We start from the raw sequence: 57,671 nt of genomic DNA, 5'->3' as shown, positions 1-57,671 counted from the left end.
CTTCATCAACCAGCTCCGCGAGAAGATCGGCGTCATGTTCGGCTCGCCGGAGACCACGACCGGTGGCCGCGCGCTGAAGTTCTACGCCTCGGTGCGCATCGACATCCGCCGCATCGAGACCCTGAAGGACGGCACGGACGCGGTCGGCAACCGCACCCGCTGCAAGGTCGTCAAGAACAAGGTCGCCCCGCCGTTCAAGCAGGCCGAGTTCGACATCCTCTATGGCCAGGGCATCAGCCGCGAGGGCGGTCTGATCGACATGGGCGTGGAGCACGGCTTCGTCCGCAAGGCCGGTGCCTGGTACACGTACGAGGGCGACCAGCTCGGGCAGGGCAAGGAGAACGCCCGCAACTTCCTCAAGGACAACCCCGACCTCGCCAACGAGATCGAGAAGAAGATCAAGGAGAAGCTGGGCGTCGGAGTGCGTCCCGAGAAGCCCGCCGTCGAGCCGGGCACGGACGCCGCCGCGGTCACCGCACCGGGCGCCGGCGAGAAGGCCACGGACGCCAAGGCGGTCCCCGCCCCGGCCAAGGCCACCAAGCCCAAGGCCGCCGCAGCCAAGAGCTGACCCGTGACGCGACGAACCGACTGGGCCGAGTACGACCACTCCGCGTCCGGTGCCCCACGGGGGAGGGGCATCGGCCGCGATCCGGCCACGGCCGCGCCCGGTGACGACGCGGACGGACTCGAGGACAGCCACCCGGCACCACGCCGGTCCGGGTGGGACGGCACAGGCTCGGAGGGGCCCCACGGGGGCGGTTCCTCCCGGCGCGGCCGTCGGCGGCGCGGCTTCGGGGAGCCCGCCGGCACGGACGAGGACACCCCGCGCTCGTCGAGGGCCGGGCAAGGGGTGTCCTCCACGGAGGCGGACCCGGCCGAGAAGGCGCGGAACATCTGTCTGCGCCTGCTCACCGGAACCCCGCGCACCCGCAAGCAGCTCGCGGACGCTCTGCGCAAGCGGGAGATCCCGGACGAGGTCGCCGAGGAGGTGCTGTCGCGGTTCGAGGAGGTCGGACTGATCAATGACAGCGCCTTCGCGGACGCCTGGGTGGAGTCGCGGCACCACGGCCGGGGGCTGGCCCGTCGCGCCCTCGCCCGTGAGCTGCGCACCAAGGGCGTCGACTCGGCGCTGATCGACGAGGCGGTGGGACAGCTCGACTCCGAGCAGGAGGAGTCGACCGCCCGCGAGCTGGTGGACCGCAAGCTGCGTGCCACCCGTGGGCTCGACCGGGACAAACGGCTCCGCCGCCTCGCCGGGATGCTCGCCCGCAAGGGGTATCCCGAGGGCATGGCCCTCCGCGTCGTCCGTCAGGCGCTGGAGGAAGAGGGCGAGGACACGGAGTTTCTGGCGGAGGGCGATTTCTGACGGGCGGACAGGAAGGTCCGCTCAGGGCACCGGGCCCCGAGCGGACGTACCGCTCAGGCCGCCGGCTCCACCGGCAGCCCCGCCGCGCGCCACGCCTGGAAGCCGCCCGCCAGGTCGGTCGCGCGGCGCAGGCCGAGCTGGTGCAGGGAGGCAGCCGCGAGGCTGGACGCGTAACCCTCGTTGCAGATGATCACGACCCGCAGATCGTGTCCCGTGGCCTCCGGCACCCGGTGGCTGCCCTGCGGATCGAGGCGCCACTCCAGCTCGTTGCGCTCGATCACCAGGGCACCGGGGATCAGTCCGTCCCGGTCGCGCAGTGCCGCGTACCGGATGTCGACCAGCAGGGCCTCGCCGTCACGGGCCGCCTCGTGCGCCGCTCGGGGCTCGATGCGCCGGTAGCCGGAGCGGACCCGCTCCAGCAACTCGTCGATCCCGACCGGACGCAGCGCGTCGCCGTCGCCGCTCACTGCCAGTCCTCGGGGCGCTCGACCTGCTCCAGCCGGAGCGTCTGACCGGTGCGGCTGTAGCGCCGGATGCGCGGCAGCGGCGGGTAGTAGGCGTGGACCGAGACCGCGTGCCGGTCGGGGGAGTCGTTGAACACCTCGTGCACATGGTCCCGGCCGAACGTGCGGCCATGGCCGGCGCCGAGGCGGCGTTCGCGGTCCACGTCCCCGGTGAGTTCCAGGGTCCGCCAGCCGTCCGTGGGCAGCCGGGCGGCCAGCGAGTTCTCGTGCAGCTCGCCGGACGCGGTGAGGAAGGCGCCGACCGAGTCCGCGTGGTCGTGCCAGCCGGTTCCGGTGCCGGGTGGCCAGCCGATCAACCACGCCTCGCTGCCGCCCGGTCCCTCCAGCCGCAGCCAGGTGCGGCCCTCGGGGTCGAGGGGGAGGGAGGCGATCAGTTCCGCGTCGGCGGCGGTGCGCCGGACGAAGTCGAGCAGCTCGGCCTGGCTGGGTGCCGAGGCGGGCGCGGGGGAGGTGAGGGGGGAGACAGACACGTGCACCGTCCTGAAGAGGGTTCGCCGAACGGGCGCGCGACGGCGCCCGGAGAAGGGATGCGAATTCAGCAGGACGGGCGACACACGCAGCCCGCGTAGCGGAGCAGGTCCATATGGACCCTCCGCCACAGGCATACATGGGTGTCGGTCACGATTCGGAGTACAGCATGCCGCCGCACTCCGGTCAATCGGTCGTCATCATGTGGACAGCGAGGGGCCGCGCCCGAGGTCAGCGCGCCCCCGAACCGGCCTCCGCCTCCTCCTTCAGGGCGTCCTCCAGCGGCACCGCGCCCCCGAGCGCGGCCTCCGCCGCCGCGTACAGATCGGCGGGCCGTACCCCGCTGAGCGCGGTGACCAGATGGCCGTCCGGCCGGATCAGGAGCACGCTGTGGGCCGGGGCTCCCGGATAGCTCTCGGCCACCAGCAGCTCCGCCCGGTGCGGCAGCGCGGTCACCGCGGCCGCCAGCCGGGGCATGACCCCCGCGGACATCCAGTGCTTGCGGTCCCACACCCCCGTACCCGGCGCGATCAGGACGACGAGCAGCGCCCCCCGGCCCAGCCGGTCGCGCAGCCGTACGAAGGAACCGTCCTCCGCCGTCACCCGTACATCCGTGACAGGCGCGCCCGGCTCGGTGTCGACCGGGATCTCGCCCTCCAGATAGCGGGGCGCGAGCGGCGAGGCGGCGTACGCCCCCGGCTCGCCGAGCGCACCGCGCCCCAGGTGACCGTCCGTCACCAGGGTGTCCTGGTTGCGGGACGCACCGGGCACGTAACCCCGCAGTCCGCCGCTGCCGCGCAGCACCGGGAGCAGTTGGTCGGCGGCGCGCAGCCGGGCGGCGACCACCGCGCGCCGCTCGGCCTGGTAGCTGTCGAGCAGCGCCTCGTGCGCGCCGTGGTGCCAGGCGACGGCCAGCTTCCAGGCGAGGTTGTCGGCGTCCCGCAGCCCCTCGTCGAGGCCCTGGGTGCCGAGCGCGCCCAGCAGGTGGGCGGCGTCCCCGGCGAGGAAGACCCGGCCGGAGCGCCAGCGGCGGGCCAGCCGGTGGTGGACGGCGTGCACACCGGTGTCGAGGAGGTCGTAGGCCGGGACCGCGCCCCCGGACCAGCCCGCGAGGGTCTTGCGGATGTTGCTCACCAGGAACTCGGGCGTGATCAGGTCCCGGCCGGCCGGCAGCAGCCAGTCCAGGCGCCAGGTGCTGTCCGGCAGCGGCCGGGCGCTGACCTCCGTGGAGGGATGACCGGAGGACCGCCACGGAGGCATCCGGTGCAGCAACGCGCTGCCCTCCCATGGGAGTTCGACGCGCAGGGTGGCGACGGCGTGCCGCTCCACCGCCGTTCGGCCGGGGAAGCGGATGTCCATCAGCTTGCGGACCGTGGAGCGGGGGCCGTCGCAGCCGACCAGATGACTGCCCCGCCACCAGGTGCCTCGCGGGCCGCGGGTGTGCGCGGTGACGCCGGAGCGCTCCTGTTCGAGGGAGTCGAGACGGCTGTCCTGGGCGACCTCGACCAGCGGTTCCGCGTCGGCGGCCGCGCGCAGAGCGGCGGTGAGGACGTGCTGTTCGATGTGGAGCGGCGCGGGGTCCCCGGCCGCGAAGGCGATCTCGCCCACCACCTGCCTGCGCCGCTGCGAGCGCCAGCCGCTCCAGCGCAGCCCCAGGTCACCCGCCCGGACCGCGGTCAGCCGCTCCAGGAGTGCCGCGGTGTCCTCGCGCAGGACGACGGTGCGCGCCGGTCGGGGCTCGTCCTTGCCGCCGGTCTCGTCGAGGACGACGGACGGCACCTCCTGGCGGGCCAGGGCCAGGGCGAGCGTGAGCCCGACGGGCCCCGCTCCGACGATGATCACCGGGTCCACGGTGTGGCGCCCCCTGCCCATGACGATGCCTCGACGAACACGCGGGAACAGGAAGGTGAAGCGGGGTGCACGATCACAGAACGTATGCAACCCATTGGCAGAGTATGCGTCAAGTGACCGGGGCCCGTGGCGATCACCCGACCAGGATCGGGCACGGAACCCAGGACCGCAATGGGGGGCCGGGACGGCGTGTACGCGCCGTCCCGGCCCCCGGAGGTCTGCCTGAGCAGGTGTCAGACGGGCACCGCACCGCCGGCGTCGCCCGCGTTGAGGTCCTCGACCGTGCCGGCCCCGAGCACCGCGCCGGTACCGCGCGTGCTGCGGCGCAGCCGCCCCTCCAGCCAGGAGGCGAAGGAGGTGAGCAGGAAGTTCAGCACGATGTAGAGGACCGCCACCACGGCGAAGCTCTGGATGACGTTGGCGTAGTTGGCCGCCAGGGTGCTGCGGGCGTTGAGCAGGTCGGTGAACTGGAGCATGACCCCGCCGAGCGCCGTGTCCTTCACGATCACCACGAGCTGGCTGACGATGGCCGGGAGCATCGCGGTGACGGCCTGCGGCAGCAGGATGCCCGCCATCGTCTGGCCCTTGCGCAGACCGATGGCGTACGCGGCCTCCGTCTGCCCCTTCGGCAGCGAGAGGATGCCCGCCCGGACCACCTCGGCCAGCACCGAGGCGTTGTACAGCACCAGGCCGGTGATCACGGCGTACAGCGGCCGGGAGTCACTGGGGATGTCGGTGGAGCGGACGTAGAACTCGCCGGCGAACAGCATCAGCAGCAGCACCGGGATGGCGCGGAAGAACTCCACGACCACGCCCGCCGGTATGCGCACCCAGCGGTGGTCGGACATCCGGGCTATGCCGAATATCGCGCCCAGGGGCAGCGCGATCACCATGGACAGCGCGGCGGCCTTCAGGGTGTTGCCGAGGCCGGGGAGCAGGTAGGTGGTCCAGGCCTCGCTGGTGGTGAAGGGCTTCCACAGCGCCCACGCCAACTGGCCCTTGTCGTCCAGCTTCAACGCGGCCCACCACAGCACCAGGCCGAGCAGGACGAAGAAGACGACCGACAGGACGACGTTGCGCGCCCGGGCGCGGGGGCCGGGCGTGTCGTAGAGGACGGAACTCATCGCTTCACCGCCAGTCGCTTGCCGAGCCAGCCCAGGAGGAGACCGGTCGGCAGGGTCAGTACCACGAAGCCGAGGGCGAAGACGGTGCCGATGGCGAGGGTCTGGGCCTCGTTCTCGATCATCGTCTTCATCAGGGTGGCGGCTTCGGCCACGCCGATGGCGGCCGCCACCGTGGTGTTCTTGGTCAGGGCGATCAGGACGTTGGCCAGCGGGCCGATGACCGCGCGGAACGCCTGCGGGAGCACGATCAGCCGCAGCGTCTGGGAGAAGCTCAGCCCGATGGCGCGGGCCGCCTCGGCCTGCCCGAGCGGCACCGTGTTGATGCCGGAGCGGATCGCCTCGCACACGAACGCCGCCGTGTAGGCGATCAGTCCGAGGACCGCGAGCCGGAAGCCCTGGATCTTGAAGTCCTCGGCGCCCATGGTGACGCCGAAGATGTCGGCGAGGCCGAGTGAGGTGAACAGGATGATGATCGTCAGCGGGATGTTCCGCACGATGTTGACGTAGGCGGTGCCGAACCCGCGCATCAGCGGGACAGGGCTGACCCGCATGCCTGCCAGCAGGATGCCCCAGACGAGGGAGCCGACGCCGGAGAAGACGGTGAGCTGCACCGTCGTCCAGAACGCCCCCAGGACGTCGTAGCCTTCAAGAAAGTCGAACACGTTCTCCCGCGCTTCCGGGTGTGTGGCCTACGGGGTGGTCGGGGCGCGCCGCCGTCCGGGAAGCGGTGGACGGCGGCGCGGGCCGGGGACCGTGGACCGTGCGGAGCCCGCCAGGTCCTCGCGTCGTGGTGCCGGGACTACTTGACGATGTCGCCGATCTTCGGGGCGGGCTCGTTCTTGTAGTGGGCCGGCCCGAAGTTCTTCGCGACGGCCTTGTCCCACGACTTGTCGGAGACCATCTTCTCCAGCGCCTTGTTGATCTTGTCGACGGTCGCGGAGTCGCCCTTCTTGACGCCGATGCCGTAGTTCTCGTTGCTGAGCTTCAGGCCCGCGAGCTGGAACTGGCCCTTGTACTTGTCCTGCGCGGCGAAGCCCGCGAGGATCGAGTCGTCCGTGGTCAGTGCGTCCACGGCGCCGCTCTGCAGGCCGGCGACGCACTCCGAGTAGCCGGACAGGGGACGCAGGTTGGCCTTCGGGGCGATCGTCTTCTGGACGTTCTGCGCCGAGGTCGAACCGGTCACGGAACACAGCTTCTTGCTGTTGAGGTCCGTGCCCTTGGTGATGTCGGAGCCCTTCTTCACCAGCAGGTCCTGGTGGGCCAGCAGGTACGGGCCGGCGAAGTCCACCTTCTGCTTGCGCTCGTCCGTGATGGAGTAGGTGGCCGCGATGAACTTCACGTCGCCGCGCTGGAGGGCGTTCTCGCGGTCGGCGCTCTTGGTCTCGACCCACTCGATCTGGTTCGGCTGGTAACCGAGCTGCTTGGCGACGTAGGTGGCCACGTCCACGTCGAAGCCGGAGAAGGAGCCGTCGGGCTGCTTCAGACCGAGACCCGGCTGGTCGAACTTGATACCGATCTTGATCTTCTTGCCGCCCGAGGCGTCGTCCTTCTTGTCGCCGCCGCACGCGGTGACGGACACGGCGAGCGCCAGCACGACGGCGGAGGCGGCGGTGACCTTGCGGAGCTTCATGGTGGACATCCTTTGCGTGATGCGTGACGGAGCGAACGTGAGAGGGAGCGCGAGGACGCGGGCCGCCGCGCGGACGGCACCGGGCCGCCCGGAGATCCGGGCGGCCGGGACGGCACGGTCGGTGCGGGGACCCGGCCCGGGGCTCAGTGGTGCAGGATCTTGGACAGGAAGTCCTTGGCCCGGTCGCTGCGCGGATTGCTGAAGAACTGCTCGGGGGCGGCCTGTTCGATGATCCGGCCGTCCGCCATGAAGACCACGCGGTTGGCGGCCGAGCGGGCGAAGCCCATCTCGTGGGTGACGACGACCATCGTCATGCCCTCACGGGCCAACTGCTGCATGACCTCGAGGACTTCGTTGATCATCTCGGGGTCGAGGGCCGACGTGGGCTCGTCGAAGAGCATCACCTTCGGGCCCATCGCCAGCGCCCGCGCGATGGCCACACGCTGCTGCTGGCCGCCGGACAGCTGCGCCGGGTACTTGTCGGCCTGGCTGCCGACGCCGACCCGGTCGAGCAGGGCGCGTGCCTGCTCCTCGGCCTTCTTCTTGTCCGTCTTGCGGACCTTGAGCTGGCCCAGCATCACGTTCTCGAGCACGGTCTTGTGCGCGAAGAGGTTGAAGGACTGGAACACCATCCCGACGTCCGCCCGCAGCCGGGCCAGCGCCTTGCCCTCCTGGGGCAGCGGCTTGCCGTCGATGGTGATGCTGCCGGAGTCGATCGTCTCCAGACGGTTGATGGTGCGGCACAGAGTCGACTTGCCGGACCCGGACGGCCCGATGACCACGACGACCTCACCACGGCCGATCGTCAGGTCGATCTCCTGGAGCACATGCAACGCGCCGAAGTGCTTGTTGACGCTCTTCAGGACGACCAGGTCGTCGGACGCGGCCACGTCTTCCTTGGCCACCGCTACTTCGGTCATCGCTCTCGGGCTCCGTCCTCCTCGGTTTCGGTGGACAGTAGTGACGACCACGCCTCGGCGTCACCACATCTGAGGTGAATCTGAGCATCACGATCCGATAGCAATCGGACACGTGTCGTAGCACTTGCGTTCTGTGCGCGTATCGGCCGGATAACGGAAGTCCTGGGCAACCGGAACGCTCTTGACTGCGTCGTCCTTCATCGGCGTCACTGCATGGTGCACACGCGCGCACCATCGGTACGCGTCCGAGAAGAACCCGGACGGTACGCACGACGAACTGAAGGGGGCCGGGATGAGACTGCTGCTCGTCGAGGACGACAACCACGTCGCCGCGGCCCTCTCCGCGGTCCTCGCCCGGCACGGCTTCGACGTCACCCACGCCCGCAGCGGCGAGGAGGCACTCCAGGCGCTCGTCCCCGAGGGCCCCGGCTTCGGCGTGATCCTTCTCGACCTCGGCCTGCCCGACCAGGACGGCTACGAGGTCTGCGGCAAGATCCGCAAGCGCACCGGCACCCCGGTCATCATGGTCACCGCCCGCTCCGACATCCGCTCCCGCATCCACGGGCTCAACCTGGGCGCCGACGACTACGTGGTGAAGCCGTACGACACCGGTGAACTCCTCGCCCGCATCCACGCGGTGAGCCGCCGCACCGTCCCCGAGGACGCCGTGACCGGTGACGACAGCGCCGCCCTGCTGCTCGGCACGGTCCGCATCGAACTGCCCACCCGGCAGGTCAGCGTGGCCGGCGCCACCGTCGCGCTGACCCGCAAGGAGTTCGACCTGCTCGCGCTGCTCGCCCAGCGGCCCGGCGTGGTGTTCCGGCGCGAGCAGATCATCAGCGAGGTGTGGCGCACCAGTTGGGAAGGGACCGGGCGCACGCTGGAGGTGCACGTGGCGTCGCTGCGCGCCAAGCTGCGCATGCCCGCGCTGATCGAGACCGTGCGCGGGGTCGGTTACCGGCTCGTCGCCCCGGCCGGATAGCGGGGCCGGGTGCGCACTCGGCTCCTGCCGCTGCTCATCGTGCTGATGGCGGCCGTCCTCCTCGCGCTCGGCGTACCGCTCGCCGTCAGCGTGGCCGCGGCCGAGCAGCAGCGCGTCATCGTGGACCGGATAGACGACACCGCGCGCTTCGCCGCGCTCGCCCAGTTCGTCACCGACACCCCGAGCGGCAGCCGCTCCACCGCCCCCGACGAGCGCCTCCAGACCCTCCACCGCGAGCTGGAGAGCTACCACGGCGTCTACGACATCCGTGCCGGTGTCTTCTACAGCGACCGGTCCGCCATGGTCAACGCACCCGGCGACTGGTTCGTACCGCAGGAGGGGGCGGTCCGGGCGGCCTTCGATGAGGCGCTGCTCAGCCGCCGCAGCCACGACCCCGGACAGGTGTGGCCCTGGCAGCGGACCCGGCTCGTGGTCGCCTCGCCGGTCATCCGGGACGGGGACGTGGTGGCGGTCGTCGTCACCGACTCGCCCACCGAGCAGATGCGGTGGCGGGTGCTGCGCGGCTGGGCGCTGATCGCGGCCGGGGAGATCGCGGCGATGCTGCTCGCGGTGGGCGCGGCGCTGCGGCTGACCGGCTGGGTGCTCCGGCCGGTGCGGGTCCTGGACGCCACCACCCACGACATCGCCACCGGACGCCTGAAGTCCCGCGTCGCGGTCGGCGGCGGGCCGCCCGAACTGCGACGGCTGGCACGGTCGTTCAACGAGATGGCGGACAACGTCGAGGACGTGCTGGAGCAGCAGCGCGCCTTTGTCGCGGATGCCTCCCATCAACTGCGCAACCCCCTTTCGGCTCTGTTGCTGCGGATCGAACTGCTCTCTCTCGAACTCCCCGAGGGCAACGAGGAGATCGCCTCCGTGCGCACCGAGGGCAAGCGGCTGGCCCAGGTGCTGGACGACCTGCTCGACCTGGCGCTGGCCGAGCACGCCGAGACCGAGGCCCGGCTGACCGACATCGGCGCGCTGGCCGGGGAACGGGTCGCCGCCTGGACACCGACCGCCGAGGCCAAGGGCGTCCGGCTGGTCGGCGACTGCCCGCCCACGACTGCCTGGGCCGACGCGATCTCCCTGTCCAGCGCGCTGGACGCGGTGATCGACAACGCCGTCAAGTTCACCCCCGAGCACGGCACGGTCGAGGTCGGTGTCCTCGCGAGCGGTGACACCACCACCGTCCAGGTCACCGACACCGGGCCGGGCCTGACCGACGAGGAACTCGAGCGCGTGGGGGACCGGTTCTGGCGCAGCGGACGGCATCAGAACATCAAGGGCTCAGGACTGGGCCTGTCCATCACCCGCGCCCTGCTCGCCGCGACGGGCTGCTCGATCGCCTACGGCCACCACGAGCCCGGGGGTCTGCGGGTCACCGTCACCCTGCCCCGGTACGCCGCCGTGCCCGGTCCCCGTCAGGGCTTGACGGAGCGGTAGTAGCGCCTGGCGCCGGTGTGCAGGGGGAGCGGGTCGGTGTAGATGGCGGTGCGCAGGTCCACGCGCTGTGCGGAGTGCACGTGCTTGCCTATGTCGTCCCGGCTCTTGATCACGATGCGGGTGATCCACTCCGTGAGCCTCGGGTCCAGGTCCGAGCGCGTCAACAGCAGGTTGGACACCGCGATGGTGGCCACCGTGGAGCCGCCCTGGACGAGCGGATACGCCGATTCGGGCATGTTGGTGGCGCGGTAGTAGCGGGCCGGCTCGCCCTCGGCGTGCAATTGGGAGACGAGCTTCCCCTCTATCGGTATGAACCGGAACCCCGACTTGTCCGCCAGCTCGGTCAGCCCGCCGGTGGGCAGGCCGCCGGACCAGAAGAACGCGTCGATGTCGTGGTCCGCCAGCATGTCCGGACCGGTGTCGATCCCCGCGGACACCGGGACGATGTCCTTCTCGGGGTCGATCCCGGCGGCTTTCAGCACCCCGTTCGCGATCAGCCGCACACCGGAGTTGGGCAGGCCGGTGGCCACCCGCTTGTCCCGGAGGTCGGCGACGCTGTCGATCTTGGCGCCGGGCGCCACGATGAGCTGCACATAGTCGTCGTAGAGCCGGGCCACCCCCCGCAGCCGGTGCTCGGCGGGGTGCGCCTGCTCGTACGTCTGCACCGCGTCGGCCGCCGCGATGGTGAAGTCGGCCTTGCCGGACGCCACCCGCTGCACGTTCTCCTGCGAGCCGGCGCTGCTGGTGAGCTTCACCGTCAGACCCGGCATGTCCCTCGCCAACTCGTTGCGCAGACGGCGGCCGTACTCCTCGTACACCCCGCGGGTGGTGCCGGTGCTGAACACGATCGTCCCGCTCGGCGGCTTCTCGCCGAGCGGTGCCAGCCACCAGAGCAGCAGGCCGAGCACCACGACTCCCACGCCCGACGCCCACAGCAGGCGGCGCCGGCCGGGCAGCCGGGCGGAGATCTCGGCGAACGGGAACACCTTGGACATGCGGGCGATCCTGCCAGGCCGGAAGCGGCCGGACCAGGGCTGTGGACAACCGCACGACCGTCTCTCCGGCCGCCTGTGGACAACCGGCGGGGGTGTCGGAGGCGGCGGTTACAGTCGCCGCATGAGCACTTCTCCCGCCCGTCTCGTCAGCGAGTTCCACCGCGCCTTCGGTCTCGACGCCCGCGCCGTACCCACCGAGATCAGTCCCGAACTCGCCGCACACCGGGGGGAACTGCTCGCCGAGGAGGCCGCGGAGGTGGCCGAGGTCTCGGTCACCGGCCCGCTCGACCACCTCGCGCAGGAACTGGCCGACGTGGTCTACGTCGCCTACGGCACCGCGCTGGTCCACGGCATCGACCTCGACGAGGTCATCGCCGAGATCCATCGCGCCAACATGAGCAAGGTGGGCCCCTCGGGCGAGATCAGCCGCCGCGAGGACGGCAAGGTCCTCAAGGGCGACCACTACCGGGCACCCGACGTGTCGGCGGTGCTGCGCCGCCAGGGATGGACCCCGGCCGAGCGCTGACGGCCCGGCTGTGTCCCCGGTCACGGGCCGCCGGGAGCGGGGACGGAGGGCCTCCGGGGACCGCCTACCCTTGACCCATGACCACCAGCAGCGACCGGAGCCCGGCAGTGGACGTTCGAGAAGCCAAGACGTACGAGGTGCGCACCTACGGGTGCCAGATGAACGTCCACGACTCCGAGCGATTGTCCGGGCTGCTCGAGGACGCCGGTTACGTACGGGCGCCCGAGGGTTCGGACGGGGATGCCGACGTGGTCGTGTTCAACACGTGCGCGGTCCGCGAGAACGCGGACAACCGGCTCTACGGCAACCTCGGCCGGCTCGCGCCCCGCAAGGTGTCGCGCCCCGGGATGCAGATCGCGGTCGGCGGCTGTCTCGCGCAGAAGGACCGCGACACCATCGTGAAGCGGGCGCCCTGGGTCGACGTCGTCTTCGGTACGCACAACATCGGCAAGCTGCCCGTCCTGCTGGAGCGCGCCCGCGTCCAGGAGGAGGCGCAGGTCGAGATCGCCGAGTCGCTGGAGGCGTTCCCCTCCACCCTGCCCACCCGGCGCGAGAGCGCGTACGCGGCCTGGGTGTCCATCTCCGTCGGCTGCAACAACACCTGCACCTTCTGCATCGTCCCGGCGCTGCGCGGCAAGGAGAAGGACCGCAGGACCGGCGACATCCTCGCCGAGATCGAGGCGCTGGTCGCCGAGGGCGTCAGCGAGATCACGCTGCTCGGGCAGAACGTCAACGCCTACGGCTCCGACATCGGTGACCGCGAGGCGTTCAGCAAGCTGCTGCGGGCCTGCGGAAAGATCGAGGGCCTGGAGCGCGTCCGCTTCACCTCCCCGCACCCCCGCGACTTCACCGACGACGTGATCGCCGCCATGGCGGAGACGCCGAACGTGATGCCGCAGCTCCACATGCCGCTCCAGTCCGGCTCGGACACCGTCCTGAAGGCGATGCGCCGCTCGTACCGGCAGGAGCGCTACCTCGGCATCATCGAGAAGGTCCGCGCCGCCATCCCGCACGCGGCCATCACCACCGACATCATCGTGGGCTTCCCCGGCGAGACCGAGGAGGACTTCGAGCAGACCATGCAGGTGGCCCGCGAGGCCCGCTTCGCCCAGGCGTTCACCTTCCAGTACTCCAAGCGTCCCGGCACCCCCGCCGCGACCATGGAGGGCCAGATCCCCAAGGAGGTCGTGCAGGCGCGCTACGAGCGCCTCGTCGCCCTCCAGGAGGAGATCTCCTGGGAGGAGAACAAGAAGCAGGTCGGCCGCACGCTGGAGCTGATGGTCGCCGAGGGCGAGGGCCGCAAGGACGGCGCCACCCACCGCCTCTCCGGCCGCGCCCCCGACAACCGCCTGGTCCACTTCACCAAGCCGGACGAGGAGGTGCGCCCCGGCGACGTCGTCACCGTCGAGGTGACCTACGCGGCCCCGCACCACCTGCTCGCCGAAGGCCCCGTCCTCGCCGTGCGCCGCACGCGCGCGGGCGACGCCTGGCAGAAGCGCAACGCGGCCGAGACCGCCGAGAAGGCCGGCGTCATGCTCGGCCTGCCGAAGATCGGTGTCCCCGCGCCGCTGCCGGCCGCCACGAGCGGCTGCGGCTGCGACTGACCCGTACCGCGCCTCACCCCCGGTCCACGGCGTGCGCGGGCCGGGGGTGAGGCGGGTTACGCTGCCGATCATGCTTGTCGCAGCCGCCGTCTGCCCCTGTCCACCGCTGCTGGTCCCCGAGGTCGCCGCGGGCGCCGCGCCCGAACTGGACGCCGCCCGAGCCGCCTGCGCGGACGCGCTCGGTGTGCTCGCCGCCGCCCGCCCCGACCGCCTGGTGGTCCTCGGCCCCGCCGAGGAGGGCGGGCACTACCCGCAGGGCACCCGGGGTTCCTTCCGGGACTTCGGCGTCGATCTGGCTGTGCGGCTCGGCCCCGAGGGCGCGCCCGGTCCGGAGCTGCCCGCCTCCCTGGCCGTCGCCGCCTGGCTGCTCGCCTGGACCGGCTGGACGGACGTACCGGTCGAGGGAGTGGCCGTGGCCGCCGATCTCCCCCCTGGACAGTGCGCCGGACTCGGCGCGGAGATCGCCGGCGGGAACGACCGGACCGCCCTGTTCGTGATGGGCGACGGCAGCGCCTCCCGCACGCTCAAGGCCCCCGGCTACCTCGACGACCGCGCGGCCCCCCTCGACGCCGAGGCCGCCCGCGCCCTGGGCGCTGCCGACCTCGCGGCCCTCGCCGCACTCGACACCGGCCTGGCCCGCGAACTCCATGCGTCCGGCCGAGCCCCCTGGCAGGTCCTCGCCGCGGCGGCCGAGGGCGCGGGCCTGGACGGCACCCTGCTGTACGACGAGGCGCCGTACGGCGTCGGCTACCTCGTCGCCGCCTGGAGCTAGCCCTTCGGCGTCGTCCGGGGCGGGGTCTGCGGGCCCTCCGTGGGCTTGCGGCCCTCCTGGCCGAGACGGTCCACCGCTTCCTTCGCCTTGTCCGTACCGGCGTGGATCTTGTCGGTGTACTTGCCCTTGGTCCGCTCGTCGACCAACTGCGCGGCCTTGTCGAGACCGTCCTGCACCGCGTCGCCGTGCTGCCGGGCCAGGTCCGTCACCTTGTCCTTGGCCGGGCCGAGCGCGGCCTTCACATCGTCGAACAGACCCATGATCCACCTTCCGGAACAACCCACATACGCGTGATGCGACGTTTGTGTGCGACGCTACCCCTTCCCAGGGGGCGTGACACCACGCGATCACCCGGACCACACCCGTAACCCCTGCCCGTGCGGCCGCGCGTCATCGACCGTCGGCCACCGGCGCGGCCGCGAGGTTTGCGAGACTGGTGCGGTGAGCAGTGCATCCCCCGCCCCCCGTGTCATCGCCGTCGTCGGCCCCACCGCGGCCGGAAAGTCCGACCTCGGTGTCTTCCTGGCCCAGCAGCTCGGCGGCGAGGTCATCAACGCCGACTCGATGCAGCTCTACCGGGGCATGGACATCGGCACCGCCAAACTCACCCCCGAAGAACGCGGCGGGGTCCCGCACCATCTGCTCGACATCTGGGACGTGACGGTCGCCGCCTCCGTCGCCGAGTACCAGAAGCTGGCCCGCGCCCGCATCGACGCCCTCCTCGCGGAGGGCCGCTGGCCGATCCTGGTCGGCGGCTCCGGACTGTACGTGCGCGGCGCCGTCGACAACCTGGAGTTCCCCGGCACCGACCCCGAGGTCCGGGCCCGCCTGGAGGACGAGCTGGCCCTGCGCGGCCCCGGCGCCCTGCACGCCCGCCTGGCCGCCGCCGACCCCGAGGCCGCGCGCGCCATCCTGCCCAGCAACGGCCGCCGCATCGTCCGCGCCCTGGAGGTCATCGAGATCACCGGGCGCCCCTTCACCGCCAACCTCCCCGGCCACGACTCGGTCTACGACACCCTCCAGATCGGCGTCGACGTCGCCCGCCCCGAACTGGACGAGCGCATCGCCCGCCGCGTCGACCTCATGTGGGAGGCCGGGCTCGTGGACGAGGTACGCGCGCTGGAGGCCCAGGGGCTGCGCGAGGGCCGCACCGCGTCCCGCGCCCTCGGGTACCAGCAGGTGCTCAACGCGCTCGCCGGCCAGTGCACCGAGGAGGAGGCGCGCGTGGAGACCGTGCGCACCACCAAGCGCTTCGCGCGCCGCCAGGACACCTGGTTCCGGCGCGACCCCAGGGTCCACTGGCTCAGCGGGGCCGCGGCGGACCGAGGGGAACTTCCGGGGCGGGCGTTGACGTTGGTCGAACGACCGGTCACAGCCTGATCACGTCCTGGCATCGGGATGCGCCACCGGTCAGCCCGGCCTCCGGCGCCGTGCCATCATCGAGCTTCGATCGACCAGTGAAGTCCTAGTTGGGAGGGCGCGTGGCGATGGAGGCCGGCCCTCGTGACACCGCAGCAGGCACCGAGCACCTCACCACCGACGGTGACGAGCCCGGCGTCGAGGACCGTCTGACCGACGACGGCCCGGACGACATCCCGATCGTGGTCGTCGCCGACGGACCCACGCCCGAGGAGATGTTCGCGGGCGGCCCCGAGGTCGAGGTCGAACTGCGCCCCCAGCGGCGGCTGCGCATCTGGCAGCTGGCGCCCATCGTGGGCCTGGCCGCGCTCGGCTCGCTGATGTTCGCCTTCCCGCTCGCCTTCGACTTCGGCGACAGCGGCGCGGTCATCGCCATGCTGGGACTGCTCATCTGCTCCTGTGCCGCCGGCTGGGGCATGATGGCCGCCCGCCGCGTCGGCTACACCTGGCCCGGCCTGCCCCCGCGCGGCTCCGGCCGCCGCGCCGACTGGCGCGTCGCCCTCTCCTACGCGCTGCTCGTGGGCGTCGTCGCGGTCCTCGCCGTATGGCGGGTCGCCCGCCTGCGCTAGCGCCCCCGGCCGTCCTCGGACGGTGTCCGGGACACCCCGTACGATCGAGGGATGAGCACGCGGATCGCATTCCTCAAGGGGCACGGCACCGAGAACGACTTCGTGATCGTGCCCGACCCGGAGAACGCCCTCGACCTGACGCCCGCCGCCGTGGCCGCGCTCTGCGACCGCCGGGCCGGCATCGGCGGCGACGGGGTGCTGCACGTGGTGCGCTCCGCCGCGCACCCCGAGGCCCGCGACATGGCCGGCGAGGCCGAGTGGTTCATGGACTACCGCAACGGGGACGGCTCGGTCGCCGAGATGTGCGGCAACGGGGTGCGGGTGTTCGCGCGCTACCTCCAGCACGCCGGACACGTGGGCGAAGGCGACCTCACCATCGCCACGCGCGCGGGCGTTAAGCGCGTCCACATCGCCAAGGACGACGCCGGCGCCGGAGACGTCACCGTCGGCATGGGCCGGGCCCGGCTGCCCGAGGCCGAGGTCACGGTCGGCGTCGGTGCGCGGAGCTGGCCCGCGCGGAACGTGAACATGGGCAACCCGCACGCCGTCGCCTTCGTGGACGACCTCGCGCACGCCGGCGACCTGTACACCGCGCCGCAGGTCGGGCCGGCCGGCGCCTACCCGGACGGCGTCAACGTGGAGTTCGTCGTCGACCGGGCCCCCGGCCACGTCGCCATGCGTGTGCACGAGCGCGGCTCCGGGGAGACCCGTTCGTGCGGCACGGGCGCGTGCGCCGTCGCCGTGGCCGCCGCCCGGCGCGACGGCGCCGACCCTGCCGTCACCGGAACCCCGGCGACGTACACCGTGGACGTGCCCGGCGGGCGGCTGGTCATCACCGAACGACCGGATGGTGAGATCGAGATGACGGGCCCCGCCGTGATCGTCGCCGAGGGCGGGTTCGAGGCCGAGTGGCTGGAAAACGCACCCCGCTGACCTGGGCGGACCGTGCCCCGATGGCTCCGTACGCCGAGGACCAGCCGTTCTTCGACAGCGAGGCCGTTCGAAACCGCGGCCGACGGGAGGGCACGTGGCGCAAAATCTAAACCTCCGTTCCGTCGCTCGAATGGGTGATCCGTTTCACGCTGGCCGAGAGGCGGTCGGTAGCACGTGATGGGGTCGATAGCATCAAGCACCGGCACGGACGGGGGAACGTCGCCAACCCTGAGCCGCGTATGCCCTTCGGGCTCCGTCCGCCGGTCCACGAGCCGGAGGTGCCCATGAGTGCGGAGGCCACGAACCCCGCGAGCCCAGGCCCGGTAGCGCCCTCGGCGCCCGCGGTGGCCCGCAGGAAGTCCCGGCCGCGGATCGACCTGCGCAGGCTGGGCCGGGCCGCACTGCTCGGCCCGGCCGTCCGGAGCAAGCTGCCCGACGCCATCGGACACGTCGCCGAGGCCCACCGCGCCCACCACCCCGACGCCGACCTCGACCCGCTGCGCCGCGCCTACCTCCTGGCGGAGACCTCCCACCGCGGCCAGATGCGCAAGAGCGGCGAGCCGTACATCACCCACCCGCTCGCCGTCACCCTGATCCTCGCCGAACTCGGCGCCGAGACGACCACCCTGACCGCCTCCCTCCTCCACGACACCGTCGAGGACACCGACGTGACGCTCGACCAGGTCGGTGAGGAGTTCGGGGAGGAGGTCCGCTACCTCGTCGACGGCGTGACCAAGCTGGAGAAGGTCGACTACGGTGCCGCCGCCGAGCCGGAGACCTTCCGCAAGATGCTCGTCGCCACCGGCAACGACGTCCGCGTGATGTCGATCAAACTCGCCGACCGGCTGCACAACATGCGCACCCTCGGCGTGATGCGCCCCGAGAAGCAGGCGCGGATCGCCAAGGTCACCCGCGACGTCCTCATCCCGCTCGCCGAGCGCCTCGGTGTGCAGGCGCTGAAGACCGAGCTGGAAGACCTCGTCTTCGCCATCCTCCACCCCGAGGAATACGCCCGCACCAGCGAGCTCATCGCCCGGAACGCCGCCGGGGGAGACCCGCTCGCCGAGGTCGCCGACGAGGTGCGCGCGGTGCTCCGCGAGGCCGACATCCCCGCCGAGGTCCTCATCCGGCCCCGCCACTTCGTCTCCGTCCACCGCGTCTCCCGCAAGCGCGGCCCGCTGCGCGGCACCGACTTCGGCCGGCTGCTCGTGCTGGTGAACGAGGACGCGGACTGTTACGCCGTGCTCGGTGAACTCCACACCTGTCTCACCCCGGTGGTCTCCGAGTTCAAGGACTTCATCGCCGTACCGAAGTTCAACCTCTACCAGTCGCTGCACACCGCCGTGGCCCGCCCTGACGGCCAGGTCGTCGAGGTCCTCATCCGCACCCACCGCATGCACCAGGCCGCCGAGGCCGGGGTGATCGCGCTCGGCAACCCCTACACCCCGCCCGCCGAGGAGCAGAGCGCCGGCCTCGACGGCGAGCGGGCCGACCCCACCCGTCCCGGCTGGCTCTCCCGCCTCCTCGACTGGCAGCGCGGCGCCCCCGACCCCGACACCTTCTGGTCCACCCTGCGCGACGACCTCGCTCAGGACCGCGAGATCACCGTCGTCCGGCCCGACGGCGGCACCCTGGGCCTCCCCGAGGGCGCCACCTGCGTCGACGCCGCCTACGCCCAGTACGGCGACGACGCCCACGCCTGCATCGGCGCCCGCGTCAACGGCCGCCTGGCCGCCCTCGGCACCGTCCTGCGCGACGGCGACACCGTGCAGCTCCTCATGGGCCAGGACCCGGCCTCCGAACCCTCGCGCGAATGGCTGGAGCACGCCCACACCCCGGCCGCCCGCATCGCCATCCAGCGCTGGCTCGCCGCCCATCCCGGCGCCGACGCCCGCCCCTCGGACACCGCCGACGGCCCCGGCGGCAGCCGCCCCGCCGGCGGCGCCCCCGCCGCGCGCCCCCGTGGCGCCGACGTGCTGCTGGACCGGCCGGGCGGCCCGGTCCGCCTGGCCGGCTGCTGCACGCCCGTCCCGCCCGACGACATCGTGGGCTTCGCCGTGCGCGGGGGAGCGGTGACCGTGCACCGCACGGGGTGCTCCATGGTGGAGGACATGAAGGGCCGGGGGCGCGAGGAGATCGCCGTGCGCTGGGGGGACACCACCGCGTGCCGGGTCACCCTGGTCGCCGAATCGTTCAGCCGTCCCCATCTGCTCGCCGACCTCACCGAGGCGATCGCCGTGGAGGGCGCCGAGATCGTCTCCGCCACCGTGGAGTCGCCCAATCAGCAGCGGGTCCGCCACACCTACACCCTCCAGCTCCCCGACGCCGCCGAACTGCCCGCCCTGATGCGGGCGATGCGCGACGTGCCCGGCGTGTACGACGTCAGCCGGGTCCAGGCGCCCGCCGCCTGACCGACCCGATCGGGTGGGCCTGGCGCGCGCCGTCGCCACCCGGCGGCCGGGCGCTGGTAGCCGTGGGGCATGCTGCTCACTCGCCCCGCGCGCCCGCACCCCGCACTCCGGTTCCTCCGGCGCCCGAAGGCGGCCCTGCTCGCCTCGGCCGTCACGGTCTGTCTCGTCGCCGCCGGAGCCCCCGCCGAACCGCTGGGCGTCGGCGACCGGATCTTCCCGGAGCTGGGCAACCCCGGCTACGACGTGGCCGCTTACGACGTCGCCCTCACCTACCCCGGCAGCAACGCCAAGCCGCTCAAGGCCGTCACCACCATCGACGCCCGGCTCACCAGCTCCCTGGACCGGATCAACCTCGACTTCGCGCACGGCACCGTGGAGTCCGTCGAGGTCGACGGCCGCAGTGCCGCCTTCACCAGTGCCGGTGAGGATCTCGTCGTCACCCCGGACCACGCGCTGCCGCTCGGCAGTGTCACCCGCATCACGGTGCGGCACACCAGCGACCCCCGCCCCGCCGGAGACCAGGACGGCGGCTGGGTGCAGACCACCGACGGGCTCGCCATGGCCAACCAGGCCGACGCCGCGCACCTGGTCTTCCCGTGCAACGACCACCCGTCCGACAAGGCGATGTTCACCTTCCACGTCACCGCCCCGGACGGCTACACCGCCGTCGCCAACGGCCTGCCGACGGGCAAGGTCGTGGCGGGCGGCTCCACCACCTGGAGCTACCGCTCCCAGCACCCCATGGCCACCGAACTCGCCCAGGTGTCCATCGGTCACTCCGCCGTCGTCCGGCGCACGGGCCCGCACGGCCTGCCGCTGCGCGACGTGGTGCCCGCCGCCGACAAGAAGGAACTGGAGCCTTGGCTGGCCAAGACACCGGACCAGATCGCGTGGATGGAGAACAAGATCGGCCCCTACCCGTTCGAGACCTACGGCGTGCTGATGGCGCAGGCCAGCACCGGGTTCGAGCTGGAGACGCAGACCCTGTCGCTGTTCGAGAAGGACATCTTCACCGAGCCCGCCTATCCGAAGTGGTACATCGAGTCGGTCATGGTCCACGAGCTGTCCCACCAGTGGTTTGGCGACAGCGTCAGCCCCCGCACCTGGTCCGACGTCTGGCTGAACGAGGGCCACGCCACCTGGTACGAGGCCCTGTACGCGCAGGAGAAGGCGGACCGCCCCCTTCAGGACCGCATGAAGGCCGCCTACGGAGCCTCCGACCGCTGGCGCGCCGCCGGCGGTCCGCCCGCCAGGCCCAAGCCGCCCGCCCTCGGCCAGAAGATCGGCATCTTCCGCCCCAACATCTACGACGGCGCCGCCCTTGTGCTGTTCGCCCTGCGCCAGGAGATCGGCAAGGACGCCTTCGAGCGGCTGGAGAAGGTCTGGGTCCAGGAGAACCGGGACACCAGCGTCGGGACCGCCGACTTCGTCCGGCTCGCCTCCGCCATCGGCGGCCGTGACCTGAGCGGCTTCTTCCAGGACTGGCTGTACGGCGAGAAGACCCCGCCCATGCCCGGCCACCCGGACTGGAAGCAGGTCCCGCCGCCCGCGCCCTCGGACCCGGCGAAGAAGAGCTGACCGCCGGTGTCCGGGCGATATCCCCATGACGCCACGCGCCGCGTCGTGCGACCATCTTTTCGGTCGGCGCGGCGCGGCGCACGGGAATCTCCCGGGGCCCGCACGCGTTGCACCTCATGAACACCGGTCCCTCGCCGACCTCCCGGTCGGCCGACCGCCGGACCGGTCCTCCCCTCGACGTAAGGAACCAATGACCTCCTCTTCTTCCCCTTCACAGGACGCCAAGCGCCTCGCGCACGCCTATCCCGAAGGTCTTCGGGCCGATGCCCTGATGGAAGAGGACGTCGCCTGGAAGCACGACATCGACGGCGAGCGTGACGGCGACCAGTTCGACCGCTCCGAGCGCGCGGCCCTACGCCGCGTGGCGGGGCTGTCCACCGAGCTGGAGGACGTCACCGAGGTCGAGTACCGCCAGCTCCGCCTGGAGCGGGTCGTGCTCGTCGGAGTGTGGACCACCGGCACCGCCCAGGACGCGGACAACTCCCTCGCGGAGCTGGCCGCCCTCGCGGAGACGGCGGGCGCCCTCGTGCTCGACGGCGTGATCCAGCGCCGCGACAAGCCCGACGCGGCCACCTACATCGGCTCAGGCAAGGCCCTGGAGCTGCGTGACGTGGTGATGGAGACCGGCGCGGACACCGTCATCTGCGACGGTGAGCTGAGCCCCGGCCAGCTCATCCAGCTCGAGGACGTCGTCAAGGTCAAGGTCATCGACCGTACGGCCCTGATCCTGGACATCTTCGCCCAGCACGCCAAGTCCCGTGAGGGCAAGGCGCAGGTCGCGCTCGCGCAGATGCAGTACATGCTGCCGAGGCTGCGCGGCTGGGGTCAGTCGCTGTCCCGGCAGATGGGTGGCGGCCGCGGTGGCCTGGCCACGCGTGGTCCCGGTGAGACCAAGATCGAGACGGACCGGCGCCGCATCCGCGAGAAGATGGCGAAGATGCGCCGGGAGATCGCGGAGATGAAGACCGGCCGCGAGATCAAGCGCCAGGAGCGCCGCCGCAACAAGGTGCCCTCCGTCGCCATCGCCGGTTACACCAACGCTGGCAAGTCCTCCCTGCTCAACCGCCTCACGGGCGCGGGGGTCCTGGTGGAGAACGCCCTGTTCGCCACCCTGGACCCGACCGTCCGCCGCGCGGAGACCCCGAGCGGCCGGCTGTACACGCTGGCCGACACCGTGGGCTTCGTCCGGCACCTGCCGCACCACCTGGTCGAGGCGTTCCGTTCCACCATGGAGGAGGTCGGCGACTCCGACCTCATCCTGCACGTGGTGGACGGATCGCACCCGGTCCCGGAGGAGCAGCTCGCCGCCGTGCGCGAGGTGATCCGCGAGGTCGGCGCGACCGGCGTGCCCGAGATCGTCGTGATCAACAAGGCGGACGCGGCCGACCCGCTGGTGCTCCAGCGGCTGCTGCGGGTCGAGAAGCGGTCCATCGCCGTCTCGGCGCGCACCGGCCAGGGTCTGGAGGAGCTGCTCGCCCTGATCGACGAGGAGCTGCCCCGCCCCTCGGTCGAGGTCGAGGCGCTCGTGCCGTACACGCAGGGCAAGCTGGTCGCCCGCGCGCACACCGAGGGCGAGGTGCTCTCCGAGGAGCACACCGCCGAGGGCACCTTGATCAAGGTCCGGGTGCACGCGGAGCTGGCGGCCGACCTGGCCCCGTACACGCCCACCGCGACCGCCTGACCGGCTCTTCCGCCGGAACACGAAGAGGCCCGCCGTCCCCTCGTCACGAGGGGGCGGCGGGCCTTCGTCATGGGTGCGGGCGGCTACCGGTTCGCGAACTTCGCGCTCACCGAGTCGTACACGCCCTTGGCGACCTCGCCGAGCCGGGGACCGGCCAGCCAGCCCGAGGAGGCCGGCCCGATCGAGGTGTTGGAGACCAGCGCGGGCTTGCCGTCGGCACCCTGCTCCACCCAGCCGCCACCGGAGGAACCGCCGGTCATGGTGCAGCCGATGCGGTACATCGTCGGGTCCGCCTTGGCGATCGACAGCCGGCCCGGCTTGTCCTGGCACTGGTACAGCAACTGGCCGTTGTACGGCTCAGCCGCCGGGTAGCCGCTCGCGGTGACCGCGCTCACCTGGGTCGCGGCGGGCGCGGCGAAGTCCACCGGCAGCGCTCCGCCGACCGTCTCCTCCAGCGACTTGCCCCCGTTGCCCTGCTCGGGCGTCACATGGATCACCGCGAAGTCGTAGGACGCGCCGTTGCCACCCGTCTCGCCGCCCCCGTCGATCCACTGCTGGGAGGTCTTGGCCGCGTCGGCCCACCAGACACCGTACGGCGCGACCTGCGCGCGGGAGGCACCCTCCATCTCCGAGGAGGACAGGCTCTGGTTGTTGTACGACGGCACGAAGGCGATGTTGCGGTACCAGCCGCCCTTCTTGCCCGCGTGCACGCAGTGGCCGGCCGTCCAGATCAGGTTGGACTTGCCCGGGTGCGCGGGGTCCTCGACCACCGTGGCCGAGCAGACCATCGTGCCCTTGGGGGAGTCGAAGAACACCTTGCCGGAGGTGGCCGCGTTGGTGTGGTACGGCGGGCGGACCGCCTTGGCCTGCACCGGCTGCGGCTCGGGGTCGGTCACGCCCTGGTCGCCGGAGAGGTCGGTGTCGTCGACCCGCTTGGCCGGGTCGTCGGCTCCCCGCATCCGGTCCTTGTCCCACAGACCGTTGATGATCGGGTTGATGAAGTCGTTCGCCTCGCGCAGCCAGTCGTCCCGGTCCCAGTCCTTCCAGGCGCCGCCCTTCCACTTGTCCATGTCGATGCCGTGCTGGCGGAGCTTGTCCTGAAGGTCCTGCGGGACGCGGACCTTCCCGTCCGAGCCCCGCGCGGTGGAGGACGAGCTGCCGCCGGCGTTGTCGTCACCGTCTCCGCCGCACGCGGTGGCGGTCAGCGCCAGCGCCGAGGCGAGGGCGACGGCCGCCAGCACGCGGGAGGTCCTGCGGGGCGTACCCCTTCCTCGGCGAGCGGTGGACGACGGCCGTATGGAGTGCATGGTGGTGACTCTCCCTGTGGTGAAGGAACATGGCTGGGACGGAACTTGGCGCCTGGGCCCCATACCGGCGGCCAACTCGCTGCGGATCGGCGCCGGTTCCCCGGACTTCCGGGACGGGACCACACACTATGCGCTCGCTGTGGGTGACTTCCGACGGAACCGCAACGGTTGCGTCACGGCAAGGATCTTGGAGCAACCCGTAACCACGCGGCCGGTCGGCTGTTGGTAGCCGTGGGGGACCGCTGCCTGCGCTCGTCCCCGTCGGGCAACTCGCCTCTGGACAGCGGGAGGACAGCGAGCCGTGGCCGTGACCGAGTCGGAGGCCGACAGCACTCACCGGGGAACTCCCGCCGTGCACGAGGGCATTCTCAGGCGCCAGTCGGCGCGCGAGTCCGCCGCGCGCACCTATGCCCGGGCCCTGCCCATCGTGCCCGTGCGGGCGCGTGGCCTCACCATCGAGGGCGCGGACGGCCGCCGATACCTCGACTGCCTCTCCGGCGCCGGGGCGCTGGCCCTCGGCCACAACCACCCCGTGGTGCTGGAGGCCGTCCACAAGGTCCTCGACTCCGGCGCACCCCTCTCCGTGCTGGACCTGGCGACCCCGGTGAAGGACGCCTTCATCACCGAGCTGTTCCGCACCCTGCCGGCCGGGTTCGCCGACCGGGCCCGCGTCCAGTTCTGCGGCCCGGCCGGAACCGACGCCGTCGAGGCCGCCCTCAAGCTGGTCCGGGCGGCCACGGGGCGCGGCGGCATCCTCGCCTTTACCGGCGCCTACCACGGCATGACCGCGGGCGCCCTGGCCGCGTCCGGCGGCGCCCCCGACCTCCAGGTGGGCCGCCTGCCCTATCCGCAGGACTACCGCTGCCCCTTCGGTGTCGGCGGCCCGCGCGGCGCCGAACTCGCCGCCCGCTGGACCGAGTCCGTCCTCGACGACCCCAAGTCGGGCGTGCCCCACCCGGCCGGGATGATCCTCGAACCCGTCCAGGGCGAGGGCGGAGTGATCCCGGCACCGGACGACTGGCTGCGCCGGATGCGCCGGATCACCGCCGACCGGTCGATCCCCCTGATCGCGGACGAGGTCCAGACCGGCGTCGGCCGCACCGGTGCCTTCTGGGCCGTCGACCACAGCGGGATCACCCCCGACGTGATGGTCCTCTCCAAGGCCATCGGCGGCAGCCTCCCGCTGGCGGTCATCGTCTACCGCGAGGAACTCGACGTCTGGCAGCCCGGCGCCCACGCGGGCACCTTCCGGGGCAACCAGCTCGCCATGGCCGCGGGCACCGCCACCCTCGCCCACGTCCGCGAGAACGGCCTGGCCGAACGAGCCGCCACCCTCGGCGCCCGCATGCTGACCCGACTCCGCGAGCTGCAGAACCAGTTCGCCTGCGTCGGAGACGTGCGGGGGCGCGGGCTGATGATCGGGGTCGAGCTGGTCGACCCGGCGAGCGCGCCCGTGCCCCAAGCGTGCGGCTCCGACGCGGACGGCTGGGACTCCGCCAAGCAGCCCCACCCCGCCGACCCCGAACTCGCCGCCGCCGTCCAGCGCGAGTGCCTCGACCGGGGCCTGATCGTGGAACTCGGCGGCCGCCACAACAGTGTCGTACGGCTCCTCCCGCCGCTGACCATCAGCGACGAGCAGGCGTCCGCCGTACTCGACCGCCTCGCCGACGCGGTGACCGCCGCCGACCGCGACCGCCGGCGCACGGGCTAGCCCCCGCACGGCCACCCCACCGCCGACGCGCACTATCCCCGCGCGTCGGCGGAGAGCGGCGAACCCACCTCCCGGCACCGCCACACCGCCACACCACGGCCGCCCCCGGAACCGCGCCCGGCCCACGTCGGCACCCCCTGCTCCCCTCACCGCCCCGCCTCTCCTCCCTCCCGCGCAACCCCTCCGCGACCGAACCCGCACCCGCATCACCCCCGAGGAACTGTCATGAACGCCACCCCCGCACCCGACGGCCGTTCCGAGACCCCCGACGAACCGGCGGACCCCGGCAGCACCCCCGTACCGCTCGCCGAGGCGGTGCCGCACCAGAAGCGGCGCACACCGGTCACCGGAGGGTCCGACGCGCCCGACGCCGACCCGCTGGAGGCCCCCGACCCGCACAGCGCGGCCCAGGCGGCGGCGGTGGAGAACCTCCTGCGCTGCTGGGTACGCGAGACCGGTCTCGCCGCCCCGGACAACGGCCCCCTGCACATCCCGCTTCCGGCCAGCGGCACCGGCCTCGTCACCCCCGTCCGGCACTGGTCCCCGACCGGCTGGCACCGGTTCGGTCCGCCCCGGCTCGCCGACGCCCCCGAGCACGCCCCCTCGGTCGACGCCGTCACCCTCGCCGCCCTCCTCACCCGCGAGAGCCCCGGCCGGACGGACCCCGCCGGACCCCAGGGCACCGCACCGGCGGACGGCGCCGACCTCGTCGCCCGTGTCGCCGACTCACAACGCCGCACCGCCACCTTCCTGCGCGACCGCCGAGCCCACCCCGAGGACGGCCCCGACCTCTTCCTCAGCGCCGAACAGGCCCTCCTCCTCGGCCACCCCCTGCACCCCACCCCGAAGAGCCGCGAGGAACTCACCGACGCCGAGGCCCGGCAGTACGCGCCGGAACGCCGCGGCTCCTTCCCTCTGCACTGGATGGCCGTCGCCCCCTCCCTGCTCGCCTCCGACTCGGCCTGGACCGAAAGCGGCCGCCCCGTCCCCGCCGACCAGCTCCTGCGCCGGCTCGCCGGAATCGACCTGCCCCTGCCCGACGGCTACGGCGCCCTCCCCCTGCACCCCTGGCAGGCCCGCGACGTGCGGCACCGCCCACCGGTCGCCGCCCTGCTGAACTCCGGCCTGCTCCGCGACCTCGGCCCCCTCGGTCCGCCCTGGCACCCCACCTCCTCCGTTCGGACCGTCCACCGCTCGGGCTCACCGGCGATGCTCAAGCTGTCGCTCGGGCTGCGCATCACCAACTCCCGCCGGGAGAACCTGCGCAAGGAACTCCACCGGGGCGTCGAGGTGCACCGGCTGCTGCGCGCCGGGCTGGCGAAGCAGTGGCAGGCCGCCCACCCCGGTTTCGACATCGTCCGCGACCCCGCCTGGCTCGCCGTGGACGCCCCGGACGGACTGCCCGTGCCCGGCCTCGACGTGATGATCAGGCACAACCCCTTCGCCCCCACCGACGACATCGGCTGCGTCGCCGGACTCGTCTCCCCGCGCCCCGACCCCGAGCCGGGTCCGACGGCAGGCTCCGGACTCCTCCGCTCCCGCCTTGCCCGGCTCGTCGCGCGGCTCGCCGCCCGCACCGGCCGTCCGCTGGGCGCGGTCGCCGCCGAGTGGTTCCTGCGCTATCTCGAACAGGTCGTCCGGCCCGTGCTCTGGCTCGACGGCGAGGCGGGGATCGCGCTGGAGGCGCACCAGCAGAACACCCTGCTCCGCCTCGACCAGGACGGCTGGCCGGCCGGTGGCCGCTACCGCGACAACCAGGGCTACTACTTCCGCGAGTCCCGCCGGGGCGCCCTCGACGCCCGGCTGCCGGGCATCGGAGAGCGCAGCGACACCTTCGTCTCCGACGAGGTCACCGACGAACGCTTCGCCTACTACCTCGCCGTCAACAACGTGTTCGGCCTCATCGGGGCCTTCGGCTCCCAGCGCCTGGCCGACGAGCACCTTCTCCTCGCCGCGTTCCGCCGCTTCCTCACCGCCGCCGCCACAGGCCCCGACGCCCAGCGCAGCTCCCTGCCGGGCAACCTGCTCGACTCACCCGTACTGCGCTGCAAGGCCAACCTGCTGACCCGGCTGCACGGCCTGGACGAACTCGTCGGACCTGTGGACACCCAGTCCGTCTACGTCACCATCGCCAACCCCCTGCATTCCTGAACCTCTTCACCGACCCGCCCCATGAGAGGAGCGCGCGTGTCCCTCACCGACACCGGCGCCGCCGAAGTCCAGCACGACCCGGGCGCCCCCGACTGCCCGGGCAGCGCCGACACCGGGGCGAGCGCGCTCCTCTGGGACAGTGAAGAGACACTGGACCTGCGCCTGCCCGCCGAATTCACCGCACTGCGAGCCGCGATGACCGATCAGCCGACCTCGACCTCACCCCGCGACGCGGACCTGCTGGACGGCGTCCATACCTGGGGCCCGACCCCCACCCCTGCGGGCACCTTTGAGCTGGCCCCCCTCCATCTCGACCGCGATCTGCCCCTGATCCAGGGGTGGATGAACGACCCGGCAGTCGCGGAGTTCTGGGAGCTGGCCGGACCCCCGGACCGGACCGAGCGCCACCTCCGCGCCCAGCTCGACGGCGACGGGCGCAGCGTGCCCTGCCTGGGCATGCTCGACGGCACCGCCATGAGCTACTGGGAGATCTACCGGGCCGACCTCGACCCGCTGGCCCGCTTCTACCGGGCGCGCCCGCACGACACGGGTATCCACCTGCTGATCGGGGACGCCGCGCACCGGGGACGAGGGCTCGGCTCCGCCCTGCTCACGGCCGTGGCCGAGCTGGTCATGGAACGCCGCCGCGCCTGCACACGCGTCGTCGCGGAACCGGACATGCGCAACACCCCCTCGGTGACTGCCTTCGGCAAGGCCGGGTTCCGGTGCCGGGCGGAGGTCGATCTGCCCGGCAAGCGGGCCGCCCTCATGATCCGGGACCGGGCCCGGCACGAACTCTCGTAGCACCACGTGACCGGGTGCTCACCTGTTGTACGCGTGGTGGCCCCGCCGAGTTCCCGCTTCCGCGGAGAAAAGTTCAGGAGTTCGGAAGTGTTCGCATCCCGCTCCGGCCGCCCCGGCGGGCGCGCACGATTGTCAGTGCGGGGCCGTAGGGTGGTCGGGCTATGACGAAGCCCTCACTCCCCGAACTCCTCCACGCCGCCGTCTCCGCCGTCGGCGGCACGGAGCGCCCCGGCCAGGTGACCATGGCCGAAGCGGTCGCCGAGGCGATCGACGACACCTCCCATCTGCTGGTCCAGGCCGGCACCGGCACCGGTAAGTCGCTCGGTTACCTCGTGCCCGCGCTCGCACACGGGGAGCGGGTCGTCGTCGCCACCGCCACCCTCGCGCTCCAGCGCCAGCTCGTGGAGCGCGACCTGCCCCGCACGGTCGACGCCCTGCACCCCCTGCTGCGGCGCCGGCCGGAGTTCGCCATGCTCAAGGGCCGCTCCAACTACCTGTGCCTGCACCGGCTGCACGAGGGCATGCCGCAGGACGAGGAGGACGGGCTCTTCGACCAGTTCGAGGCGGCCGCCCCCACCAGCAAGCTGGGCCAGGACCTGCTCCGGCTGCGCGACTGGTCCGACGAGACGGAGAACGGCGACCGGGACGACCTCACGCCGGGCGTCTCCGACCGGGCCTGGGCCCAGGTGTCGGTGTCGTCGCGCGAGTGCCTCGGCGCCTCGAAGTGCGCGTACGGGGCCGAGTGCTTCGCCGAGCTGGCCCGTGAGCGCGCCAAGCTCGCGGACGTCGTGGTGACCAACCACGCGCTGCTGGCGATCGACGCCATCGAGGGTGCCCCGGTGCTGCCGCAGCACGAGGTGCTGATCGTGGACGAGGCACACGAACTCGTCTCCCGGGTCACCGGCGCCGCCACCGGCGAGCTCACCCCCGGCCAGGTCAACCGCGCGGTCCGCCGCTCGGCCAAGCTCGTCAACGAGAAGGCCGCCGACCAGCTCCAGACCGCCGCCGAGGGCTTCGAGCGGCTGATGGAGCTGGCCCTGCCGGGCCGCCTGGAGGAGATCCCGGAAGACCTCGGCTACGCTCTGGCCGCCCTGCGCGACGCGGCCCGCACGGTGATCACCGCGCTCGGCTCGACGCGCGACAAGTCCGTCCAGGACGAGGACGCCGTCCGCAAGCAGGCGGTGGCCTCGGTCGAGACGGTGTACGCCGTCGCCGAGCGGGTGCTGAACGGCTCGGAGTGGGACGTCGTCTGGTACGAGCGCCACGACCGCTTCGGCGCCTCCCTGCGGGTCGCCCCGATGTCGGTCTCCGGGCTGCTCCGCGAGAAGCTCTTCACCGACCGCAGCGTCGTCCTCACCTCGGCGACCCTGAAGCTCGGCGGCGACTTCAACGGGGTCGGCGCCTCGCTGGGCCTGGCTCCGGAGGGCACCGAGGGCGACGACCTGCCGCAGTGGAAGGGCGTCGACGTCGGCTCACCCTTCGACTACCCCAAGCAGGGCATCCTCTACATCGCCAAGCACCTGGCCCGCCCCGCCCGGGACGGCGACCGCGGCGACATGCTCGACGAGCTGACCGAGCTGATCCAGGCCGCCGGCGGCCGCACGCTCGGCCTGTTCTCCTCGATGCGGGCCGCGCAGCTCGCGGCGGAGGAACTGCGGGTGCGCATCCCCGAGTTCCCCATCCTCCTCCAGGGCGAGGAGACACTCGGCGAGCTGATCAAGAACTTCGCTGCCGACCCCCGTACCTGTCTCTTCGGCACGCTGTCGCTGTGGCAGGGCGTGGATGTGCCGGGACCCAGCTGTCAGCTCGTGGTCATGGACAAGATTCCGTTCCCGCGCCCCGACGACCCGCTGATGAGCGCTCGCCAGAAGGCCGTGGAGGACGCGGGCGGCAACGGCTTCATGGCGGTCGCCGCCACCCATGCCGCCCTGCTCATGGCCCAGGGCGCGGGCCGGCTTGTCCGGGCGTCCGGGGACCGTGGCGTCGTCGCGGTCCTGGACCAGCGGCTGGCGACCGCTCGCTACGGCTCGTACCTGAAGGCGTCGCTGCCCGACTTCTGGACCACGACCGACCGCAATCAGGTACGCAAGTCGCTCGCGGCGATCGACGCGATGGCCAAGCAGGCCGAGGAGGAGTCAGCCGGAGGCGGCGACGCGCCGGCTTGACGGGCCCGCTCCCGCCGCCGACGGCAATGGCAGGGCCCCGGAACCGGCGCAGGGGTTCCGGGGCCCGGTGCGGGGGGACGGGCCGGGGGCCTGTCCGGTGCGGGCGTCACACGCGGCGGAGCACCGCGACGACCTTGCCGAGGATGGTGGCGTCGTCGCCGGGGATGGGCTCGTAGGCCGCGTTGTGCGGGAGGAGCCAGACATGGCCGTCCTCGCGCTTGAAGCGCTTGACCGTGGCCTCCCCGTCGAGCATGGCGGCCACGATGTCGCCGTTCTCCGCGACGGGCTGGCGGCGGACCGTGACCCAGTCGCCGTCGCAGATCGCGGCCTCGATCATCGAGTCGCCGACGACCTTGAGGACGAACAGCTCACCGTCGCCGACGAGCTGCCGGGGGAGGGGGAAGACGTCCTCGACGGACTCCTCCGCGAGGATCGGACCACCGGCCGCGATGCGGCCGACCAGCGGGACGTACGACGCGGCGGGCTTGCCGGCGGTGTCCGTGGGCTGCACGCTGACCGCCTGGTCGGAGCCGCGCACCTCGTAGGCGCGGGGCCGGTGCGGGTCGCGGCGCAGGAAGCCCTTGCGCTCCAGGGCCATGAGCTGGTGTGCGACCGAGGAGGTGCTGGAGAGGCCGACCGCCTGGCCGATCTCCCGCATGGACGGCGGGTAGCCTCGACGCTGCACGGAGTCCCGGATGACCTCGATCACCCGGCGCTGTCGGTCGGTGAGCCCCGAGCTGTCCGCGCGGATGCCTGGAGGTCGGCCCGGCAGGGAGCGCTTGTGGCCCTCGGGCGCGGCTTCGTTCATCGCGTGCACCGACTCCACCCGGCCCTGGGAGCGGTCCTGGGCGGTGATGGCGGCACTGTCTGCGGTCGTGGTCACGTCGGCCCCTCTCGATGGTCTCCCTGCTGCACAACGGTAGTAGCTTTCGAAAGGTTGCGCCAAACACACGTTCGAGTGAAAAAGTGCGATTCGCCTGACGCGATCAAGTGTCCGGGTGTATAGCTTTCGCGGCGTCCGGCGGGCAAAAGGGGCCATTGTTGTACTCTTCACCGCCGGGGCGGATGGCCTCGCGGCCGTCGCCAGTGTGCCATTCGAACGGTGACGGGCCGATGGCCGGGTCCATCGGGGGTGTGTCCCCGCCGTGATCCCCGGAGCCTTCGCGCGTTTTCACGGTATCCCCGTGGACGCGCGTGGCCGTGCGGAACGCTCTTGCGTGTCGCCTCGGCGCCTTGTCGGCGCCCTCGCGGACCACTCCCGGCAGCTCCGTCCACAGCGACACGCGCGTCCACCGCGAAATCTAGGCCATCCCTACATGTAGTGGTGAAGCGGCTACAGGCCCCCACAAGTTGTGGTTGATCTTGGACCCCCGGTCTTCCGGGGCTCTTGGATCGCCTATGCTTGGGGCTGCTTCGTGAGGCCCCTGAGGTCCGGCGAGGCCATCGAGTCTGCTGTGAGGAGGGTTGGAGATCATGCACTGCCCCTTCTGCAGGCACCCCGACAGCCGGGTGGTCGACAGTCGTACGACCGACGACGGCACGTCGATCCGCAGGCGCCGCCAGTGCCCCGACTGCTCCCGTCGTTTCACGACCGTGGAGACGTGTTCGCTCATGGTGGTGAAGCGGTCCGGCGTCACCGAGCCGTTCAGCCGCACCAAGGTGATCAACGGTGTGCGCAAGGCGTGCCAGGGGCGTCCCGTGACCGAGGACGCGCTCGCCCAGCTCGGCCAGCGGGTCGAGGAGGCGGTGCGGGCCACCGGGAGTGCCGAGCTGACCACCCACGACGTGGGGCTGGCCATACTCGGCCCGTTGCAGGAGCTCGACCTCGTCGCCTATCTGCGGTTCGCCTCGGTCTACCGGGCGTTCAATTCGCTGGAGGACTTCGAGGCCGCCATCGCCGAACTGCGCGAGGCGACGCCGGACCCCGCCGCGGACGACGGACACGTCGAGGACGCGGCCTCGGGGAGCCAGGAAGACCAGAGCGGAACGGGACGGACCACCCAGGTCCCCGTGCCCGCCCGCGCCGCCGACTGACCGGCCGGCGCACCGAAGACCTGTCGCGGGTCGCAACCGAGGGTGCCCGCGGCACCAGACAGAACACGTGCCCTGGGAACATCGGGGCATTTCAGGGCGTTTTCGCCCGTACATGGGAGGCGGCATGACAGAGACGGCGAGCGGTCCGGCACGAGGTTCCCGCACCAAGGGCACCAAGGCCGGCAAGGGGCTGCGTATCGAGCGCATCCACACCACCCCCGGCGTGCACCCGTACGACGAGGTGGCGTGGGAGCCCCGTGACGTCGTCATGACCAACTGGCGCGACGGCTCGATCAACTTCGAGCAGCGTGGCGTCGAGTTCCCCGACTTCTGGTCGGTGAACGCGGTCAACATCGTCACCAGCAAGTACTTCCGGGGCGCCGTGGGCACCCCGCAGCGCGAGACCGGGCTCAAGCAGCTCATCGACCGCATCGTGAAGACGTACCGCAAGGCCGGCGAGGACCACTCCTACTTCGCCTCGCCCGCCGATGCCGAGATCTTCGAGCACGAGCTGGCCTACGCCCTGCTGCACCAGATCTTCAGCTTCAACAGCCCGGTCTGGTTCAACGTCGGCACGCCGCAGCCCCAGCAGGTCTCCGCCTGCTTCATCCTGTCCGTCGACGACTCCATGGAGTCGATCCTCGACTGGTACAAGGAAGAGGGCATGATCTTCAAGGGCGGTTCGGGCGCCGGTCTGAACCTGTCCCGCATCCGCTCCTCCAAGGAGCTGCTCTCCTCGGGCGGCAACGCCTCCGGTCCCGTCTCCTTCATGCGCGGCGCCGACGCCTCCGCCGGAACCATCAAGTCCGGTGGCGCCACCCGCCGCGCGGCCAAGATGGTCGTCCTCGACGTCGATCACCCCGACATCGAGGACTTCATCCAGACGAAGGTCAGCGAGGAGGAGAAGATCCGCGTCCTGCGCGACGCGGGCTTCGACATGGACCTGGGCGGCGACGACATCACGTCCGTCCAGTACCAGAACGCCAACAACTCGGTCCGCGTGAACGACGAGTTCATGCGCGCGGTCGAGAACGGCACCGACTTCGGCCTGCGGGCCCGCATGACCGGTGAGGTCATCGAGGAGGTCGACGCCAAGGCGCTCTTCCGCAAGATCGCCGAGGCGGCCTGGGCCTGTGCCGACCCGGGCATCCAGTACGACGACATGATCAACAACTGGCACACCTGCCCCGAGTCCGGCCGGATCACCGCGTCGAACCCGTGCAGCGAGTACATGCACCTGGACAACACGTCCTGCAACCTCGCGTCGCTGAACCTGATGAAGTTCCTGAAGGACGACGGCAAGGGCAACCAGTCCTTCGAGACCGAGCGCTTCCAGAAGGTCGTCGAGCTGGTCATCACCGCGATGGACATCTCGATCTGCTTCGCGGACTTCCCCACCGAGAAGATCGGCGAGAACACCCGCGCCTTCCGCCAGCTCGGCATCGGCTACGCCAACCTCGGCGCCCTGCTGATGGCGACCGGCCACGCGTACGACTCCGACGGCGGCCGCGCCCTCGCCGGTGCCATCACCTCCCTGATGACCGGCACCGCCTACCGCCGCTCCGCCGAACTGGCCGCCGTCGTCGGCCCGTACGACGGCTACGCCCGCAACGCCGACGCCCACAAGCGCGTGATGAAGCAGCACGCCGACGCCAACGCCGTGGCCGTCCACATGGACGACCTGGACAACCCGGTGTGGGCCGCCGCCACCGAGGCGTGGCAGGACGTGGTGCGCCTGGGCGAGAAGAACGGTTTCCGTAACTCGCAGGCGTCCGTGCTCGCCCCGACCGGCACCATCGGTCTGGCGATGTCCTGCGACACCACCGGTGTCGAGCCGGACCTCGCGCTGGTGAAGTTCAAGAAGCTCGTCGGCGGCGGCTCGATGCAGATCGTCAACGGCACCGTGCCGCAGGCCCTGCGCCGCCTGGGCTACCAGGAGGAGCAGATCGAGGCGGTCGTCGCCCACATCGCCGAGAACGGCAATGTGATCGACGCCCCCGGTCTCAAGCCCGAGCACTACGAGGTGTTCGACTGCGCCATGGGCGAGCGGGCCATCTCCCCGATGGGCCACGTCCGCATGATGGCCGCGATCCAGCCCTGGATCTCCGGCGCCATCTCCAAGACGGTCAACATGCCGGAGACGGCGACCGTCGAGGAGGTCGAGGAGATCTACTTCGAGGCGTGGAAGCTGGGCGTCAAGGCGCTCGCCATCTACCGCGACAACTGCAAGGTCGGCCAGCCGCTCTCCGCCAAGAAGAAGGAGGCGGAGAAGGCCGAGGTCACCGGCAAGGCCGAGGCGACCATCCGCGAGGCCGTGGAGAAGGTCGTCGAGTACCGCCCGGTCCGCAAGCGTCTGCCCAAGGGCCGTCCCGGCATCACCACGTCCTTCACGGTCGGCGGCGCCGAGGGCTACATGACGGCCAACTCCTACCCGGACGACGGTCTCGGCGAGGTCTTCCTGAAGATGTCCAAGCAGGGCTCGACGCTCGCGGGCATGATGGACGCCTTCTCCATCGCCGTGTCGGTGGGCCTCCAGTACGGCGTGCCGCTGGAGACCTACGTCTCGAAGTTCACCAACATGCGCTTCGAGCCGGCCGGTATGACGGACGACCCGGACGTGCGGATGGCGCAGTCGATCGTCGACTACATCTTCCGCCGCCTGGCGCTGGACTTCCTGCCCTTCGAGACCCGCTCCGCGCTCGGCATCCACTCCGCCGAGGAGCGTCAGCGTCACCTGGAGACCGGTTCGTACGAGCCGTCCCTCGAGGAGGACGAGGTCGACGTCGAGGGTCTGGCCCAGTCCGCCCCGCGTCACACCGAGCTGACGGCCGTGGCCACGCCCCGCGCCGAGTCGGAGGCCGCCAAGCCGGCCCCCAAGCAGGCTCACACCAGCGCCGAGCTGGTCGAGATGCAGCTCGGCATCCAGGCCGACGCCCCGCTCTGCTTCTCCTGCGGCACCAAGATGCAGCGCGCCGGCTCCTGCTACATCTGCGAGGGCTGCGGCTCGACCAGCGGTTGCAGCTGATCAACGGCTGAGCCCGTGACACGGGCCCGGTGAAGGGGCGTCGGCCGGTGGGCCGGCGCCCCTTTCGCGGTCGGGGTGCTCACGTACGGCGTTTGGAGCCCATGACCCGGGTGAACGTGGCCGGGTCCTCGTCGAAGCCGTGGACGCCCGGGTGGAAGGTCCACTCGCCGGAGGCGTCGCGGGTGAACTCGGCGACCACGGCTGCCGTGGCGTCCCGGGCGGTGGTGAAGTCGGCTTCGAAGAGGGTCGTGTAGCCCTCCGCGACGCGGACCGCGGGGTTCAGGACCGAGGCGAACGTGATGCGGTGCTGGCTCTGCTGGATGACGACGCCGACCACCACGCGCGTGTAGCGGGCGTCCAGGCGGCCGAGTTCGAGCTTCATGACCTCGTCCCAGCCGAACCCCTTGCCGTCGGGGCTGTCCCGGTTGAGGAAGATCGTGCCGTCGGGGGAGCGGCTGTCGAAGTGCACCAGATAGGCCGGTTCCCCGTACGCGTCCGCCGCCGTGAACGTCGCGGCGACGACGTCCAGGTCGGAGGGCGGCCGTCCCGCCGGACTGGGGTCCCACTTGAGCGCGACCTCGACCTCGCGGATTCCCTTGCTGACCCCGGTCACCGGGCCTCCCCTTCCCCCTGCAGCGCCATCATCCCCAACTCCCTTGTCCCTGGGACTTTTTCCCATCGTGTCACGCATATGACACCGGTGCGCGGGCGAACTCCGCCAGAGCGTGACCGACGCCACGCCCGGTGGCCTTACGATGGCGCGGTGCTGGTCAAGTGGATTCGCTGCACCGTGGTGGACCGTCGCGGGTTCGAGCGCGGGCAGCGGAAATGGGCGGGGCTTCTGGGGGAGCCGGGGTTTCGGGGACAGGGCGGAGGCTGGAGCCGGCACCGGCCGGGGGTGGCGCACATCTTCGCCTTCTGGGAGAGCCGCGCCTTCTACGACTCCTTCATGGCCCGCTCGCACGACCGGCTGGCCGCGTCGCAGTCCGGCACGTTCAAGGACTCCCAGGCCAAGCTGTTCGAGTACCGCTTCGACGTGAAGACCGGCTTCGAACCCCGGTTCACCGACGCCGACCTGGTCCGGGTCGCCCTGTGCCGGGTCCACGAGGAGCGCGTCGAGCACTTCACGCTGATGCAGGAGAAGGTCTGGAACCCGGCGATGGCGGGCTCTCCCGGCATGATCCGGGGCATGTTCGGCGAGGCGGCCGAACACGACTTCCTGGTGTTGTCGATGTGGCGCGCGGCGGCCGAACACGGAAAGTACCGCGCCGAACGCGTGGAGCGGCTGGCCCTGCGCGCCCAGACCGAGGCCGACATCGCCTCCCTCACCGGCGACATCGTGGAACTGGAGCCCTCCTGGACGGTCTGAACCGGGCGAGCGGTGTGACCTACACCGTATGAGGGCCGTACGAGTGCACGACGCCGCCCCGCTCCCCGTAGGGTTTCCGACATGGCACGACCACGGCGCATCGTTCTTGTCCGGCACGGGGAGTCAGTGGGCAATGTCGATGACTCCGTGTACGAGCGCGAGCCCGACCACGCCCTGGCGCTCACCGACCGCGGCCGCGAGCAGGCGGAGGAGACCGGCAAGCACCTGCGGGAGATCTTCGGCGACGAACGCGTGAGCGTCTACGTCTCCCCGTACCGCCGCACCCACGAGACGTTCGACGCCTTCCGGCTCGACCCGGACCTCATACGCGTGCGCGAGGAGCCCCGGCTGCGCGAGCAGGACTGGGGCAACTGGCAGGAACGCGACGACGTGAAGCTCCAGAAGGCGTACCGGGACGCGTACGGGCACTTCTTCTTCCGCTTCCCGCAGGGCGAGTCGGGCGCCGATGTGTACGACCGCGTCGGCGGGTTCCTGGAGAGCCTGTTCCGCAGCTTCGAGGAGCCCGACCATCCGCCGAACGTCCTCCTGGTGACGCACGGCCTGGCGATGCGGCTGTTCTGCATGCGGTGGTTCCACTGGACGGTGGCCGACTTCGAGTCCCTGTCGAATCCGGGGAACGCCGAGGTGCGCATGCTCGTTCTCGGCGAGGACGGCAAATACGCCCTGGACAAGCCCTTCGAGCGGTGGCGGGAGCCGGTCCCGCACTGGATCGACGGATAGGCTGGCGGGAAGATGATCCCTGAATCCTCCCCCCTCCCCTCCGGGCGCCTGGAGCGCGCCCTGGCCAGTCTGCGCGGCCTCGCGGTCGGTGACGCGCTCGGCTCCCAGTTCTTCGTCCCGGCCAACCACGCGCGCCTCAAGCGCCGCGAACTGCCCGCCGGGCCCTGGCAGTGGACCGACGACACGGAGATGGCCTGCTCCGTCGTCTCGGTCCTCGCCGCCCACCAGATGGTCCACCAGGACGAACTGGCCCGGTCCTTCGCCGATCACCACGACTTCGACCGGGGCTACGGTCCCGCCGTGAACCGCCTCCTCCGGCTCGTCCGCGAGGGCGCCGACTGGCGTGAACTCGCCGCCCAGCTCTTCGACGGCCGGGGCTCCTGGGGCAACGGCGCCGCGATGCGCATCGCGCCCCTGGGCGCCTGGTACGCCGACGACCCCGAGCAGGCGACCCACCAGGCCGAGATCTCCGCCTACGTCACCCATCAGCACCGCGAGGCGGTGGCCGGCGCGATGGCCGTGGCCGCCGCCGCGGCGCTGGCGGCCGTCCCGGGCGGCCCGCCGGCTCCCGAGGCCCTGCTGGACGGCGTGATCGCGCTGGTGCCCCGGAGCGCCGTGGGCGCCGGTCTGCGCCGCGCGCGGGACATGCTCGACTACGGGGACGCGGCCACCGTGGCGGCCGTCCTCGGCTGTGGGCGCCGGACCAGCGCGCACGACACCGTCCCCTTCGCCCTGTGGTCGGCCGCGCGGGCCCTCGGAGACTTCGAGGATGCCTTCTGGACGACCGCACAGGTCGGCGGTGACGTGGACACGACCTGCGCGATCGTCGGCGGCGTCCTGGCCGCCGGCGCGGCGGGGGCCCCGCCCGCCAAGTGGCTGGAGCGGACCGAGTCGCTGCCGGAATGGGTGCCGGGCCGCGTGTGACGCGCGGGTCGCCGCTGTGATGTTTCCGGCAAGGAGGGGCCGGGGTGTCGGGGCGGCGGCGGGGCGGCGTAGTCTGAGTCCGCCATGCCGTACGAACCACCCACTCATACCGTCGAGCGCTCCCTTCGCGCCACGACCGGGGCGAAGGTCATCGCCGGCGTCGACGAAGTGGGGCGGGGTGCCTGGGCCGGACCCGTCACCGTCTGCGCGGCGGTCACCGGACTGCGCCGCCCGCCCGAAGGGCTCACCGACTCCAAGCTCCTGACGGTCAAGCGCCGTGCGGAGCTGGACGGGATACTGCGGTCCTGGGTGACGGCCTTCGCCCTCGGTCACGCCTCCCCGGAGGAGATCGACGACCTGGGCATGACCGCCGCCCTGCGGCTGGCCGCCGTCCGCGCCCTGGAAGCCCTTCCGGTCCGGCCCGAGGCCGTCATCCTCGACGGTAAGCACGACTATCTCGGTGCCCCCTGGCGGGTGCGCACGGTGATCAAGGGTGACCAGTCCTGTGTGGCGGTCGCGGCGGCCTCGGTGATCGCCAAGGTGTACCGCGACAAAATGATGGCCGAACTCGGCGCCGGCCATGCAGACTTCGGATTCGCGGACAACGCCGGGTATCCGTCGCCGGTGCACAAGGCCGCGCTGGAGGAGCGGGGCCCCACCCCGTTCCACCGTCTGTCGTGGGCGTATCTTGATGCGCTGCCCCGGTGGCGGCACCTCAAGAAGGTCCGCAGCCTCGTGGACGGCGGCGTTCCGGTGATCGAGGGCCAGCTCGGCTTCGATTTCTGACGCTTCCGCCCGCCGCCGATGTGCCACCCGGCCATCGGCGTCGTACCAACGTTTGATAAAAATCAGCTCATGCCTCTCCTTCCCGAGGAGCCTCAGATTCACGAGAGTGTCCAGGGTCCCGTCGCGACTCCGGCCAGCAGCCGCGTCGCACCGACCCCTCGTCCCGTACCCGGCCCCCGCCCCGCGGCTCCGGCCCGCCCCGGCCGGCCCGGCCCCCCGCGGCCCGCGCCGCCGGCGCAGCGCGCGCCGCGTGACGTGGTCCCGGCCACGCCGGCCCCGTCGGCTCCGGCCGTTCCCGCCGCTCCCGCGGCCGGTCCTCAGATCCAGTTGATCCCGGCCTCGGCCGAGGGGGCGCTCGACGCCGCCGAGGAGGCGCTGGACCTGCTGCTCGACTCCGGCCGCGCCCCCGGCGAGGTGCTGGTGCTCACCACGGGTGCGCGGCACCCGTGGGCCGAGCACGAGCTGTCCTTCGGCGAGGCGTCCTACTGGGCGCAGCACGACGCCGGTGACGACGTCTTCTACGCCGACGGCGCCATGGCCGCCCGTGCCGCCTCCCGACCCGTGGTCATCGTCGCCGTCAACGGAGACGACACCGCTGCCGCCACCGCCCTGCCGGTCGCCCACACGCGGGCCGGAGCCCTGCTGATCGTCTGCGGCGACCCGCAGCAGATCAACGCGGTGCTGGGCGCCGGGGTCTGACCCCGTCGCACGACCGACGGCGCCGCGCGCGCCGGACAGCCGCTCTGCCGTGACACGGCAGCGGGCGGCTGCTCGGCCCGCGCGGCGCCGCAGTGGCTTTCCGGCGGACGGTACCGAGGGGCCCGGCGCCGGTGACCGGCTCGCTCAGCGGGCCGCGGCCCGGCGCATGACCTCGGAGACGGGGCCGCCGGTGCGCGGCATCAGGGGCGGCGACTGGGACAGGGCGAAGGACTCCGGGGTGGAGTGCGCGTGGGGATGGCGTCCGCCGCGCCCCTCGCCGAGCACCTGCCAGCCGTCGTGCGTCAGCGTGATGTACGCGCCGCAGCGCAGCCCGTGCAGCGTGCAGGCGTCGCGCAGCCCCCACATCCAGGCGCCGTCCTCCTCCGTCCAGCGCGCGTCGCCCTCGCGGCAGTACAGCAGCACGGCGGTGCGCACCGGGGTCCGGCGGCGCAGGTCGTGCGGGATGACCCGGCGCAGCTGGTCCAGCAGCGCGTTGCGGAACATCCAGCCGTCCGCCGGGGCGGAGCGCCGGGTGAACGAGGCGCTGGCCAGCAGCCGTTCGTCCGGATCGAGGACGGCCACGATCGCGGTGGACGGGCTCGGGCGATGGCGGACGTGCAGGCCGCTGACGACCTCGCGCGGGTTGCGCAGCAGGGGGATTCCGGCGGCGGCCCACTCCGCGGGTTCGAGCAGGCGGCTGACGGAAGCGGCGGACGCGGACGTCGACAACGAGGCCGCCGAGGACGAGGCGAATCCGAAGGTCACGTTCCTCCCTTCGGCTACGCGCCCACACTGCGGGCGAGGTCGGAATTCGGGGGAGCGCGCACCGCAGTGAAGCCCAGCCGGAACACGGGCGAGCCGTGCGGGGAGCGGACTTCAATTCTTCCTGTCGAACTTGATTGCGGCAACGAGCAATTGAGGCCGTCGACGCTTATCTGATGGTCCGGGGCTTATATCCCTACCCACAGAGACCACTGACGACGCCTGGGACGGCCCGGGGGCCGCGGAAGTGCCGCCCAGGAGGTTTCAGGCGCTGATGCGAGCAGAGGGGTCGCCCTCGTCCTCCTCGCCTTCCTCCGCCTCCGCGGGCCGCTGCGCCAGCAGGCGTTCGGCGCGGTCCGGGGCGAGGTCCAGGGTGGGCATGAGCTGGGGGAGTGTGATGCTGGGCAGCAGGTGTCTCAGCAGGACCGTCACCCGCTCGCCGAGGTCGGCGCGCTCGCACAGGATCTGCGACATCCACTGGATGCCGGTGAAGGAGCCGGCGAGCAGGTCGGCGGTCTCCGCCGGGTCGACGTGGGGCAGCAACTCGCCGCGCTCCCGCGCCTCCACGAGCAACTGGGTCAGCCGGTTCGCCCAGGCCTGGAACGGCGTGCCGTGGAACGGGTTGCTCCGCTCCGGCCCCTCTCCCCACTGGTCCATCGCCAGGCCCACGCTGGCCCGCGTCAGGGGGTCGTGCCGCAGCTGGTGAGCGAACAGCAGCCCTTGGTCGATGAGTTCCTGCACCTTGGTGCGCTGCGGCGGCAGTGGGCCCACCTCGAGCTGGGCCGCGATCACCCCGAGGGCCAGCTCCTCCTTGGAGGCGAAGTGGAAGTACAGGCCACCCTTCGTGACCCCGGCGCGCGCGAGGATCTCGGTGATCGTGGCGGCGCTGTAACCGCGTTCGTCGAAGACGGCGGCCGCTGCCAGCAGGATCGTCTTGCGGGTCTGGATCGCGCGTGCTTGGCGTGCCATGGGCTGTCGCCCCTGTTTCTATGTCAGAGCTTGGTCAGGTTCGCACACGAAGAGAACCGGACTGTCAGTATTTTGTCGAGGGGGAACGAGCCTTGATCACACCGGACTCTAAGGGCAATCCATGTCTGAAGGCATTAGCTTCATAGCCGATCGCACCGTCATCGGCACCTCGTCGGCTCTACGGACGGTCCTGACACAGGCACCGGACCCCGCCACGCCGCCCGAAGACCAGACCGACCCGCTGGTTCTTGTACCCGACTCCGGCGACACCGGTCAACCTCCCGCACGCGGCGGCCGGGCCACCGTAGAACTAGTGCACCGGCCGGACGCCGACGACGCCTTCCCCGTGGAATGGACCCGGCTGGCCGAACACCGCTACCTGGTCGTCGCCGACTGGCCCGCCGCCCACCGCTTCTTCGCTCCGCTCCCCGGCGGCGTCCAGGACCCGATGCTGGTCGCGGAGACCATGCGGCAGACCGCGATGATGCTGGCCCACGCCGAGTACGGTGTCCCCACCGACCACCACTTCGTCATGTGGGACATGGAATACGCCCTCGCCTCGACCGGCTTCGGCCTCTCGGACGCCTCGGGCCGCGTCGACGTCGTCGTGGAGTGCTCCGAGGTCCAGATGCGGGCCAGGAGCCTGGCCGGGATGAGGGTGCGGCTCACCTTCCATCGGGGCGGGCGGCTCCTGGCCACGAGTACGGGCAGCCTCAGCTGCACCTCGGAGCGGGCCTACCGCAGGCTGCGCGGCGACAAGCTGGACACCGCCGGTGATCCCGTACCGCTGCTGGACGGCGTACCGCCCGGGCGGGTCGGGCGGCGCGACCCCAGGGACGTCGTACTCGCGCCCTCGGAGGAGGGGCCCGGATGGCGGCTGCGGCTCGACACCGCTCATCCCACGCTGTTCGCGCGGGCCAACGACCACGTCCCGGGCATGGTGCTCCTGGAGGCCGCCCGGCAGGCCGCCGTCGCGCTGAGCCCCGGGGGGCGCTTCGTGCCTGCCTCGCTGGCGATCGCCTTCCACCGGTACGCCGAACTCGACGAGCCGTGTCTTGTCCGCGCCCGGCGCGAAACCTCCTCCGAGGGTGATGTCTCGATCCATGTCGAGGGCGTCCAGGGCCACGAGGCCGTCTTCACGGCCGTCCTCGGCGACACCCCGCAGGTGGCCCGGTGACCCGGCGCCTGCTCATCACCGGATCGAGCGGTTTCATCGGTGGACACGTGCTGAAGGCCGCCGGCGCCGCCGAGGACGTACGGCTCCGGCTGCTCGTGCGCACTCCGCCGGCCACGGCCGACCCGGACGTCGAGTACGTGTACGGCGACCTCACCGACATCGCCTCGCTGCGCGGTGCCTGCGCGGACGTGGATGCCGTCGTGCACTGCGCGGGGCTGATCGGCGGCGACGCGGAGCTGCTCCGCCAGGCCAACGACCTCGGCACCCGGGCCCTGGCGGACGCGGTACGGGGGGCCGGGGTCACGCGGTTCGTGTACCTCGGCACGGCCGCCGTACACGGGCGCGGGCCCTTCCGCGACGCCCGGCCCGGCGAGGTGCCCCTCGCTCCCGCCTCTGACACCAGCCGCACCCGGGCCGCCGCCGAGGAACACGTGCTCGCGGCGGGCGGAACGGTTCTGCGCCCTCACCTCGTTCATGGCAGGGGAGACCGCTGGGTGATCCCCGGCATCCTGGCCCTGCTGCGTACCCTGGGCGGCCTGCCGGACGGCTGGGCCGGGCTCCAGTCGATGATCGACGCGGACACGCTGGGCCGGGTCGCCTTCGCGGCGGCCACGACGGGCCCGGCGGACGGTGTGGGACGCGTCCACTACGTCACGCATCCCGAGCCCGTCTCGGGGGAGCTGCTGCTGGCCACCGTGGCGGAGACCTTCGGGCTCTTCGCCGAGGACACCCCGCGCATCTCGGCCGAGACGGCCCGGCAGCGGGTGCTCGACCGCCCCGTCGCCCGCCACCACCTCGGCATGCTCGCCGTCGACCACTGGTTCACCGACGAGTCGCTGTGGAGCGGGTTGGGCGTCGAACCGGGCGCCGGGTTCGCCGGGCGCTTCCCGGAGTACGCCGAGTGGTACCGCGACCAGGCCGGGTTGCCGCCGTCGGGAGCAGAGCGACGACCCGCGTTTGCAAGGACGCGGTGACTTAAGGGGGCGTTTCCCGGATCGCGTCCACGCGCGCGTGGACGCGATCCGGGCCGCCTGCGGCGCGGCTCGGCCCACATCCGGGCGCCGCTGGTAGGACCGGATCATGATGCGAGGAACCGGCCGCCACCTGCTCGCCACCAGCCTGCGCTCCCTCACGGTGCGCAACTTCCGGCTCTTCGCGGCGGGCCAGATCGCCTCCGCCACAGGCACCTGGATGATGGCCGTCGCCCAGGACTGGCTCGTGCTGGAGCTGACCGGCGACTCCGGCGGAGCCCTCGCCACCGTCACCGCCCTCCAGTTCACCCCGGTCCTCCTGCTGACCCTCTACGGCGGCCGGCTCGCCGACCGGCACGACAAGCGCGCCCTGCTGACCGGCGCCAACATCGCCTCCGGCGTCTTCGCCCTGGCCCTCGGCCTGCTCGTGACCGCCCACGCCGCCCAGCTGTGGCACGTCTACGCCGCTGCCGCCGCCCTCGGCGTCGCCAACGCCGTGGAAGTGCCGGCCCGGCTGTCCTTCATCACCGAACTCGTCGGCCCCGAACTGCTCCCCAACGCCTCCTCGCTGAGCGGTGCCTACTTCAACATCGCGCGCGTGCTGGGCCCTTCGCTGGCCGGGCTGCTCATCGAGTGGTCGGGCACGGGGGCCGTCATGCTGCTCAACGCCGTCAGCTACACGGCCACGGTCGCCGGGCTGCGCGCCATGCGCCCCGCGGAGCTGCACCGTGCGCCCCGCACCGGCACGCCCGCGCGCGTCATCGAGGGCCTGGCCCATCTGCGGACCCGGCCCGACCTGCTCACGACACTCGCCCTGGTCGCGGCGGTCGCCCTCTTCGGCCTCAACCTGCCCCTGACGCTGCCGCTGATGGCCCGCGTCGTGTTCCACACCGAGGCCGCCTCCTTCGGTCTCCTCACCGCCGCGCTCGCCGGTGGCTCCCTGCTGGCCGCGCTGATGGGCACCCTGCGCCGGACCCGGCCCTCGGCGCGGCTGGTGGCCGCGTGGGGATGTGCCTTCGGGGCACTGGAGCTGATCACGGGGTGGGCGCCGAACCTGCCGGTCGCACTGGTGCTGCTGGTGCCGACCGGATTCGCCTCGCTCTACTTCGTCCAGGCGGCGAATCACCGCATCCAACTGGGCGGCGACCCGGCTCACCGGGGCCGGGTGATGGCGCTCTACACCGTGATCCTGCAAGGCAGCACCCCGCTCGGCGCCCTCTTCGTCGGCGCCGCCACCCACACCCTCGGCGCCCGCTCGGGACTGTGGGCCGGCGGACTGATCGCGCTGCTCGCCGCCCTCGTGGCCCTGGCCGGTGCACGCGCGGACGCGCCGGTCCCAGCCTCCGGGCGGGAGGGGGTCCGGCCGACGGGCAGCCGTTCGTAGGGCGAGTGGCCGGATGTCAGTGGGGTGCGGTTGCATGGGGGCATGAACGACCTGGAGCAGTTGCGTACCGAAGCCGACGCCGTCCTCGCCGAGCTGGTCGGCGCGCCGGAGGGTTCGGCGCGGCTGCGGGAGGACCAGTGGGAGGCGGTCAAGGCCCTGGTGGTGGACCGCCGCCGGGCCCTGGTCGTGCAGCGCACCGGTTGGGGCAAGTCGGCCGTGTACTTCGTGGCCACCGCGCTGCTCCGCCGTCGCGGCTCGGGTCCCACGGTGATCGTCTCCCCGCTGCTGGCGCTCATGCGCAACCAGGTCGAGTCGGCCGCGCGGGCCGGCATCCAGGCCCGCACCATCAACTCGGCCAACCCCGAGGAGTGGGACGGCATCCACGAGGAGGTGGAGCGCGGCGAGATCGACGTGCTGCTGGTGAGCCCGGAACGGCTCAACTCCGTCGACTTCCGCGATCGCATGCTGCCCAAGCTGGCGGCCACCACCGGCCTGCTGGTCGTGGACGAGGCCCACTGCATCTCGGACTGGGGCCACGACTTCCGCCCCGACTACCGCCGGCTGCGCACCATGCTCCAGGAGCTGGCGCCCGGCGTCCCCGTGCTCGCCACCACCGCCACGGCCAACGCGCGCGTCACGGCGGACGTGGCCGAGCAGCTGGGCACCGGCGCGGGCGAGGCGCTGGTGCTGCGGGGGCGGCTGGACCGGGAGAGCCTGCGGCTCGGCGTGGTGCGGCTGCCCGACGCGGCCCACCGGCTGGCATGGCTGGCCGAGCACCTGAACGAGCTGCCGGGCTCCGGGATCGTCTACACACTGACCGTCTCGGCCGCCGAGGAGATCACCGCCTACCTCCGCGCACGCGGCTTCGCCGTCGCCTCCTACACCGGCCGTACGGAGAACGCCGACCGCCAGCAGGCCGAGGCCGACCTGCTGGACAACCGGGTCAAGGCCCTGGTGGCGACCTCCGCGCTGGGCATGGGCTTCGACAAGCCCGACCTGGGCTTCGTCGTCCACCTCGGCTCGCCGTCCTCCCCGATCTCCTACTACCAGCAGGTGGGCCGCGCGGGCCGAGGCGTCGAGCACGCCGACGTGCTGCTGCTGCCGGGCAAGGAGGACGAGGCGATCTGGCGGTACTTCGCCGAGGTCGCCTTCCCGCCCGAGTCCCAGGTCCGCCAGACCCTGGCCGCCCTCGCCGACGCGGGCCGCCCGCTGTCCGTGCCGGCGCTGGAGTCGCTGGTGGACCTGCGGCGCACCCGGCTGGAACTGATGCTCAAGGTGCTGGACGTGGACGGCGCCGTGCACCGGGTGAAGGGCGGCTGGACGGCCACCGGCGCCGCATGGGTCTACGACGCCGAACGCTACGCCTGGGTCGCCCGCCAGCGCGCCGCCGAGCAGCAGGCCATGCGGGACTACGTCGGCACGGACGAATGCCGGATGGCGTTCCTGCGCCGCCAGCTGGACGACGTGGAGATCACTCCGTGCGGGCGCTGCGACAACTGCGCGGGCGCCTGGATCGACACGGCAGTCTCCGCCGAGGCGCTGACCGCCGCCGCCGGGGAACTGGACCGGCCCGGCGTGGAGATCGAGCCGCGCCGCATGTGGCCCACGGGGATGCCCGCACTGGGTATCGACCTCAAGGGCCGCATCCCGGCGAAGGAGCAGTGTGCCACCGGGCGGGCCCTGGGCCGGCTCTCGGACATCGGCTGGGGCAACCGGCTCCGGCCGCTGCTGGCCGAGCAGACGCCGGACGGTCCGGTCCCGGAGGACGTGCTGAAGGCCGTGGTGGAGGTCCTCGCCGACTGGGCACGCTCGGCCGGTGGGTGGGCGGCCAATACGCCGGACGCCATGGCCCGTCCGGTCGGTGTCGTCGCCATGCCCTCGCTGAGTCGGCCGCAGCTTGTCGCCTCGCTCGCCGAGCGGGTGGCCGAGATCGGGCGGCTGCCGTACCTGGGCGCGCTCGCGTACACCGGGGAGGCCGGGGCGCACCAGGCGCATCGCAGCAATTCCGCCCAGCGGCTGCAGGCGCTGGCGACGGCGTTCACGGTGCCGGGGGAACTGGCGGAGGCTCTGGCCGGTGCCCCGGGGCCGGTGCTGCTCGTGGATGACCGGACCGAGTCCGGGTGGAGTCTGGCGGTCGCGGCGCGGTTGTTGCGGCGGGCGGGGGCAGGGGAGGTCCTGCCGCTGGTGCTGGCTGCGGCGGGGTGAGACCGGCTGTCGGGGGGCCAGGGCCCGGGAGGCCGGTCGGTGATGGTCGGCCGTGCCCCTGCTTCGGGTTATCCACAGGGCTGGTTATCCACAGGGCCAGCGAGATTTCGCGATTCGCGGGATCGTCAGCGCATGACGAATCACGGCGAAACGACCGAACCCTTCGAAAACGGTGACATCGCGGCGGGACTGTCCTTCGACGGGCAGATCACACCCGACACCCCGATCGCCCTGCGCACCCCCGCCGAGCTGGCCGACGCGCTCCCGTACCTGCTCGGGTACCGCCCGGAGGACAGCATGGTGCTGGTCAGCCTGCTCGAGCGGGGCAGCTTCGGCGGGCGTGCCCGCCTGGGCATTCCGGCCGGCGTCGAGGACTGGCAGGCGGCGGCGCGGCAGATCGCCAGAGGGCTGGTGATCGGCGCCCGACGGCGGGGTTCCCGGCCCGAGCGGATCGTGGCCTACGTCTGCCAGGAGCCACGGCCGGGGGAGACGGGGCGGGACGTGATGCTCCGGCTCGCGCCGCTCGCCCAGCTGCTGCGCACCGAGTGCGGCAGTCTCGACGTACCGGTGATCGAGGCGCTGTGCGTCTCGGACGCCCGCTTCTGGTCCTACGTCTGCCCGGTGGAGAGCTGCTGCCCGCCCGACGGCACGCCGATGGGCATGCCGGGCACCTCGGCCATGGCGGCCGCGGCCACCTACGCCGGCATCCAGGTACGGGGCTCGCTGCGGGAGCTGCGCGCGAGGATGCAGCCCTGGGAGACCTCGGCGGCTCTCGAGCAGGAGGTCGCGCTGGACGCCGCCGGCATGTCGCTGGTGCCCCGCATCCTGGACGACGCGAGCCGCGCCGAGGTCGCCGAGGAGACGCTGGACCTTGCCGGACGGATCATCCGCCGGTTCGCCGAGGCCGCGCCGGTGTCGGGCGTCCACCCGGCGGACGTCCGCGACGACGCGCTCCTCGGCCACGACGAGGCGGCCACCCTCATCCTCGGCCTCCAGGACCGCACCACCCGCGACCGGGCGGCCGCCTGGATGGAGGGTGACGACGGCGGGCCGGCCCTGCGGCTCTGGCGGGCACTGGCCCGCCGCTGCGTCGGCCCGTACCGCGAACACGCGGCGGCTCCGCTGACCCTGGCCGGCTGGGTCGCCTGGTCGACCGGCGACGACATCGAGGCCCGGGAGGCCCTGGCCATGGCCCTCGGTGCCGACCCGCACTACCTCTTCGCCCAGCTCCTGCACCGGGCGTGCAACGAGGGCCTGGACCCGGAGTCCATCCGCCGATGCCTCCGGCAGGAGCGGGACGGGCGGACACCGCCGGAGGGGCCGCCCTCGACGGCACCGAACATCCCGGAGCAGACATCCGGCTCCCGGCTCCCTCCGGGCGCCGGGCCCGCTGTGCAGGACACGACAGAGGCGGTCCCGGCCATGCCGCGCCGAAAGCGCCGCCCCCGCTCCAGCGGCCCCGGCGACACCGCCCCCGGCGGGACCGCTCCCCGTAACGCCGGGCCCTGCCCCCGACGCCCGCAAGCCCAGACCCGGCGCCCGACCCGCTCGCGCCCCGCCCCCTACGGAGTCGGCAAGACGTGTCAGGACGGGGAGGACGGCTGAGCAGGCGCCCCGGGCTACCTGGTCCCTCTGATCGGCCCCCCGGATTCACCGATCCGCCCAGCGAACGGAGTGTTTATCGTCAGGAAGACGACTATGATCGCGGCATGCCCTACGACCCGTCAGCGTTCCCGCCCTTCGCCGTCACCGTGGACCTGGTCGTGCTGACCGTGCGCCGCCACGCCCTGTGCGCGCTGGCGGTACGCCGGGGCGAGTCGCCCTTCCAGGGGCGGTGGGCGCTTCCCGGCGGGTTCGTGCGGGACGACGAGGACCTCGCCCAGGCTGCGGCGCGGGAGCTGGCGGAGGAGACGGGGCTACGGGCCCACGATCCGGCGACTCCGGCACAGGACAACGGTGCCCACTTGGAGCAGCTCGCCACGTACGGCGATCCGAAGCGTGATCCGCGGATGCGTGTGGTGAGCGTCGCCCACCTCGCCCTCGCCCCCGACCTGCCCGCACCGCGTGCGGGCGGCGACGCGAGCAACGCGCGCTGGGCGCCGGTGGAGGAATTGCTCCAGCAGGGAGGCTATGGCCGTGACGGCGAACCCATGGCGCCCCTGGCCTTCGACCACGCCCTGATCCTCTCCGACGGGGTGGAGCGCGCCCGCTCCAAGATCGAGTACTCGTCGCTGGCCACCGCTTTCTGCCCGCCGGAGTTCACGGTCGGTGAGCTGCGCCGGGTCTACGAGGCCGTCTGGGGCGTGGCGCTCGACCCCCGCAACTTCCATCGCAAGGTCACCGGCACGCCCGGCTTCCTCGTCCCCACGGGCGGCACCACCACGCGCCAGGGCGGCCGTCCCGCGCAGCTCTTCAGGGCGGGCGGCGCCACTCTGCTCAACCCCCCGATGCTCCGCCCCGAGGTCTGAGGCCAGCCGTCGAACCATCACGGGCCCGGCAGTTGGGGAGCGGCGCACGCGGGACGCTCATCGGGCAAGTGAGCCATGCAGGTTGACCCTCCGCCCGACAACTGCCGGACGGAAGAGGTGATACCGGGAAAACGGGACATAGCGCGCTATCTTCCGTCAGGTGATCCAGGCTGTCGGACTGACCAGTGACTCCCTCAAAGACCAGCCGCCCGCCGTCGAGGACGTCTCCTTCGAAGCGCGCTCCGGCCGGGTGACCGCCCTGCTCGGAGCGGAGGGCGCGGGCAAGACGACGGTGCTCAGATTGATGCTCGAACTCCAGCGAGGACGCGGCATCGCCTACTTCAGAGGGCGCCCCCTGCACTGCGTCCCCCAACCCTCGCATGAAGTCGGCGTACTCCTCGGCGATGTACCGGGACACCCCTCCCGCACGGTTCGCAATCACCTGCGCATGCTCTGCGCGGCGGCCGGCGTCCCCGCCAGGCGGGCCGACGACGTGCTGGAGGAGGTCGGCCTCGTCAGCCTCCGCGAGGAACGGCTCGGCACCCTGTCCCTCGGGATGGACCGCCGGCTCGGCCTGGCCTGCGCCCTGCTGCCCGACCCGCACACCCTCGTGCTGGACGAACCGGCCGCCGGCCTCTCCGCACCGGAGGCGCGTTGGCTGCACGGCACCCTGAGGGAGTACGCCGACCAGGGGGGCGCCGTACTCCTCACGACCGCCGATCCCAAGGAGGCCGCCCGGCACGCCGATCACGTCGTCACCCTCGAAGCGGGCCGGGTCGCCGCCGACCTGGAGGCGGCGGAGTTCGCACGTACCCGGCTCCGGCCGCGCGTCGTCGTCCGCAGTCCTCACGCCGCGCGCCTCGCCGGCCTGCTCACCAAGGAGGCACGCACCGAACGGCTTTCCGTGGAGGTCGTGCGCGAGGAGGGCAACCGTCTCTCCGTGTACGGCAGCACGACGGCGGACGTCGGGGAGACCGCCTTCCGCAACGGCATCCTCATTCATCAACTCGCGGACGAGGTCGGTGACATGCGGCCGGGGCCGCTCGACGAGGCGGAGCAGCCGGGCCTGGCCGAAGACGCCGCGGTGTCCGAGGGTGACGCGGAGCCGGAGGAGGCCGAGACCGCGGAGGCCCCCGAACCCCTGCCGCTCCCCATCGCCGTCCGCTCCGTACGCAGCCCCCTGCGTCCGCTGCGCTACGAACTCAGGCGCGCCGCCGGGATCAGTACCGGATTCGTCGTCTGCGGTGTCGCCCTCGTCGTGTCCGCGGTCACCACCGTGGTGCTGGCGCGTATCGGGCACACCCCGCAGGCACGCCTGTTCGCCGCCTGGCCGCGCGAACTGCCGCTGCCGCCGGTCGCGCTCGCGGCGGGACTGCTCGGCGCGCTCGCCTTCGGGGACGAGTTCCGGCATCCAGCGCTGGCGGTGGACCGGGGCACCGTCCCCCGACGGCTGGGGCTGCTCACCGCGAAGCTCTTCGTCTCCGGAATCACCGCCGGACTGCTGGCCTTTCTCGCGCTGGGCTGTGACGCCGAGGTGCTCTATCTCGTCTACGGCCGGGAGTTGGTCCAGGTCCCCGGAGACTGGCTGCCGCTGTGTGCGAGTTGGCTGGCGCTCGTGGTCGGCTGCGCGTGGGCGGGTGTGCTGGCGGCCGGGGTGTTCCGGTCCACGGCGGCGGGGCTGGCGGCCGTACTCGCGGTGCCGGTGGCCGTCGTCCCGCTCGTGCACCGGTTGTTCGAAGGCTCATATGTGCGAGTCGCTGCCGGGATTCACGTGCGGATGCGGGAGCTGCTTCTGCTCCAGTGGCCCTTCGGCGGGGAGCGCTACCTGCTGGGACTGGCGCGGGTGATCGCTCAACCCGTGGGCGGCGCCATGACGTTGTCGCTCACCGCGTTGCTGTGCGCGTACGTGATCACGACGCTGCGCGCCAGGGCGAGGTGACGTCCTGAGGTGCGGTTTCGAGCCGCTGTGCACACAACTCCCCACAGAAAGCCCGTTTATTTCCGATAAGGCGTCAATTGCGACGGGGTGAGCGATCACCCTTTCGTGTGCTTTTCACCAAAGCCCTCAAGGCAGTTGGAGGCAACGCCGACAAAAGATGCGTGAGTACCCTTGCGCACACCATGATGACCGCCGCCCGCTCCGCCGACTCCGGCCTCGCCGGACCGGGCGAACTCGACCGCTACCCCTACGCCGAGGCCCCGATGGCCGACCGCGTGGCGGCGCCCGCCTGGGAGGGCGCCGATACCGACCTGGGCCGCGTCGGCCGGCGTGCCGCGGGCAGTCGCGGGCGCGGACTGCACGGCCAGCTCGTCCAGCAGCTCGGCCAGATGATCGTCTCCGGCGACCTGGGCGCCGACCGCCCCCTGGTGCCGGAGGAGATCGGCCAGCGCTTCGAGGTCTCCCGCACCGTGGTGCGTGAGTCCCTCCGGGTCCTGGAGGCCAAGGGCCTCGTCAGCGCCCGGCCGAACGTGGGCACCCGCGTGCGCCCGGTGAGCGACTGGAACCTGCTCGACCCGGACATCATCGAATGGCGCGCCTTCGGCCCGCAGCGCGACGACCAGCGCCGCGAGCTGAACGAACTGCGCTGGACGATCGAACCGCTCGCCGCCCGCCTCGCCGCCGGGCACGGCCGCGAGGACGTGCAGCAGCGCCTCGTCGACCTGGTCGAGATCATGAGCCACGCCCTGGCCCAGGGTGACGCTCTGACCTTCTCGCGGGCAGACGCCGAGTTCCACGCGTTGCTCATCCAGGTCGCGGGCAACCGGATGCTGGACCACCTGTCCGGCATCGTCTCCTCGGCCCTCCAGGTCTCCGGCGGTCCCGCCACCGGGTGTGAGCGGCCGACCGAGGCGTCCGTCGCGCAGCACGCGCGGATCGTGGACGGGCTCGGCAGCGGTGACGGCGCCGTGGCCGAGGGTGCGATGCGCCAGCTCCTCACCGTCCACCCCGAGGTGGAGCGCGTGGTCCCCGCCCCGCGTGAGCACTGACGGGGAAGCGGACGGCGTGCCCTTGGCGCGCCCCAGTGATCGAGATGGCGGTACCGGGACCGGGTCCCGCCGTCGCCGGACTCGGCCGGACTCCCCGGATTCCGGCCGAGTCCGGCGGTACGACAGGCCCCCCGGACCGGCGAAGTGATCAAGGTGGACATCGGCGGCGGACCGCTTCCTCCACATCTGATCGCATGTGGCTGCCGGCAGGGTGTGACTCGGGCCACGCGGATTGGGCGTAACGCTCCCGGAAACAGCGCGATGACCTAAGAGGTGAACAGCCGCGAAGGGAATACGGACGCCGTGCCAGGCGCTGTCTCTCTTCCCGGCCCCGCCCGCGCCGTCGGCCCATCCCCAGGCCGGTGGTCGGCTCCTGTCCTTGACGGACGGTGCCGGAAGCCGCTTTCCAACGTTCCGAGAGGTTGTTCGTGTCGGCCAGCACATCCCGTACGCTCCCGCCGGAGATCGCCGAGTCCGTCTCTGTCATGGCGCTCATTGAGCGGGGAAAGGCTGAGGGGCAGATCGCCGGCGACGATGTGCGTCGGGCCTTCGAAGCTGACCAGATTCCGGCCACTCAGTGGAAGAACGTACTGCGCAGCCTCAACCAGATCCTTGAGGAAGAGGGTGTGACGCTGATGGTCAGTGCCGCAGAGCCCAAGCGCACCCGCAAGAGCGTCGCAGCGAAGACCCCGGCCAAGCGCACCGCCACCAAGACGGTCGCGGCGAAGACGGTGACCACCCGGAAGGCCGCGGCCGCTCCTACCGCGTCCGCCGCCCCGGGTGAGGACGCCGACGACGCCGCCTCCGTCACGAAGGCCGCTGCCAAGAAGACCACGGCCAAGAAGACGGTCGCGAAGAAGGCCACGGCCAAGAAGACGGCCGCCAAGAAGACCAGCGCCAAGAAGGACGACGCCGAGCTTCTCGAGGACGAGGTCGTCGAGGAGACCAAGACCGCCGACGAGCCCGAGGGCACCGAGGCCGCCGGCTTCGTGCTGTCCGACGAGGACGAGGACGACGCGCCCGCGCAGCAGGTCGCCGCGGCCGGCGCCACCGCCGACCCGGTCAAGGACTACCTGAAGCAGATCGGCAAGGTCCCCCTGCTCAACGCCGAGCAGGAAGTCGAGCTGGCCAAGCGCATCGAGGCCGGTCTGTTCGCCGAGGACAAGCTCGCCAACTCCGACAAGCTCGCGCCGAAGCTCAAGCGCGAACTGGAGATCATCGCCGAGGACGGCCGCCGCGCCAAGAACCACCTCCTGGAGGCCAACCTCCGTCTGGTGGTCTCCCTGGCCAAGCGCTACACCGGCCGCGGCATGCTCTTCCTGGACCTGATCCAGGAGGGCAACCTCGGTCTGATCCGCGCGGTCGAGAAGTTCGACTACACCAAGGGCTACAAGTTCTCCACGTACGCCACCTGGTGGATTCGTCAGGCGATCACCCGCGCGATGGCCGACCAGGCCCGCACCATCCGTATCCCGGTGCACATGGTCGAGGTCATCAACAAGCTCGCGCGTGTGCAGCGCCAGATGCTCCAGGACCTGGGCCGCGAGCCCACCCCGGAGGAGCTGGCCAAGGAACTCGACATGACCCCCGAGAAGGTCATCGAGGTCCAGAAGTACGGCCGCGAGCCCATCTCCCTGCACACCCCGCTGGGCGAGGACGGCGACAGCGAGTTCGGTGACCTCATCGAGGACTCCGAGGCCGTGGTCCCGGCCGACGCCGTCAGCTTCACGCTCCTCCAGGAGCAGCTCCACTCGGTGCTCGACACCCTGTCGGAGCGCGAGGCCGGCGTCGTCTCGATGCGCTTCGGTCTCACCGACGGCCAGCCGAAGACCCTCGACGAGATCGGCAAGGTCTACGGCGTGACGCGTGAGCGCATCCGCCAGATCGAGTCGAAGACCATGTCGAAGCTGCGCCACCCGTCGCGTTCGCAGGTGCTGCGCGACTACCTCGACTGAGCCGACTCCGCACAGACACCGAAGGCCCGGTCCCCCTCGTGGGGACCGGGCCTTCGTGCTGCGGGCCGGCGCGTGCTGGATGACTCTGGGTGTTCAAGAACCACCCTGAGTGAGGAGTCCGTATGCGCCGTACCGTTGTCCGGGCACTGATCCGGCCGCTCTCCCTGGCGGCCACGCTGACCGCGATACCCCTGATCGGCGTGGCTCCGGCCGCGGCCGACAGCGTCGTGGTCGGCGGGTTTCCGATAGATGTCTCCCAGGCCCCGTGGACGGTGGCGCTCTCCAGTCGTGACCGGTTCGGGGGCAGCCGCGCGGGGCAGTTCTGCGGCGGGGTGGCGATCGCGCCGACCACCGTCCTCACCGCCGCCCACTGCGTCGCCGACGAGGTCCTGGGCACGCCCCCGAACCGGGTGCGCGACTTCAAGGTCATCGCGGGCCGCACCGACCTGCTCGCCACCGGCGGCCAGGAGACAGCCGTACGGGACATCGAGGTCAACCCGGCGTACGACCCCGCGACCAATGCCGGCGACTACGCCGTCCTCACCCTCGCCGAGCCCGTGCCGCAGAGCGCCGTCGTGCCCATGGCGGCGGCCGGCGACCCGGCGTACGCGGCCGGTACCGAAGCCATGGTCTCGGGATGGGGTGACACCAGCGGGGGCGGTGACTACACGAACCGGCTGCGCGCGGCCCGGGTGCATGTGCTGGCCGACGATGTGTGCACCCGCGCCTATCCGGGCGGCCGGAACGGCACCTACCGCGCCGCGTCCATGCTCTGCGCGGGAGAGGCCGCCGGGGGGCCGGACGCCTGCCAGGGCGACAGCGGCGGCCCGCTGGTCGCCGGCGGACGGCTGATCGGGCTGGTGTCCTGGGGCAGTGGGTGCGGGCAGGCGGGCAGTCCCGGTGTCTACACGCGGGTGTCCGACGTGCGCACGTCGGAACCGGCTGAGGGCGACGTCGGGAAGGCCCCCGAGCGCCCCTGAGAGCGCCTGGGATGCCCTTTTGGGTACGAGAACGGGCGGCCGCTCCCCTGGGGAAGCAGCCGCCCGTTCACCGGCCTATGCCGGGGCTGGCTCGTCGGGTGGGTGCGAGATTCAGCGCTCTTCGGTGGCAGAGGTGCCGGGAACGGACGTGAGCCGCTCCGTCTCGTCCTGTATCTCAGCGGCGATCTTCTTGAGTTCCGGCTCGAACTTGCGCCCGTGGTGGGCGCAGAAGAGCAGTTCTCCGCCGCTCAGCAGGACGACGCGCAGGTATGCCTGGGCGCCGCAGCGGTCGCAGCGATCGGCGGCCGTCAGCGGGCTCGCGGGGGTCAGAACAGTAGTCACGTCGCCTCTTCTCTAGCTCGACGAGCTGTCGTACCAGGGTCAACATCCAACCAGGCCGAATTCGTTCCCGCTCGTGGCTTTCCGTCGAAAATTTCTTTCGGGACGGCTGGGTGTTGCCGGTTGGCGGCGAATGTGCCGTAGTGCGTGGTCTGGTGCGTACGGTTTCGCGCGGTCTTGGGGGTCGGTCCTCCCGGCTGGGTTGCCGGTTGTTGATGAGGACGTGCCCGGAGCCTAAATGGTTCATGCCTCGAAGGGAACGTGATGTGTGCTTCACTCCATCGAGGGATCGAACGTCCGTACGACCCTCGGCTAGTCTGAGTTCCCCGCCGAGGGTGGCGTTACACCGGCTCTACCAGGCATCGGTACCCTCTGAGCGGCGACCGAAGCCGGCCCCGTACCCACCAGGGGCCCATCTGAAATTCAGCGAGGAGCGAACCGCGTGACCGCCGATACGTCCGTGCCGTCCACAGCGCTGCTGGCAGGAGCAGACCGGGACGGCTCCAACTACACCGCGCGGCACCTCCTCGTCCTCGAGGGCCTCGAAGCCGTGCGCAAGCGTCCGGGCATGTACATCGGCTCGACCGACAGCCGCGGCCTGATGCACTGCCTCTGGGAGATCATCGACAACTCCGTGGACGAGGCCCTCGGCGGCTACTGCGACCACATCGAGGTGATCCTCCACGACGACGGCTCCGTGGAGGTCCGGGACAACGGCCGCGGCATCCCCGTGGACGTCGAGCCCAAGACCGGCCTGTCCGGCGTCGAGGTCGTCATGACCAAGCTGCACGCCGGCGGCAAGTTCGGCGGTGGCTCCTACGCGGCCTCCGGCGGCCTGCACGGCGTCGGCGCCTCCGTGGTGAACGCGCTCTCCGCCCGGCTCGACGTCGAGGTGGACCGGAGCGGCAGCACCCACGCCATCAGCTTCCGCCGCGGTGTTCCGGGCGCCTTCGCCCGAGGC

General features: G+C 71.9%; 51 protein-coding genes (2 of these 51 only partly in view). 35 read left to right on the top strand and 16 right to left on the bottom strand.

All coding sequences use genetic code 11. The annotated features are described in order from the left end of the window. Both recA and recX read left to right on the top strand, forming a co-directional pair. Window positions 1–568, top strand: partial view of a recombinase RecA gene (gene recA / locus EV284_RS23605; protein ID WP_130337410.1) — the final stretch only. Its footprint begins 569 nt before the window's first position; only the last 568 of its 1,137 coding nucleotides appear in the window; its start codon lies off the left edge, out of view; the stop codon is at window positions 566–568. 3 nt (window positions 569–571) lie between these two features. Then, window positions 572–1,366 carry a recombination regulator RecX gene (recX, locus tag EV284_RS23600; protein ID WP_130337408.1) on the top strand — a complete coding sequence of 265 codons (795 nt, stop codon included), beginning with the start codon at window positions 572–574 and terminating at the stop codon, window positions 1,364–1,366. 53 nt (window positions 1,367–1,419) lie between these two features. Here the strand turns inward: recX and EV284_RS23595 are convergent, their stop codons facing one another. The 8 genes from EV284_RS23595 to EV284_RS23565 form a co-directional block, all read right to left on the bottom strand. Continuing rightward, a complete protein-coding gene (locus EV284_RS23595) occupies window positions 1,420–1,839 on the bottom strand; it encodes a rhodanese-like domain-containing protein (RefSeq protein ID WP_130337521.1) in 420 nt (139 codons plus the stop codon). Continuing rightward, window positions 1,830–2,360: a cysteine dioxygenase gene (locus tag EV284_RS23590; RefSeq protein WP_130337406.1), complete on the bottom strand. Its 531-nt coding sequence runs from the start codon at window positions 2,358–2,360 to the stop codon at window positions 1,830–1,832. Before EV284_RS23590 ends, EV284_RS23595 begins: the two co-directional genes overlap by 10 nt. 65 nt (window positions 2,361–2,425) lie before the next feature. Then, on the bottom strand, window positions 2,426–2,512 hold the full coding sequence (locus EV284_RS33710; protein WP_346009815.1) for a putative leader peptide: 87 nt from the start codon (window positions 2,510–2,512) through the stop codon (window positions 2,426–2,428). A 77-nt stretch (window positions 2,513–2,589) separates the two neighbouring features. Beyond that, on the bottom strand, window positions 2,590–4,209 hold the full coding sequence (locus EV284_RS23585) for an FAD-dependent monooxygenase (protein ID WP_130337519.1): 1,620 nt from the start codon (window positions 4,207–4,209) through the stop codon (window positions 2,590–2,592). A gap of 233 nt (window positions 4,210–4,442) precedes the next feature. Beyond that, window positions 4,443–5,333, bottom strand: coding sequence for an amino acid ABC transporter permease (locus EV284_RS23580; RefSeq protein WP_130337404.1), 891 nt, complete (start codon window positions 5,331–5,333; stop codon window positions 4,443–4,445). Continuing rightward, window positions 5,330–5,995 (bottom strand): amino acid ABC transporter permease, encoded by a 666-nt coding sequence (locus tag EV284_RS23575; RefSeq protein ID WP_130337402.1) that lies wholly within the window; start codon window positions 5,993–5,995, stop codon window positions 5,330–5,332. Before EV284_RS23575 ends, EV284_RS23580 begins: the two co-directional genes overlap by 4 nt. A gap of 137 nt (window positions 5,996–6,132) precedes the next feature. Beyond that, on the bottom strand, window positions 6,133–6,963 hold the full coding sequence (locus EV284_RS23570) for a glutamate ABC transporter substrate-binding protein (protein WP_130337400.1): 831 nt from the start codon (window positions 6,961–6,963) through the stop codon (window positions 6,133–6,135). 143 nt (window positions 6,964–7,106) lie between these two features. Continuing rightward, a complete protein-coding gene (locus tag EV284_RS23565; protein ID WP_086693898.1) occupies window positions 7,107–7,883 on the bottom strand; it encodes an amino acid ABC transporter ATP-binding protein in 777 nt (258 codons plus the stop codon). Between the two features lie 292 nt (window positions 7,884–8,175). Between EV284_RS23565 and EV284_RS23560 the strand changes: the two genes are divergently transcribed. Both EV284_RS23560 and EV284_RS23555 read left to right on the top strand, forming a co-directional pair. Continuing rightward, entirely contained in the window at window positions 8,176–8,865 is a 690-nt protein-coding gene (locus EV284_RS23560; protein ID WP_130337398.1) for a response regulator transcription factor, read from the top strand. A 9-nt stretch (window positions 8,866–8,874) separates the two neighbouring features. Beyond that, on the top strand, window positions 8,875–10,308 hold the full coding sequence (locus EV284_RS23555; protein WP_130337396.1) for a HAMP domain-containing sensor histidine kinase: 1,434 nt from the start codon (window positions 8,875–8,877) through the stop codon (window positions 10,306–10,308). On the opposite strand, the gene EV284_RS23550 is transcribed toward EV284_RS23555, so the two are convergent. Beyond that, a complete protein-coding gene (locus EV284_RS23550) occupies window positions 10,287–11,303 on the bottom strand; it encodes a TAXI family TRAP transporter solute-binding subunit (protein WP_130337394.1) in 1,017 nt (338 codons plus the stop codon). The genes EV284_RS23555 and EV284_RS23550 overlap by 22 nt on opposite strands. A 121-nt stretch (window positions 11,304–11,424) precedes the next feature. Here EV284_RS23550 and EV284_RS23545 point away from each other — a divergent pair, with 121 nt between their 5' ends. From EV284_RS23545 to EV284_RS23535, 3 genes are all read left to right on the top strand, one after another. After that, complete coding sequence (locus EV284_RS23545; RefSeq protein WP_130337392.1) at window positions 11,425–11,829, top strand: MazG nucleotide pyrophosphohydrolase domain-containing protein; 405 nt, start codon at window positions 11,425–11,427, stop codon at window positions 11,827–11,829. 77 nt (window positions 11,830–11,906) lie between these two features. After that, entirely contained in the window at window positions 11,907–13,433 is a 1,527-nt protein-coding gene (gene miaB, locus EV284_RS23540) for a tRNA (N6-isopentenyl adenosine(37)-C2)-methylthiotransferase MiaB (RefSeq protein ID WP_130337390.1), read from the top strand. Between the two features lie 70 nt (window positions 13,434–13,503). After that, window positions 13,504–14,205, top strand: a complete 702-nt coding sequence (locus EV284_RS23535) for a hypothetical protein (RefSeq protein ID WP_130337388.1) — start codon at window positions 13,504–13,506, stop codon at window positions 14,203–14,205. Here EV284_RS23535 and EV284_RS23530 read toward each other — a convergent pair. Continuing rightward, window positions 14,202–14,465, bottom strand: coding sequence for an antitoxin (locus EV284_RS23530; protein ID WP_130337386.1), 264 nt, complete (start codon window positions 14,463–14,465; stop codon window positions 14,202–14,204). The two genes, EV284_RS23535 and EV284_RS23530, sit on opposite strands and share 4 nt — an antisense overlap. Before the next feature lie 181 nt (window positions 14,466–14,646). On the opposite strand from EV284_RS23530, the gene miaA reads away from it, so the two are divergent. The 6 genes from miaA to hflX all read left to right on the top strand — a co-directional run bounded on the left by miaA (window position 14,647) and on the right by hflX (window position 22,796). After that, window positions 14,647–15,585: a tRNA (adenosine(37)-N6)-dimethylallyltransferase MiaA gene (gene miaA / locus EV284_RS23525; protein WP_130337384.1), complete on the top strand. Its 939-nt coding sequence runs from the start codon at window positions 14,647–14,649 to the stop codon at window positions 15,583–15,585. Window positions 15,586–15,692: 107 nt separating this feature from the next. Further along, window positions 15,693–16,193 carry a hypothetical protein gene (locus EV284_RS23520; protein WP_130337517.1) on the top strand — a complete coding sequence of 167 codons (501 nt, stop codon included), beginning with the start codon at window positions 15,693–15,695 and terminating at the stop codon, window positions 16,191–16,193. Between the two features lie 51 nt (window positions 16,194–16,244). Then, entirely contained in the window at window positions 16,245–17,126 is an 882-nt protein-coding gene (gene dapF / locus EV284_RS23515; RefSeq protein WP_130337382.1) for a diaminopimelate epimerase, read from the top strand. Between the two features lie 284 nt (window positions 17,127–17,410). Continuing rightward, on the top strand, window positions 17,411–19,537 hold the full coding sequence (locus EV284_RS23510) for an HD domain-containing protein (protein WP_130337380.1): 2,127 nt from the start codon (window positions 17,411–17,413) through the stop codon (window positions 19,535–19,537). A 69-nt stretch (window positions 19,538–19,606) separates the two neighbouring features. Next, the gene (locus EV284_RS23505; protein ID WP_130337378.1) at window positions 19,607–21,115 is read left to right on the top strand and encodes a M1 family metallopeptidase; all 1,509 of its coding nucleotides are present in this window, start codon (window positions 19,607–19,609) and stop codon (window positions 21,113–21,115) included. A gap of 190 nt (window positions 21,116–21,305) precedes the next feature. Continuing rightward, window positions 21,306–22,796: a GTPase HflX gene (gene hflX / locus EV284_RS23500; RefSeq protein WP_130337376.1), complete on the top strand. Its 1,491-nt coding sequence runs from the start codon at window positions 21,306–21,308 to the stop codon at window positions 22,794–22,796. Between the two features lie 83 nt (window positions 22,797–22,879). Here hflX and EV284_RS23495 read toward each other — a convergent pair whose 3' ends face one another. Beyond that, on the bottom strand, window positions 22,880–24,103 hold the full coding sequence (locus tag EV284_RS23495) for a hypothetical protein (RefSeq protein WP_207229111.1): 1,224 nt from the start codon (window positions 24,101–24,103) through the stop codon (window positions 22,880–22,882). 301 nt (window positions 24,104–24,404) lie between these two features. Between EV284_RS23495 and EV284_RS23490 the strand changes: the two genes are divergently transcribed. The 4 genes from EV284_RS23490 (at window position 24,405) to EV284_RS23475 (ending at window position 30,934) form a co-directional block, all read left to right on the top strand. Next, window positions 24,405–25,814 (top strand): diaminobutyrate--2-oxoglutarate transaminase family protein, encoded by a 1,410-nt coding sequence (locus EV284_RS23490; RefSeq protein ID WP_130337374.1) that lies wholly within the window; start codon window positions 24,405–24,407, stop codon window positions 25,812–25,814. 225 nt (window positions 25,815–26,039) lie between these two features. Further along, complete coding sequence (locus EV284_RS23485) at window positions 26,040–27,965, top strand: IucA/IucC family protein (RefSeq protein ID WP_130337372.1); 1,926 nt, start codon at window positions 26,040–26,042, stop codon at window positions 27,963–27,965. A gap of 36 nt (window positions 27,966–28,001) precedes the next feature. After that, entirely contained in the window at window positions 28,002–28,769 is a 768-nt protein-coding gene (locus tag EV284_RS23480) for a GNAT family N-acetyltransferase (RefSeq protein ID WP_242625795.1), read from the top strand. 161 nt (window positions 28,770–28,930) lie between these two features. Then, window positions 28,931–30,934: an ATP-dependent DNA helicase gene (locus EV284_RS23475; RefSeq protein ID WP_130337368.1), complete on the top strand. Its 2,004-nt coding sequence runs from the start codon at window positions 28,931–28,933 to the stop codon at window positions 30,932–30,934. 106 nt (window positions 30,935–31,040) lie between these two features. On the opposite strand, the gene lexA is transcribed toward EV284_RS23475, so the two are convergent. After that, on the bottom strand, window positions 31,041–31,817 hold the full coding sequence (lexA, locus tag EV284_RS23470; RefSeq protein ID WP_130337366.1) for a transcriptional repressor LexA: 777 nt from the start codon (window positions 31,815–31,817) through the stop codon (window positions 31,041–31,043). 590 nt (window positions 31,818–32,407) lie between these two features. On the opposite strand from lexA, the gene nrdR reads away from it, so the two are divergent. Together nrdR and EV284_RS23460 are read left to right on the top strand one after the other, a co-directional pair. Then, on the top strand, window positions 32,408–32,968 hold the full coding sequence (gene nrdR / locus EV284_RS23465; RefSeq protein WP_130337364.1) for a transcriptional regulator NrdR: 561 nt from the start codon (window positions 32,408–32,410) through the stop codon (window positions 32,966–32,968). A 124-nt stretch (window positions 32,969–33,092) separates the two neighbouring features. After that, a complete protein-coding gene (locus EV284_RS23460) occupies window positions 33,093–35,993 on the top strand; it encodes a vitamin B12-dependent ribonucleotide reductase (protein WP_130337362.1) in 2,901 nt (966 codons plus the stop codon). Between the two features lie 79 nt (window positions 35,994–36,072). Here the strand turns inward: EV284_RS23460 and EV284_RS23455 are convergent, their stop codons facing one another. Then, the gene (locus EV284_RS23455) at window positions 36,073–36,606 is read right to left on the bottom strand and encodes a TerD family protein (protein ID WP_130337360.1); all 534 of its coding nucleotides are present in this window, start codon (window positions 36,604–36,606) and stop codon (window positions 36,073–36,075) included. Window positions 36,607–36,756: 150 nt separating this feature from the next. Between EV284_RS23455 and EV284_RS23450 the strand changes: the two genes are divergently transcribed. The 5 genes from EV284_RS23450 to EV284_RS23430 all read left to right on the top strand — a co-directional run bounded on the left by EV284_RS23450 (window position 36,757) and on the right by EV284_RS23430 (window position 40,512). Next, the gene (locus EV284_RS23450) at window positions 36,757–37,362 is read left to right on the top strand and encodes a YdbC family protein (protein ID WP_130337358.1); all 606 of its coding nucleotides are present in this window, start codon (window positions 36,757–36,759) and stop codon (window positions 37,360–37,362) included. Window positions 37,363–37,443: 81 nt separating this feature from the next. After that, window positions 37,444–38,103, top strand: a complete 660-nt coding sequence (locus EV284_RS23445) for a histidine phosphatase family protein (RefSeq protein WP_130337356.1) — start codon at window positions 37,444–37,446, stop codon at window positions 38,101–38,103. 12 nt (window positions 38,104–38,115) lie between these two features. Beyond that, window positions 38,116–39,027, top strand: a complete 912-nt coding sequence (locus EV284_RS23440) for an ADP-ribosylglycohydrolase family protein (RefSeq protein ID WP_130337354.1) — start codon at window positions 38,116–38,118, stop codon at window positions 39,025–39,027. An 84-nt stretch (window positions 39,028–39,111) separates the two neighbouring features. After that, window positions 39,112–39,813, top strand: a complete 702-nt coding sequence (locus tag EV284_RS23435; RefSeq protein ID WP_130337352.1) for a ribonuclease HII — start codon at window positions 39,112–39,114, stop codon at window positions 39,811–39,813. Window positions 39,814–39,882: 69 nt separating this feature from the next. Further along, on the top strand, window positions 39,883–40,512 hold the full coding sequence (locus tag EV284_RS23430; RefSeq protein WP_130337350.1) for a hypothetical protein: 630 nt from the start codon (window positions 39,883–39,885) through the stop codon (window positions 40,510–40,512). A gap of 144 nt (window positions 40,513–40,656) precedes the next feature. Here EV284_RS23430 and EV284_RS23425 read toward each other — a convergent pair whose 3' ends face one another. Next, a complete protein-coding gene (locus EV284_RS23425; RefSeq protein ID WP_130337348.1) occupies window positions 40,657–41,277 on the bottom strand; it encodes a hypothetical protein in 621 nt (206 codons plus the stop codon). A 261-nt stretch (window positions 41,278–41,538) separates the two neighbouring features. Continuing rightward, window positions 41,539–42,243: a ScbR family autoregulator-binding transcription factor gene (locus EV284_RS23420; RefSeq protein ID WP_130337346.1), complete on the bottom strand. Its 705-nt coding sequence runs from the start codon at window positions 42,241–42,243 to the stop codon at window positions 41,539–41,541. A gap of 121 nt (window positions 42,244–42,364) precedes the next feature. Here EV284_RS23420 and EV284_RS23415 point away from each other — a divergent pair, with 121 nt between their 5' ends. The 10 genes from EV284_RS23415 to EV284_RS23370 all read left to right on the top strand — a co-directional run bounded on the left by EV284_RS23415 (window position 42,365) and on the right by EV284_RS23370 (window position 56,371). Then, on the top strand, window positions 42,365–43,420 hold the full coding sequence (locus EV284_RS23415; RefSeq protein WP_130337344.1) for a ScbA/BarX family gamma-butyrolactone biosynthesis protein: 1,056 nt from the start codon (window positions 42,365–42,367) through the stop codon (window positions 43,418–43,420). Next, window positions 43,417–44,394 carry an NAD-dependent epimerase/dehydratase family protein gene (locus EV284_RS23410; RefSeq protein WP_130337342.1) on the top strand — a complete coding sequence of 326 codons (978 nt, stop codon included), beginning with the start codon at window positions 43,417–43,419 and terminating at the stop codon, window positions 44,392–44,394. The genes EV284_RS23415 and EV284_RS23410 overlap by 4 nt, the downstream gene beginning before the upstream one ends. A 106-nt stretch (window positions 44,395–44,500) precedes the next feature. Continuing rightward, a complete protein-coding gene (locus tag EV284_RS23405; RefSeq protein ID WP_130337340.1) occupies window positions 44,501–45,775 on the top strand; it encodes an MFS transporter in 1,275 nt (424 codons plus the stop codon). 42 nt (window positions 45,776–45,817) lie between these two features. Beyond that, the gene (locus EV284_RS23400; protein ID WP_130337338.1) at window positions 45,818–47,980 is read left to right on the top strand and encodes a RecQ family ATP-dependent DNA helicase; all 2,163 of its coding nucleotides are present in this window, start codon (window positions 45,818–45,820) and stop codon (window positions 47,978–47,980) included. A gap of 132 nt (window positions 47,981–48,112) precedes the next feature. Continuing rightward, a complete protein-coding gene (locus tag EV284_RS23395) occupies window positions 48,113–49,585 on the top strand; it encodes a DUF4192 domain-containing protein (protein WP_130337336.1) in 1,473 nt (490 codons plus the stop codon). A gap of 104 nt (window positions 49,586–49,689) precedes the next feature. Further along, complete coding sequence (locus tag EV284_RS23390; protein ID WP_130337334.1) at window positions 49,690–50,448, top strand: NUDIX hydrolase; 759 nt, start codon at window positions 49,690–49,692, stop codon at window positions 50,446–50,448. Between the two features lie 160 nt (window positions 50,449–50,608). After that, on the top strand, window positions 50,609–52,387 hold the full coding sequence (locus EV284_RS23385; RefSeq protein ID WP_130337332.1) for an ABC transporter ATP-binding protein: 1,779 nt from the start codon (window positions 50,609–50,611) through the stop codon (window positions 52,385–52,387). A 161-nt stretch (window positions 52,388–52,548) separates the two neighbouring features. Further along, window positions 52,549–53,436, top strand: coding sequence for an FCD domain-containing protein (locus EV284_RS23380; RefSeq protein WP_130337330.1), 888 nt, complete (start codon window positions 52,549–52,551; stop codon window positions 53,434–53,436). Window positions 53,437–53,864: 428 nt separating this feature from the next. Then, entirely contained in the window at window positions 53,865–55,391 is a 1,527-nt protein-coding gene (locus tag EV284_RS23375; RefSeq protein WP_130337328.1) for an RNA polymerase sigma factor, read from the top strand. A gap of 122 nt (window positions 55,392–55,513) precedes the next feature. Further along, complete coding sequence (locus EV284_RS23370; protein ID WP_130337326.1) at window positions 55,514–56,371, top strand: serine protease; 858 nt, start codon at window positions 55,514–55,516, stop codon at window positions 56,369–56,371. Between the two features lie 111 nt (window positions 56,372–56,482). Here EV284_RS23370 and EV284_RS23365 read toward each other — a convergent pair whose 3' ends face one another. Further along, window positions 56,483–56,713 (bottom strand): hypothetical protein, encoded by a 231-nt coding sequence (locus tag EV284_RS23365; protein WP_086691807.1) that lies wholly within the window; start codon window positions 56,711–56,713, stop codon window positions 56,483–56,485. 439 nt (window positions 56,714–57,152) lie between these two features. On the opposite strand from EV284_RS23365, the gene EV284_RS23360 reads away from it, so the two are divergent. Beyond that, a protein-coding gene (locus EV284_RS23360; protein WP_130337324.1) for a DNA topoisomerase IV subunit B crosses the window boundary here: on the top strand, window positions 57,153–57,671 show its start. The gene runs 1,605 nt beyond the window's last position; 519 of the gene's 2,124 nt are visible here — the first part of the coding sequence; the start codon lies at window positions 57,153–57,155; the stop codon falls past the right edge of the window.

Origin of the sequence: Streptomyces sp. BK022 (assembly GCF_004217355.1) — a bacterium.
Classification (GTDB): domain Bacteria; phylum Actinomycetota; class Actinomycetes; order Streptomycetales; family Streptomycetaceae; genus Streptomyces; species Streptomyces griseoluteus.
The sequence above is the reverse complement of the archived record's forward strand: the minus strand, read 5'-3'. Positions and strand labels throughout refer to the sequence as shown.

Coding starts and splice junctions, on each gene's coding strand:
- hflX (WP_130337376.1), top strand. CDS start 21,306: ATGACCTCCTCTTCTTCCCCTTCACAGGACGCCAAGCGCCTCGCGCAC.
- EV284_RS23445 (WP_130337356.1), top strand. CDS start 37,444: ATGGCACGACCACGGCGCATCGTTCTTGTCCGGCACGGGGAGTCAGTG.
- EV284_RS23530 (WP_130337386.1), bottom strand. CDS start 14,465: ATGGGTCTGTTCGACGATGTGAAGGCCGCGCTCGGCCCGGCCAAGGAC.
- EV284_RS23580 (WP_130337404.1), bottom strand. CDS start 5,333: ATGAGTTCCGTCCTCTACGACACGCCCGGCCCCCGCGCCCGGGCGCGC.
- EV284_RS23370 (WP_130337326.1), top strand. CDS start 55,514: ATGCGCCGTACCGTTGTCCGGGCACTGATCCGGCCGCTCTCCCTGGCG.
- EV284_RS23420 (WP_130337346.1), bottom strand. CDS start 42,243: ATGGCACGCCAAGCACGCGCGATCCAGACCCGCAAGACGATCCTGCTG.
- EV284_RS23550 (WP_130337394.1), bottom strand. CDS start 11,303: ATGTCCAAGGTGTTCCCGTTCGCCGAGATCTCCGCCCGGCTGCCCGGC.
- EV284_RS23495 (WP_207229111.1), bottom strand. CDS start 24,103: ATGCACTCCATACGGCCGTCGTCCACCGCTCGCCGAGGAAGGGGTACG.
- EV284_RS23510 (WP_130337380.1), top strand. CDS start 17,411: ATGAGTGCGGAGGCCACGAACCCCGCGAGCCCAGGCCCGGTAGCGCCC.
- EV284_RS23435 (WP_130337352.1), top strand. CDS start 39,112: ATGCCGTACGAACCACCCACTCATACCGTCGAGCGCTCCCTTCGCGCC.
- EV284_RS23405 (WP_130337340.1), top strand. CDS start 44,501: ATGATGCGAGGAACCGGCCGCCACCTGCTCGCCACCAGCCTGCGCTCC.
- EV284_RS23560 (WP_130337398.1), top strand. CDS start 8,176: ATGAGACTGCTGCTCGTCGAGGACGACAACCACGTCGCCGCGGCCCTC.
- EV284_RS23475 (WP_130337368.1), top strand. CDS start 28,931: ATGACGAAGCCCTCACTCCCCGAACTCCTCCACGCCGCCGTCTCCGCC.
- EV284_RS23535 (WP_130337388.1), top strand. CDS start 13,504: ATGCTTGTCGCAGCCGCCGTCTGCCCCTGTCCACCGCTGCTGGTCCCC.
- EV284_RS23520 (WP_130337517.1), top strand. CDS start 15,693: ATGGAGGCCGGCCCTCGTGACACCGCAGCAGGCACCGAGCACCTCACC.
- EV284_RS23390 (WP_130337334.1), top strand. CDS start 49,690: ATGCCCTACGACCCGTCAGCGTTCCCGCCCTTCGCCGTCACCGTGGAC.
- EV284_RS23570 (WP_130337400.1), bottom strand. CDS start 6,963: ATGAAGCTCCGCAAGGTCACCGCCGCCTCCGCCGTCGTGCTGGCGCTC.
- EV284_RS23440 (WP_130337354.1), top strand. CDS start 38,116: ATGATCCCTGAATCCTCCCCCCTCCCCTCCGGGCGCCTGGAGCGCGCC.
- EV284_RS23415 (WP_130337344.1), top strand. CDS start 42,365: ATGTCTGAAGGCATTAGCTTCATAGCCGATCGCACCGTCATCGGCACC.
- EV284_RS23460 (WP_130337362.1), top strand. CDS start 33,093: ATGACAGAGACGGCGAGCGGTCCGGCACGAGGTTCCCGCACCAAGGGC.
- EV284_RS23565 (WP_086693898.1), bottom strand. CDS start 7,883: ATGACCGAAGTAGCGGTGGCCAAGGAAGACGTGGCCGCGTCCGACGAC.
- EV284_RS23545 (WP_130337392.1), top strand. CDS start 11,425: ATGAGCACTTCTCCCGCCCGTCTCGTCAGCGAGTTCCACCGCGCCTTC.
- dapF (WP_130337382.1), top strand. CDS start 16,245: ATGAGCACGCGGATCGCATTCCTCAAGGGGCACGGCACCGAGAACGAC.
- nrdR (WP_130337364.1), top strand. CDS start 32,408: ATGCACTGCCCCTTCTGCAGGCACCCCGACAGCCGGGTGGTCGACAGT.
- EV284_RS23430 (WP_130337350.1), top strand. CDS start 39,883: ATGCCTCTCCTTCCCGAGGAGCCTCAGATTCACGAGAGTGTCCAGGGT.
- EV284_RS23395 (WP_130337336.1), top strand. CDS start 48,113: ATGACGAATCACGGCGAAACGACCGAACCCTTCGAAAACGGTGACATC.
- EV284_RS23505 (WP_130337378.1), top strand. CDS start 19,607: ATGCTGCTCACTCGCCCCGCGCGCCCGCACCCCGCACTCCGGTTCCTC.
- miaB (WP_130337390.1), top strand. CDS start 11,907: ATGACCACCAGCAGCGACCGGAGCCCGGCAGTGGACGTTCGAGAAGCC.
- EV284_RS23485 (WP_130337372.1), top strand. CDS start 26,040: ATGAACGCCACCCCCGCACCCGACGGCCGTTCCGAGACCCCCGACGAA.
- EV284_RS23400 (WP_130337338.1), top strand. CDS start 45,818: ATGAACGACCTGGAGCAGTTGCGTACCGAAGCCGACGCCGTCCTCGCC.